This is a genomic window from Mobilicoccus pelagius NBRC 104925 (assembly GCF_000247995.1).
GTDB lineage: Bacteria > Actinomycetota > Actinomycetes > Actinomycetales > Dermatophilaceae > Mobilicoccus > Mobilicoccus pelagius.
The window spans coordinates 1-55,356 of record NZ_BAFE01000062.1; the positions used below are offsets into that span (position 1 = coordinate 1).

45 protein-coding genes and 2 pseudogenes are annotated in these 55,356 nt (G+C 72.5%); 22 read left to right on the forward strand and 25 right to left on the reverse strand.

Going from position 1 to position 55,356, the window contains the following annotated elements; genetic code table 11:
• Positions 1-46: 46 nt before the first annotated feature.
• Positions 47-661 (reverse strand): C40 family peptidase, encoded by a 615-nt coding sequence (locus tag MOPEL_RS17995; RefSeq protein ID WP_009482765.1) that lies wholly within the window; start codon positions 659-661, stop codon positions 47-49.
• A 544-nt stretch (positions 662-1,205) separates the two neighbouring features.
• On the opposite strand from MOPEL_RS17995, the gene MOPEL_RS09915 reads away from it, so the two are divergent.
• Both MOPEL_RS09915 and MOPEL_RS09920 read left to right on the forward strand, forming a co-directional pair.
• Entirely contained in the window at positions 1,206-2,498 is a 1,293-nt protein-coding gene (locus tag MOPEL_RS09915; RefSeq protein WP_009482766.1) for a threonine/serine exporter family protein, read from the forward strand.
• Positions 2,499-2,542: 44 nt separating this feature from the next.
• A complete protein-coding gene (locus tag MOPEL_RS09920) occupies positions 2,543-3,190 on the forward strand; it encodes an NUDIX hydrolase (RefSeq protein ID WP_009482767.1) in 648 nt (215 codons plus the stop codon).
• A 54-nt stretch (positions 3,191-3,244) separates the two neighbouring features.
• Here MOPEL_RS09920 and MOPEL_RS09925 read toward each other — a convergent pair whose 3' ends face one another.
• Positions 3,245-3,850, reverse strand: a complete 606-nt coding sequence (locus MOPEL_RS09925; RefSeq protein WP_141631287.1) for a GNAT family N-acetyltransferase — start codon at positions 3,848-3,850, stop codon at positions 3,245-3,247.
• A gap of 140 nt (positions 3,851-3,990) precedes the next feature.
• Here MOPEL_RS09925 and ligD point away from each other — a divergent pair, with 140 nt between their 5' ends.
• The gene (gene ligD / locus MOPEL_RS09930; RefSeq protein WP_009482769.1) at positions 3,991-4,944 is read left to right on the forward strand and encodes a non-homologous end-joining DNA ligase; all 954 of its coding nucleotides are present in this window, start codon (positions 3,991-3,993) and stop codon (positions 4,942-4,944) included.
• Between the two features lie 39 nt (positions 4,945-4,983).
• On the opposite strand, the gene MOPEL_RS09935 is transcribed toward ligD, so the two are convergent.
• Positions 4,984-5,820 (reverse strand): TspO-related membrane protein, encoded by an 837-nt coding sequence (locus tag MOPEL_RS09935; protein ID WP_040633943.1) that lies wholly within the window; start codon positions 5,818-5,820, stop codon positions 4,984-4,986.
• A gap of 145 nt (positions 5,821-5,965) precedes the next feature.
• Between MOPEL_RS09935 and MOPEL_RS09940 the strand changes: the two genes are divergently transcribed.
• Both MOPEL_RS09940 and MOPEL_RS09945 read left to right on the forward strand, forming a co-directional pair.
• Positions 5,966-6,460, forward strand: a complete 495-nt coding sequence (locus MOPEL_RS09940; protein ID WP_009482771.1) for a hypothetical protein — start codon at positions 5,966-5,968, stop codon at positions 6,458-6,460.
• Entirely contained in the window at positions 6,457-6,771 is a 315-nt protein-coding gene (locus tag MOPEL_RS09945; protein ID WP_009482772.1) for a transcriptional regulator, read from the forward strand. The genes MOPEL_RS09940 and MOPEL_RS09945 overlap by 4 nt, the downstream gene beginning before the upstream one ends.
• A 63-nt stretch (positions 6,772-6,834) precedes the next feature.
• Here MOPEL_RS09945 and MOPEL_RS09950 read toward each other — a convergent pair whose 3' ends face one another.
• Positions 6,835-7,872 carry an NAD(P)-dependent alcohol dehydrogenase gene (locus tag MOPEL_RS09950; protein WP_009482773.1) on the reverse strand — a complete coding sequence of 346 codons (1,038 nt, stop codon included), beginning with the start codon at positions 7,870-7,872 and terminating at the stop codon, positions 6,835-6,837.
• Between the two features lie 138 nt (positions 7,873-8,010).
• Here MOPEL_RS09950 and MOPEL_RS09955 point away from each other — a divergent pair, with 138 nt between their 5' ends.
• Positions 8,011-9,297, forward strand: a complete 1,287-nt coding sequence (locus tag MOPEL_RS09955) for an MFS transporter (protein WP_009482774.1) — start codon at positions 8,011-8,013, stop codon at positions 9,295-9,297.
• On the opposite strand, the gene MOPEL_RS09960 is transcribed toward MOPEL_RS09955, so the two are convergent.
• Positions 9,288-10,157: a fructosamine kinase family protein gene (locus tag MOPEL_RS09960; protein ID WP_009482775.1), complete on the reverse strand. Its 870-nt coding sequence runs from the start codon at positions 10,155-10,157 to the stop codon at positions 9,288-9,290. The two genes, MOPEL_RS09955 and MOPEL_RS09960, sit on opposite strands and share 10 nt — an antisense overlap.
• A gap of 704 nt (positions 10,158-10,861) precedes the next feature.
• Positions 10,862-10,990, reverse strand: coding sequence for a hypothetical protein (locus MOPEL_RS18755; RefSeq protein WP_281023916.1), 129 nt, complete (start codon positions 10,988-10,990; stop codon positions 10,862-10,864).
• Positions 10,991-10,999: 9 nt separating this feature from the next.
• Here MOPEL_RS18755 and MOPEL_RS09965 point away from each other — a divergent pair, with 9 nt between their 5' ends.
• The gene (locus MOPEL_RS09965) at positions 11,000-11,515 is read left to right on the forward strand and encodes a GtrA family protein (RefSeq protein WP_217994533.1); all 516 of its coding nucleotides are present in this window, start codon (positions 11,000-11,002) and stop codon (positions 11,513-11,515) included.
• A 51-nt stretch (positions 11,516-11,566) separates the two neighbouring features.
• On the opposite strand, the gene MOPEL_RS09970 is transcribed toward MOPEL_RS09965, so the two are convergent.
• Positions 11,567-12,154: a hemerythrin domain-containing protein gene (locus MOPEL_RS09970; protein ID WP_009482778.1), complete on the reverse strand. Its 588-nt coding sequence runs from the start codon at positions 12,152-12,154 to the stop codon at positions 11,567-11,569.
• A 170-nt stretch (positions 12,155-12,324) separates the two neighbouring features.
• Between MOPEL_RS09970 and MOPEL_RS09975 the strand changes: the two genes are divergently transcribed.
• The gene (locus MOPEL_RS09975) at positions 12,325-13,329 is read left to right on the forward strand and encodes a DMT family transporter (RefSeq protein WP_009482779.1); all 1,005 of its coding nucleotides are present in this window, start codon (positions 12,325-12,327) and stop codon (positions 13,327-13,329) included.
• Here the strand turns inward: MOPEL_RS09975 and MOPEL_RS09980 are convergent.
• Entirely contained in the window at positions 13,317-14,606 is a 1,290-nt protein-coding gene (locus tag MOPEL_RS09980; RefSeq protein ID WP_009482780.1) for an alpha-amylase family protein, read from the reverse strand. The two genes, MOPEL_RS09975 and MOPEL_RS09980, sit on opposite strands and share 13 nt — an antisense overlap.
• Positions 14,607-14,769: 163 nt before the next feature.
• Between MOPEL_RS09980 and MOPEL_RS16030 the strand changes: the two genes are divergently transcribed.
• Positions 14,770-15,804 (forward strand): hypothetical protein, encoded by a 1,035-nt coding sequence (locus MOPEL_RS16030; RefSeq protein ID WP_009482781.1) that lies wholly within the window; start codon positions 14,770-14,772, stop codon positions 15,802-15,804.
• Positions 15,805-15,994: 190 nt separating this feature from the next.
• Positions 15,995-17,956 (forward strand): PhoX family protein, encoded by a 1,962-nt coding sequence (locus tag MOPEL_RS09990; protein ID WP_009482782.1) that lies wholly within the window; start codon positions 15,995-15,997, stop codon positions 17,954-17,956.
• Between the two features lie 135 nt (positions 17,957-18,091).
• On the opposite strand, the gene MOPEL_RS09995 is transcribed toward MOPEL_RS09990, so the two are convergent.
• The 5 genes from MOPEL_RS09995 to MOPEL_RS10015 all read right to left on the reverse strand — a co-directional run bounded on the left by MOPEL_RS09995 (position 18,092) and on the right by MOPEL_RS10015 (position 25,638).
• Positions 18,092-18,622, reverse strand: a complete 531-nt coding sequence (locus MOPEL_RS09995; protein ID WP_141631288.1) for a hypothetical protein — start codon at positions 18,620-18,622, stop codon at positions 18,092-18,094.
• Positions 18,623-18,771: 149 nt separating this feature from the next.
• Entirely contained in the window at positions 18,772-19,776 is a 1,005-nt protein-coding gene (locus MOPEL_RS10000; protein ID WP_009482784.1) for an NAD-dependent epimerase/dehydratase family protein, read from the reverse strand.
• Positions 19,773-22,607, reverse strand: coding sequence for an alpha/beta fold hydrolase (locus MOPEL_RS10005; protein ID WP_245544761.1), 2,835 nt, complete (start codon positions 22,605-22,607; stop codon positions 19,773-19,775). Before MOPEL_RS10005 ends, MOPEL_RS10000 begins: the two co-directional genes overlap by 4 nt.
• Positions 22,604-23,626 (reverse strand): 3-oxoacyl-ACP synthase III, encoded by a 1,023-nt coding sequence (locus MOPEL_RS10010; RefSeq protein ID WP_009482786.1) that lies wholly within the window; start codon positions 23,624-23,626, stop codon positions 22,604-22,606. Before MOPEL_RS10010 ends, MOPEL_RS10005 begins: the two co-directional genes overlap by 4 nt.
• Positions 23,627-23,856: 230 nt before the next feature.
• Complete coding sequence (locus MOPEL_RS10015) at positions 23,857-25,638, reverse strand: BCCT family transporter (RefSeq protein ID WP_009482787.1); 1,782 nt, start codon at positions 25,636-25,638, stop codon at positions 23,857-23,859.
• Positions 25,639-25,921: 283 nt separating this feature from the next.
• On the opposite strand from MOPEL_RS10015, the gene MOPEL_RS10020 reads away from it, so the two are divergent.
• Positions 25,922-26,344 (forward strand): pyridoxamine 5'-phosphate oxidase family protein, encoded by a 423-nt coding sequence (locus MOPEL_RS10020; protein ID WP_040633924.1) that lies wholly within the window; start codon positions 25,922-25,924, stop codon positions 26,342-26,344.
• Between the two features lie 148 nt (positions 26,345-26,492).
• Positions 26,493-27,233, forward strand: a complete 741-nt coding sequence (locus MOPEL_RS10025; protein WP_141631289.1) for a hypothetical protein — start codon at positions 26,493-26,495, stop codon at positions 27,231-27,233.
• 80 nt (positions 27,234-27,313) lie between these two features.
• Here the strand turns inward: MOPEL_RS10025 and MOPEL_RS10030 are convergent, their stop codons facing one another.
• On the reverse strand, positions 27,314-29,062 hold the full coding sequence (locus MOPEL_RS10030) for an alpha/beta-hydrolase family protein (RefSeq protein ID WP_009482790.1): 1,749 nt from the start codon (positions 29,060-29,062) through the stop codon (positions 27,314-27,316).
• 297 nt (positions 29,063-29,359) lie between these two features.
• Between MOPEL_RS10030 and MOPEL_RS10035 the strand changes: the two genes are divergently transcribed.
• From MOPEL_RS10035 to MOPEL_RS10050, 4 genes are read left to right on the forward strand one after another with little or no spacing between them, the layout of a single operon-like run.
• A complete protein-coding gene (locus MOPEL_RS10035; protein WP_009482791.1) occupies positions 29,360-30,349 on the forward strand; it encodes a hypothetical protein in 990 nt (329 codons plus the stop codon).
• A gap of 5 nt (positions 30,350-30,354) precedes the next feature.
• The gene (locus MOPEL_RS10040; RefSeq protein WP_051992287.1) at positions 30,355-31,524 is read left to right on the forward strand and encodes a glycosyltransferase; all 1,170 of its coding nucleotides are present in this window, start codon (positions 30,355-30,357) and stop codon (positions 31,522-31,524) included.
• A 23-nt stretch (positions 31,525-31,547) separates the two neighbouring features.
• Positions 31,548-33,110, forward strand: coding sequence for an alpha/beta hydrolase (locus MOPEL_RS10045; RefSeq protein ID WP_009482793.1), 1,563 nt, complete (start codon positions 31,548-31,550; stop codon positions 33,108-33,110).
• Positions 33,111-33,142: 32 nt separating this feature from the next.
• On the forward strand, positions 33,143-33,655 hold the full coding sequence (locus MOPEL_RS10050; protein ID WP_009482794.1) for a MerR family transcriptional regulator: 513 nt from the start codon (positions 33,143-33,145) through the stop codon (positions 33,653-33,655).
• 13 nt (positions 33,656-33,668) lie between these two features.
• Here MOPEL_RS10050 and MOPEL_RS10055 read toward each other — a convergent pair whose 3' ends face one another.
• Complete coding sequence (locus tag MOPEL_RS10055) at positions 33,669-34,979, reverse strand: AAA family ATPase (protein WP_009482795.1); 1,311 nt, start codon at positions 34,977-34,979, stop codon at positions 33,669-33,671.
• Positions 34,980-35,085: 106 nt separating this feature from the next.
• Positions 35,086-37,200 (reverse strand): MDR family MFS transporter, encoded by a 2,115-nt coding sequence (locus MOPEL_RS10060; RefSeq protein WP_009482796.1) that lies wholly within the window; start codon positions 37,198-37,200, stop codon positions 35,086-35,088.
• 85 nt (positions 37,201-37,285) lie between these two features.
• Here MOPEL_RS10060 and MOPEL_RS18145 point away from each other — a divergent pair, with 85 nt between their 5' ends.
• From MOPEL_RS18145 to MOPEL_RS10080, 4 genes are all read left to right on the forward strand, one after another.
• On the forward strand, positions 37,286-38,008 hold the full coding sequence (locus tag MOPEL_RS18145; protein WP_009482797.1) for a TetR/AcrR family transcriptional regulator: 723 nt from the start codon (positions 37,286-37,288) through the stop codon (positions 38,006-38,008).
• Between the two features lie 203 nt (positions 38,009-38,211).
• Positions 38,212-39,291: a catalase family protein gene (locus MOPEL_RS10070; RefSeq protein WP_009482798.1), complete on the forward strand. Its 1,080-nt coding sequence runs from the start codon at positions 38,212-38,214 to the stop codon at positions 39,289-39,291.
• Between the two features lie 79 nt (positions 39,292-39,370).
• Entirely contained in the window at positions 39,371-40,096 is a 726-nt protein-coding gene (locus tag MOPEL_RS10075) for a hypothetical protein (RefSeq protein WP_009482799.1), read from the forward strand.
• Positions 40,096-41,481 (forward strand): Dyp-type peroxidase, encoded by a 1,386-nt coding sequence (locus MOPEL_RS10080; protein WP_009482800.1) that lies wholly within the window; start codon positions 40,096-40,098, stop codon positions 41,479-41,481. Before MOPEL_RS10075 ends, MOPEL_RS10080 begins: the two co-directional genes overlap by 1 nt.
• A 99-nt stretch (positions 41,482-41,580) precedes the next feature.
• On the opposite strand, the pseudogene MOPEL_RS10085 reads toward MOPEL_RS10080, so the two are convergent.
• The 6 genes and pseudogenes from MOPEL_RS10085 to MOPEL_RS10110 form a co-directional block, all read right to left on the reverse strand.
• Positions 41,581-42,665, reverse strand: a pseudogene (locus tag MOPEL_RS10085) (IS30 family transposase); the annotation flags it as partial.
• Between the two features lie 254 nt (positions 42,666-42,919).
• The gene (ftsH, locus tag MOPEL_RS10090) at positions 42,920-45,136 is read right to left on the reverse strand and encodes an ATP-dependent zinc metalloprotease FtsH (RefSeq protein WP_009482803.1); all 2,217 of its coding nucleotides are present in this window, start codon (positions 45,134-45,136) and stop codon (positions 42,920-42,922) included.
• A gap of 47 nt (positions 45,137-45,183) precedes the next feature.
• Positions 45,184-46,509: a hemolysin family protein gene (locus tag MOPEL_RS10095; protein WP_009482804.1), complete on the reverse strand. Its 1,326-nt coding sequence runs from the start codon at positions 46,507-46,509 to the stop codon at positions 45,184-45,186.
• A gap of 221 nt (positions 46,510-46,730) precedes the next feature.
• Positions 46,731-48,314 carry a PTS ascorbate transporter subunit IIC gene (ulaA, locus tag MOPEL_RS10100; protein WP_009482805.1) on the reverse strand — a complete coding sequence of 528 codons (1,584 nt, stop codon included), beginning with the start codon at positions 48,312-48,314 and terminating at the stop codon, positions 46,731-46,733.
• A gap of 16 nt (positions 48,315-48,330) precedes the next feature.
• The gene (locus tag MOPEL_RS10105) at positions 48,331-49,248 is read right to left on the reverse strand and encodes a PTS sugar transporter subunit IIAB (protein ID WP_009482806.1); all 918 of its coding nucleotides are present in this window, start codon (positions 49,246-49,248) and stop codon (positions 48,331-48,333) included.
• A gap of 75 nt (positions 49,249-49,323) precedes the next feature.
• Positions 49,324-50,148: an SIR2 family NAD-dependent protein deacylase gene (locus MOPEL_RS10110; protein WP_009482807.1), complete on the reverse strand. Its 825-nt coding sequence runs from the start codon at positions 50,146-50,148 to the stop codon at positions 49,324-49,326.
• A 105-nt stretch (positions 50,149-50,253) separates the two neighbouring features.
• On the opposite strand from MOPEL_RS10110, the gene MOPEL_RS10115 reads away from it, so the two are divergent.
• Positions 50,254-51,771, forward strand: a complete 1,518-nt coding sequence (locus MOPEL_RS10115; RefSeq protein WP_009482808.1) for an MFS transporter — start codon at positions 50,254-50,256, stop codon at positions 51,769-51,771.
• Here the strand turns inward: MOPEL_RS10115 and MOPEL_RS16705 are convergent.
• Positions 51,662-52,927: an MFS transporter gene (locus MOPEL_RS16705; RefSeq protein WP_083841824.1), complete on the reverse strand. Its 1,266-nt coding sequence runs from the start codon at positions 52,925-52,927 to the stop codon at positions 51,662-51,664. The genes MOPEL_RS10115 and MOPEL_RS16705 overlap by 110 nt on opposite strands.
• Before the next feature lie 134 nt (positions 52,928-53,061).
• Between MOPEL_RS16705 and MOPEL_RS10125 the strand changes: the two genes are divergently transcribed.
• Positions 53,062-53,472: a hypothetical protein gene (locus MOPEL_RS10125; RefSeq protein WP_009482810.1), complete on the forward strand. Its 411-nt coding sequence runs from the start codon at positions 53,062-53,064 to the stop codon at positions 53,470-53,472.
• A 65-nt stretch (positions 53,473-53,537) separates the two neighbouring features.
• Here the strand turns inward: MOPEL_RS10125 and MOPEL_RS10130 are convergent, their stop codons facing one another.
• Both MOPEL_RS10130 and MOPEL_RS17730 read right to left on the reverse strand, forming a co-directional pair.
• The gene (locus MOPEL_RS10130; protein ID WP_009482811.1) at positions 53,538-54,701 is read right to left on the reverse strand and encodes an aminotransferase class I/II-fold pyridoxal phosphate-dependent enzyme; all 1,164 of its coding nucleotides are present in this window, start codon (positions 54,699-54,701) and stop codon (positions 53,538-53,540) included.
• Positions 54,698-55,356 (reverse strand): annotated as a pseudogene (locus MOPEL_RS17730) (hypothetical protein); the annotation flags it as partial. The gene MOPEL_RS10130 and the pseudogene MOPEL_RS17730, both read right to left, overlap by 4 nt.

Below are 55,356 nucleotides of genomic sequence, written 5' to 3' on the forward strand. Positions count from 1 at the left end.
CCGGGACGTCGCGCGTCAGGGATGTCACGGTCTCCGTCGAGGGACCTCAGCGGACCTTGCCGTAGCTCGCACCGCGCCAGATCTTCGTGACCTGGACGGGCTTGCCGGAACGCGGCGAGTGGATCATGCGGCCACGGCCGACGTAGATCCCGACGTGGTGGGCGCGCGAGCCGCCGAAGAAGACGAGGTCACCGGGCGCGGGACGCGAGGTCCGCTTCGTCGCCCGGTACTGCGCGCGGGCCGTGCGGGGGAGGTTCTTGCCGGCCTTCTTGTAGACGTACCGCGTGTAGCCCGAGCAGTCGAAACCGCGGGCGGTCGTGCCGCCCCAGCGGTACCGGGTGCCCTTCTGGGTGTGACTGATGAGGTGTGCGCGGCGAGCGGGCGCCATGCGGGCGCGGGCGGTGAGGTGGGAGAGGTGGTTGGCGTTGCGGTCCTTCTGACGCCAGCTCACCCGCGTCGCCCGGCGGGAGTAGGTGTTGGCCGTGTTGACGGCGGCCGTGCGGGCGGCGACGAGGGACGTCGCCGTGGGGTGCGACACCGTCGAGGTGTGCACGACCGAGGCGGTGGTGGCGGGGGATGCCTGGGCCTGCAGGGGGGCGGCGGTGCTGAGGGCAGGCACGGCGATGACGGCGGCGGAGGCCGCGACGAGGAGTCGCTTCATGGTGGTGTCGATGTGTCCGGATCCGCCTACGGAAGGTCCGTCTGTCGGGCTGGAGGATTCCGGTCCTCCGCGCGGATGCGCTGCGCCCCGAGCCGCACGCGGCGGCGGGTGTGACGGGTCCCGCTCTCGCCCGCTGCCGTGTTCCCTTCTGCGCGGCGACCCCAGGGGTGGGTCGGTGACCGAGAGGCCACCCCTCGTGGGCGAGATTCGGCGCGAGGGGGAGCCTGTTTGCACTCATAGTCTTCGTTCGAATCACGTTTGCGTTACGGATTCGTCACAATTGAGTCCACATCCTGGGATCGCACTGGTCACTCGCCCGAACACATGTCTCATTATATGAGACTGTTTCTCCAAGAGGGCGATTCGAACCGATCGACCCTCCTTGCACCGACCGCGGAGACCCGCGGCCCCCGTCGTCGCCAACCCTCCCGCGCGGGCCCCTGCCGTGGGCGACCATGGAGACCGACACACGCACGACCACCCCGGGGATCCCACCCCTCCCGGCGGGCGGACCGCCCCCTCCGAGACACGAAGAACGAGGCCAATGAGCGACATCGACGCCACCCGCCGACTGCTCGCCTACCTCTCGGCCGCGGCGGTCGCCGGCGGGCAGCCCGTCCACGAGGTCGAGGCCGACACCCGGCGCGTGGCCGACCACCTCGGCCACCACGACCTCCAGATCTCCGCCTCCCCCACCGGCGTCACCCTGTCCCTCGGCGGTGGCACCCCGGCGACGTTCGAGTCGATCAGCGGGCCGCTGCGCCTCGACCAGAGCGCCGAGACCGCCGAGATCCGCACCGGGCTCCTCACCGACGCGATCACCCCGGCCGATGCACTCACCCGTCTCTCCCACCTGCGCGCCACCCCGCACCGGTACCCGCGCGGCGGCCTCGAGGTGGGGATGATCTGCGTCGCGTCCGGCATCTCGTTCATCCTCCAGCCGCTGTGGCCGAGCGTGATCTTCTCGGCCATCGCCGGGCAGGTCACGGCCCAGTTCATCCGCTTCTCCGGGCGGTGGCGTTCCCTCGCCACCCTCACCCCGTTCCTCGTCGCGTTCCTCATCGCGTTCGCCGCGTTCTCGACCTGGCAGGCGGGGCTCGTCGAGGGTCCGCTGCGGAGCCTCCTCCCCCCGATCGCCGTGCTCCTGCCCGGCGCGCTCGTCGTCACCGGCCTCTCCGAGCTCGCGGCGGGCGCGATGACGGCGGGCACCGCCCGCCTCGCCTACGGGTCGACCCAGCTCCTCCTCTTCGCGCTCGGCGTCGCCGGTGCCGCGTGGCTCCTCCGGGTTCCGTCATCCGCGCTCAACAACGAGATCGTCAACGGCATCGGCCCGTGGAGCCCCGTCGCGGGCGTGCTGCTCCTCACCGTCGGCATCAGCCTCATGGAGTCGGTGCCGCCGCGTCTCGTGCCGTGGGTCGCGCTCATCCTGTCGCTCACCCTCGCGTTCCAGGTGCTCGGCCAGTCGGTCGTCGGGTCCCCGTGGTTCGGGGCGCTCCTCGGCTCGATGGCGGCGAGCTTCGGTGCCGCGCTCGTCGAGCTCTACCGGCCCGCGCTGCCTCGTCTCGTCATGTTCCTCCCCAGCTTCTGGCTCCTCGTGCCCGGCTCCCTCGGCCTCGTGTCGGTGACGCAGCTCGGCCTCGAACCGTCGATGGCGGGCGAGACGATCCTCCAGTCCGCGAGCATCGTGTCGGCCATCGCGCTCGGCCTCTTCGTCGGCACGTCCGCCGCTCGCATCATCGGCGTCACCCGCACCCGCCGTCTCGACCTCCTCCGACGTCGGCGCCGCACACGGCGAGGCGTCGCGGGCTCGACGGGCTCGACGGCGATCGGGGGATGATGGGATCCGGCCGCGGATCCGCCGCGACGAGGAGGGAGAGGACCGTGGACGAGCCCCCGGAGTGGTTGGGCCGCGTGCGTCCCGCGCTCGAGGCGAACCTGCCCGACTGGTTCGCCGAGTTCGTGCCGCCGCCCCACCCCCGACGTCGCTCCGCGGTGCTCATGACGTTCGCCGAGGGTGACGACGGCAGCGACGTCATCCTCACCGAGCGGGCGTCGACGCTCCGCTCGCACGCCGCCCAGGTGAGCTTTCCGGGCGGTCACGTCGAACCGGAGGACGACGGTGCCGTGGCCGCCGCGCTGCGGGAGGCGCAGGAGGAGGTCGGCCTCGACCCGGCTTCCGTCGAGATCGTCGACGAACTGCCGCCGCTGTTCATGCATCCGAGCCAGAACGCCGTGACGCCGGTGCTCGCCTGGTGGCGCGCCCCGCATCCCATCGGGGTCGTCGATTCCGGTGAGGTCGCCCGTGTCGTGCGGGCCGATGTCGACGAGCTCCTCGACCCGGCCAACCGGTTCACGGTGCGTCTCGACACGTACTCCGGCCCCGGTTTCGAGGTCGACGGGCTCTTCGTGTGGGGATTCACCGCGACGCTGCTCAGTCACGTCTTCGAGCTCGGCGGCATCGCCCGGCCGTGGGACACGAGCCGGCAACGCCCCCTCCCCCACCGCCTCCTGCGGACCTACCGGCGGTAGCCCTCGATGCTGGACGCCCGGGGCCACTGCCGGGTGTCGTCGACCTGCAGCGGGTCAGGACGGCCGGCCACCGGGGTGCCACAGCTGCGGCTGCGGCGGGCAGCCGCGCGGTGTCGGCGCCTCACCGATGCGGCGGAAGCCCTTGCGCTCGTAGAGGCGGGCGCTGTCGGGCGTCGACGCCTCGCAGTAGCTCGGCACCCCACCCGCCCGGGCGAGCGCGTGATCGAGCAGGATGCCGCCCACGCCGCGGCCCGGCATCCGCACGCCGATCGCGTAGAGGTACCAGTGCGGAGGGCGCGGATGCACCCGGTCGGTGCGCCACGCGTACGACGCCGCCGGCAGCACCCGCCACCCCAGGGCGGGCACGAGATCGACGGCGAGCGCGCCGAATTCGCCGAGGCGGAGGTCGTTCTCGCCCGGTCGTGACCAGGCCGCCGCACCGACGACCCGCCCGTCGCGTACTGCCAGGTCGACGATCCCCCGCGGCACGTAGTGGTGACGCAGGAGGCTCGTGAACACCGTGCGAAGGGCCCCGCGGGCGTTCCGCGGCCGCCCCAACGCGGCCACGGAGAGCTCGTCGCTCGCGAACGCCTCCGCGAGCACCTCCGCCGCCTCGCTCACGTCGTCGGGTCCGGCCGCACGCACACTGATCTCAGCCACACTCGTGACATCGGCCGCCGGCCGCGGATCTTTCGCCCTTTCGGTCGATCGACACGGACGATCGGTTCACGGACACATCCGGGACACACGGTTTCTCGCGCCGGGTCGTGGGGTCGGGGCGGTGCCGCTACCGTCGGCACATGGCGGGTGCAGCGGAGCAGATCGACGTCGGCGGACGCCAGGTGCGCCTGAGCAGCCCGGACCGCGCATACTTCCCCGAGCTCGGGCTCACCAAGCGGGACGTCCTCGACTACTACCTGGCCGTCGGCGACGGCATCGTCCGTGCACTGCGGGAGCGGCCGTGCATGCTGCACCGCTACCCCAAGGGGCTGGCGGGCGACAAGGTGCACCAGAAGCGCGTCCCCTCGGGTGCGCCCGACTGGGTCGAGACCGTCCGCGTGCGGTTCCCGCGGTTCGACCGCACCGCCGACGAGCTGTGCGTCACCGAGCTCGCCCACGTCGCGTGGGCCGTGCAGATGTCGACGGTCGAGTTCCACCCGTGGAACAGCCGCCGCGCCGACGTCGAGAGGCCCGACGAGTGGCGCATCGACCTCGACCCGGGCGGGGAGTGCGACTGGGCGCGGGTGCGGCGCGTCGCCGGCGCCACCCGCGAGGTCCTCGACGAGCTCGGCGCCGTCGGCTACCCCAAGACCTCCGGCGGGCACGGCCTGCACGTCTACGTGCGGATCCACCCCGAGCACGGGTTCGACGACGTCCGCCGGGCGGCGCTCGCGTTCGCCCGTGAGGTCGAGCGTCGGGCGCCGCAGGACGTGACGACGACGTGGTGGCGCAAGGACCGCGACCCCGCGGCCGTGTTCGTCGACTACAACCAGAACGCCCGCGACCACACGATCGCGGCGGCGTACTCGATCCGCGGCACCGCCCGCGCGACCGTGTCGGCGCCGGTGGCGTGGGACGAGATCGACGCGTGCGAGCCGGACGACTTCACCGTGCTCACCATGCCCGCCCGGTACGCCGAGCTGGGCGACCTGCACGAACGCATCGACGACACCCCGTTCGACCTGGCGTCCCTGCTCGAGTGGGCCGACCGCGACGACGCCGCCGGACTGGAGGTCCCCGCCGAGGACGCCTGACGCGGGCCGGGCGCGAGTTCGGAGGCAGACGGGCGCGCGTCAGGCGTGGGCGTCGGTGTCGGCGTCTGCGCGGCCGCGTGCGGTGCGGCGTCCGGCCGTGGCGGTCGCGGTGAGGACGGCGAGCGTGCCCAGGCCGGCGGCGACGGCCGTGGGGATCGAGCGCGGGTCGCCCGAGGTGCGGCCGACGGCGATCCACGCGAGGCCCCACGCGACGGCGAGGCCGATGCTCCAGCGGGCCGCGGTCGACATTGCGCCGACCCAGCGGGTGAGCGCCACCCCGACGAGTGCGGCCACGGCCACCACGACGACGGCCAGCGCGTCGGCCACCGGCGCGCCCGGTCGGACGCGGTACGCGGCCAGGGCCGCGGCGACGTTGGCGCAGGTGGCGACGCACACCCAGCCCAGGTAGGCGCCCAGCGTGCCGTCGGTGATCACCGCGTCGACGTTCCCCGACGCCGGGTGCCGGAGCAGGCGCGCGACGGCGGCGACCAGCACGGCGAGCATCGCAACGATGACGAGCACGCTGAACGCGATCCAGTCGACCTGCGTGACGAGCAGCCACCCCGCGTTGAGCAGCATGGACGCGGCCACGAGCCGGCCCACCGCCCGGTGCCGCGGCGCCGCTGCCTGTCCGGGCAGCCACTGCCACACCGTGTAGGCGAACAGACCCAGGTAGATCATCGACCAGATCGAGAAGGCGGGTCCGGCGGGCGCGATGTGCGTCGCCGCGGACGAGAGCGAGCCGCCGGAGGACTCGGCGACGCGTCGGCCGATGACCCCCGTGCCGACGAGCGTGCCGAACACGCAGGCCACCTCCGCGAGCGTCACCCCCACCTGGCGGACGCGGTCGGCGGTGGTGGGTCGGGCGTCGATCACGGTGCCCTCCAGAGGGTTCGGGGTCGTCAGCATCATGCCTGCCGGGGGCGGCGCGGTCGGCGTGCGGGTTCGCCGCGGGCGTGGCCCGGTCGCGATGCATCGATTTCCATTGCGGAAACGGAAAATCATCTGTACTGTTTCCGACATGGAAAATCACTGGACCTCGCAGGCCTACGACCCCGCCCAGGCGCTCGCCGACGCGGGCACCTCGCGGCAGGCGGCGGCGGACCGCCTGGTCACGCCGCCGTGGTACCACCCGGTGCTCGGCGCGAACCTCGCCGTACTCGTGCTCGCGGCTGCGCTGCCCCTGCCCACGGTGACGCTCGTCCTCGTCGCCCTCGGGAGCATGCTCGTCTCGGCCGCCCTCATCCACCGCTACCAGCGGCTCACCGGAGTGTGGATCGGCCCCGCCCAGGCCGGGCCGCGCTCCCGCCTTCTGTGGGCGCTGTACGCCCTGGCCATCGCCGCGGCGATGGCGGTGGCGATCCTCGTCCGCGCGCAGCAGCTGCCCGTCGGGTGGGCGTGGGTCGCGGCGGCCGTCTCCGCGGTCGGCACCGTCGTGCTGGGGCGGCGCATCGACGCGACCCTGCGCGACGAGATCCGCGGGGGCCGGGCCGCGGCGCCGGAGGCCCGTCGATGACCGCCCCCGCATTCGACGAGACGATCCACGCGCCGCTGCGGCTCAAGGCGTGCGTGCAGCTCTCGACCGTGCAGCAGATGGCGTTCTCGGCCCTGCGGGACGACCTTCGAGTCGCCGATTCGGTGCTGTCCAAGCACCTCAAGACGCTCGCCGAGGCGGGTTACGTCACGCTCGACCGGCCCACCGGCCAGGGCGGACGCCCCCGGACCTGGGTCTCGCTGACCAAGGAGGGGCGCCGTGCCCTCGCCGGCCACCTGGCCGCGCTGGAGGAGATGGTCACCGCCACCCGCGCCGCTCCTCCGGTCACCTGAGCACCGGCACCACGTCGTCCACCACCCCGACGGGGTGGTGGACGACGGACGTGCGGATCGACGTCAGAGGGTGCTGGTGTCGATGACGAACCGATAGCGGACGTCGGAGTGGAGGACGCGGTCGTAGGCCTCGTTCACCTCGTCGGCGGAGATGACCTCGACCTCGGCGCCGATGCCGTGCTCGCCGCAGAAATCGAGCATCTCCTGCGTCTCGGCGATGGAGCCGATCATCGACCCCGACAGGGAGCGACGCTGCCCGACGAGGGCGCCCGCGGGCACCTCCATCGGGTGCTCCGGCAGGCCGAGCTCCACCATGGCGCCGTCGGTGCGCAGCAGTGACAGGTACGCCTTGAGGTCCAGGTTGGCCGAGACCGTGTTGAGGATGAGGTCGAACGCGCCACGCAGATCGGTGAACGTCGTCTCGTCGGAGGTGGCGTAGTAGTGGTCGGCACCCAGGCGCTCGCCGTCCTCCTTCTTCTTGAGCGACTGGCTGAGCACGGTCACCTCGGCGCCCATCGCATGCGCGAGCTTGACGGCCATGTGGCCGAGCCCGCCCAGGCCGATGACGGCGACCTTCTTGCCCGGGCCCGCGTTCCAGTGGCGCAGCGGCGAGAACGTCGTCACGCCGGCGCACAGCAGCGGGGCTGCCTCGTCGAGGGGGAGGCTCTCGGGGATGTGCAGCACGTAGCGGGCGTCGGCGACGATCTGCTCGCTGTAGCCGCCCGCGGTGGGCAACCCGTCACGGCCGATGGAGTTGTACGTGCCGGTGTTCCCGTTGAGGCAGTAGTTGTCGAGGCCCGCCTCACAGTTCTCGCACTCGCGGCAGGAGTCGACGAAGCAGCCGATGCCCGCGTGGTCGCCGACCTTGAAGTCGGTGACGTTCTCGCCGACCTCCTCGACGACCCCCGCGATCTCGTGGCCGACGACGATCGGGTAGTTCACCGTGCCCCACTCGGCGCGCACGGTATGGATGTCGGAGTGGCAGATGCCCGCGAACTTGATGGCGATGCGCACCTCGTCCGGGCCGACGTCGCGACGCTCGATCGTGGTGGGCTCGAGCGGCCCGTCGGGACCGACGGCGGCGATGGCCTTGACCTGCATGAGAACTCCCTCAGGGTTGGGGTGTGGCTCGGGGCTCGGCGGTCGCCGCCTCGCCCCATGACGACAACTGCCGGAGCCGCGTCCGCATTCCTGCGGCGGCCCCTGGCAAGTATCTCGACATCAAGATACTTTGGGTCCATGACCTCACCCCGCGGGACCCTCGGCAGGCTGATGTGGCCGGTCTACGTCCCGTCGTTCACGTACGCCGCAGGGGTCTCGGCACTCCTGCCCGCCCAGGTGCTGCTCGCGCTGCACCTGGGCTTCTCTGCGGCGGGCGTCGCGCTGCTCGCCACCGTCGTCGGCGGGTTCGGGGTCGTCGCGTCCCTGGCGGCCGGGTCGCTCGTGCAGCGGTGTGGCGAGTCCCGCGCGCTTCTCCTGGCCACCGCCCCCGGAGTCGGTCTGGCGTTCGCGACCTGGGCGACCGTGGTCGCAGGTCGCGGGGCCGGCGCCGGGGACGGCACGCAGGCGGCCCGGGCGCTCCTCGTCGCGACCGTCCTGGCGTTCGACCTGGCCGACGCCGTATGGGGCATCGCCAGGCAGGGGCTCGTCGCCGACCTGGCCGCGCCCGAGCATCGCGGCCGCGCCATGAACGTCTACGGCGCCAGCCAGCGACTCGGCCGCGTGGCGGGGCCGTTCGTCGCAGCGGCGGTCCTGGCCGTGCTCGGGCCCGAGTACGTGTTCCCCGTCACCGCGGCGATCGTCGTGGGTGCCTACGGCGTGATGACGCACCACCTGCCCGGCAAGGGTCCGGACGCGCCGGGCGCAACCCCACCCCCCGGCCCCGGGGAGGCCGGTCCCGCCGCCGGGACGCCCCGTCGCGGTGTGCTCGCCCTCGCGCTCGGCATCGTCGCCATCGCGGCCGTCCGCACCGCCAAGGAGACCCTGATGCCGCTCTGGGGCGCCGACGGGCTGGGCCTGCCGCCCGCCACGGTCGCTCTCGTCGTCGGGGTCTCGTCCCTGGCCGAACTCGTCCTCTTCTGGCCCGCGGGAGTGGCGCTCGACCGGCTCGGCCGCGGCCCGGTGGCGGCTACCTGCCTGGCCCTCATGGGGATCGGACTCGCCATCATGACGGCCTCCACCGATCCCGTGTGGTTCGTCGCGACGGCCCTGCTCGTCGGCCTGGGCGACGGCGTGGGCGCCGGCATCGTCAAGACCATCGGCATCGATCTGGCCCCCGACGTCGGCCGTGGGCGGTTCCTGGGCCGATGGCAGGCGGTGTCGTCGGCGGGCTCGTTCGCGGCGCCCGCGCTGGCCGGCGCCGTCATCGCCCACGCGTCCCTGGCGGCGGCGTTGCCCACGGTGGGTGCGATCGGCCTCGTGGGCGCGGCGTGGATGGGGTGGTGGACGCCGCGCATCCTCGGCTCCCCGCGTCGACGGGCCACGCCGACCGCCGGAGGATCGCCCGGCAGATCGCGTCAGGCGTAGTGGCGCAGGACCCGCATGCAAGCGTCGCCGTAGTGGCCGCCGAACAGCACGGCATGCACGAGCAGCGGCGTCAGCTGATACCACTGCACGCGGTCCCGCGAGCCCTCGGCCAGCGGGTACACCTCGTCGTACGTGGCGAAGCAGTGCGGGTCGAACCCGCCGAACAGCTGCATCATCGCCAGATCGACCTCGCGGTGCGCCCAGTGCACCGACGGGTCGATGAGCCAGTTGACCCCGCCCCGGTCGACGAGCCGGTTGCCGGCCCACAGGTCGCCGTGGATGAGCGCGGGCGGTTCCGCGGGGCCGCACAGCTCGGCCGCGCGCGGACGCAGGGAGTCGAACAGCTCGCGGGCCTGCGGGTCCAGGCGGCCCGCGCGCACGGCGCGGTCGATGAGGGGCGACACGCGCCGCTCCACGTAGAACTCCACCCAGTCGTCGGACGGGGTCAGGTCGACCTGCGCCGACCCGATGTAGCCGTGCTTCGCGCCGTCCAGTCCGCCGAAGGTCGGGTTCGTCGTGCGGTGCAGGTGCGCCAGGCCGCGCCCGAACGCCTGCTCGGTGCGGGTGTCGCGGCGTCCGCCCGTCTCGATCCACTCCAGGATCAGCCCGTGCGGGTGCTCCCGCAGCACGCGCGGCACGCGGATGCCCTGCGGGGCGTGCGCGGCCAGGGCGCGCAGCCCGGCCGCCTCGCGCTCGAACATGCCGGGCGTGGGCGCGTCGTGCACCTTCGCGAACAGGGGCCCGCCCGGGGTGTCCAGGCGTAACGCCGTGGAGATGTCGCCGCCGGACACCGGCGACGCCTCGTCCACGTCGAGCCCGTCGAGGAGCTCGGGGGGCAGCAGATCCTCGCGATTGGTCACACATCCGGTGTACCGCATGGGAGGTCGACGTCCAGGTGGGGGGGTGCCATTCGGCCCACGCTTCGCCGTTTCGCACGACGAGCTCCCTGGGTGCGTTGTCGGGAAGACGCGGGGTGTCCGGTCGCGACACCTGTCTGCGCGTATCCAGGCCATCGCCCAGAGGGCACGAGGGAATGGCATCGGAAGGTCGGCGACGGGAGATCGAGGGGCTGATGAGACGAGCCGTCCGGGCCTGGCGGGGTCCTCTCCGGGGTCCGGCGGGGGTCTGCGCGATGTGGCGTCGGTGGGTCGGCGCGAACCGAGAGGGATCGGTAGCCCGGTCGCGCGAAGTATCGCTGAATGTTCCACGAGTCCGACATACGCCTGGACAGCGCCATCGCCGGCCCGGCGGTACCCCCGGGCGCTTGGTCGACCACCCCGCACGGCCCCCGGCCGGGGGTCTCCGGCGCCTACCCGCACCGGCCGGGGTGCCGTTCGTCGTGTGCAACCGGCCGTTCGGCGCACCACGCGCGCCGTTGCCACCCCGCGGCCCGTGTGTCCCGCACCTGGGCGGACCCCTTGTTGAGGCGCGCCTTACCCTCGCGGGGCGGAGTGTCCTGTGTGCAACCCGCGAGCACCGGCGACGGACGGGTGGGGACGCGCGGGCGGTAACGTGCGGACCCGTGCCGCCGACGGGCCGCGCCTCCGCGCGTGGCACCCACCGTTCACGACGACGTCGTTCTCACGCCGACCACCACCACCAGCAGCACCACCACCACCACCACCACCACCACCACCACCACACGACGATCACCGATGGAGGGCCGATGCCGCGCCGGATCACGCTGGATCATCTCGGCGAGATGCTGCGCTTCGGACTCGTCGGCGGGTCGGGCGTCTTCGTCAACCTCGGGGTCTACGTCCTCCTCCACAAACTCCTCCCGCAGGACCCGGAGTCGGTCTTCCTCCCCCTGCCGCCCACGGACTTCAACATCCGCTGGGTCCACGTGCTGAGCTCCGCGGCGTTCGTCGTCGCCAACGCGTGGAATTTCGAACTCAACCGGCTGTGGACGTTCCGCGCCGGGGAGCGCGCCTCCCGCACGCGGTTCCTCCACTTCTTCGCCGTCGGCCTCGTGGGGTTGGCGCTCCAGCTGCTGCTCGTCACCCTCCTCATCCACCCGCGCTCCCCCATCGAGCTGCCCACGGCCGTCTTCGACGGGTCGACGGGGTTCCGCACCCGCACCTACTGGGCGCAGCTCATCTCCATCGCCGTCGTCACGCCGCTCTCGTTCCTCTTCAACCGGCTGTGGACGTTCGGACAGTCGCGAGTGCGCACCGCCCCCGCACACGACGACGCCGCCGACCAGGCACGAGCCTGATCCGGCGGCGTCGACGCACCCGACGGTGCGAGGTCGTTCAGCGGTGGGAGGTCACTCCGTCTCGCTCGCGGTGAGCGAGGTGTCGGGGAGGTCGGTGTTCTTCGCGTCCGCGCCGAGCGAGTCGTCCTTGTCGTTCGCGACGTACTCGTCGGCGTCGCGGTCCACGGGCGTGATGCCCTTCGCGGCCTCCATCGCCATCTCGCGGAGCAGCTTGATCGCGAGCTCGTGGCGCAGCTCGAGGCTCGCCTGCTGGCGGAAGTCGGCGAGGTCCTGACGCTCCTCCTCACCCATGTGGGTGCTGTTCGCGACGTTCGCGTCGACGACGGCCTTCCACCACGCCTCGGAGCCGGCCTTTTCGGCGTTCGCGCGACGCACGCAGTCGCGGATGCTGTTGTGATCCTTGATCGCGTCCTCGACCTCGTCGTCGACGCCGCCCGCGTCGGCGCCGCCGGTGCCGAGGGTGAGAAGCTGCGGGTAGAAGTGCTTCTCCTCCGCGAGCGCGTGCGTCTCGAGGAGGATCGCGAGACGGTTCCAGATCGCTTCGAGGCCCTCGATGTCGTCCCGCGGCCACTGCTCGAGGATCGCGAACTCGGTGCGCTGCTCGTCGTGCTGGCGCTGGATCACGTCGCAGATGTCCATGGGTCTCCTCCTTGGTGGGCGGCGGGCCGCCCGGTCGTGAACGGACGCCACCAGTCAGTCACGTCGGCCGCATCTTCGCCAGTCGGCCGGCCGTGTCCTCGGGCACGGCACCGTCCGACGCGGGCGTGCGGACCGATCGCGAGGGGCGATGCGGCCCCTACGATTCGGGCATGACCCCCCGGCTGCGCGGCAACCTGCTCCTCCTCCTCACGGCCTCGATCTGGGGGTTCGCGTTCGTTGCGCAACGCATGGGCGCCGACCACATGGGCCCGTACGCGTTCAACGCCGCGCGGTTCACCCTCGGAGCGGTGTCGCTGCTGCCCGTCATCGTCCTCATGGACGCCCTCCGCGGACGCGGCACCCTCCCCGCCGCCGAGGGCGGCACCGGCGGCGAACGCACGCGTGCCGCCCTGCCCGCCGCCCTCCTCGCGGGCACGGTGCTCTTCGTCGCCTCGTCGCTGCAGCAGTACTCCCTCGCGTGGACGACGGCGGGCAAGGCCGGGTTCATCACCGGGCTCTACATCGTCCTCGTGCCGATCCTCGGGATGGCGCTCCGCCACCGCACGACGGCGATGACGTGGGTCGGGGCGGCCCTCGCCGCGGGCGGACTCCACGTCCTCTCCGTGCGGGAGGGGTTCACCCTCGCCCCCGGCGACGGGTTCGTGCTCGTGAGCGCCCTCTTCTGGGCGACGCACATCCTCCTCGTCGACCGGTTCACGAGTCTCGACCCGCTGCGGTTCTCGGCCCTGCAGTTCGCGACCACGGCGCTCCTCAGCCTCACCGGGGCGCTGGTCTTCGAGGGGCCGGCACCGTTCGCCGGGCTGTCCGGCGCGCTCGCTCCGGTGTTCTACGGCGGGGTGTTCTCCGTCGGCGTCGCCTACACGCTCCAGGTGTTCGGGCAGCGCGGCGCCCGCCCCGCGGCCGCGGCGATCATCCTCTCCCTCGAGGCGGTGTTCGCCGCGATCGGCGGGATCCTCCTCCTCGGCGAGCCGTTCACGTGGCGCGAGGCGACCGGGTTCGGGCTCATGCTCGCCGGGATCCTCGTGAGTCAGTGGGCCGGCCCGACCCCCACGTCTGGTCCGGCCGGTGCCGTGCCCGAACCCGTCGATGCCTACGGGCATCCGCTTCCGCCGGATGATCAGCCCCGGGATCGGCCCCGGAATCAGCCTCGGTAGGCGAAGAGCTCCTCGCCGTCGCGGCCGCGGACGATCGCGGTCGGCGGTTCGATGCCGAGCTCGACGACGATCTCGTCCTCGGGGGACCCGTGACGGGCGCGGGAGGCGTAGACGAACCGGTCGTTACTCACCTCGCGCGTCTCGGTGACGGCGTCGACGAGCCACGGGTGCCGACGACGCACCCCGATGAGGTGCTGGTGGAGAGCGAACATCCATCCGCCGAGCTCCAGCTCGTCCCGGGTATCGGGGAAGACCGGCCGCACCTGGTCGTCGCCGCTCCAACCCTCCGTCTTTTCCCCGGCGAACGCGTACTCGTCGCCGTAGTAGACGGACGGGACGCCCGCGACGGTGAAGAGGATCGTCGCCGCGAGCACGGCGAGGCGTTCGTCGCCGACCTTCGTCGCGATGCGGGTCGTGTCGTGGTTGCCGACGAACGTCTGCGGGACGAACACGGCCGTGAACTCCTCGTGTCGCGTGAGCGACCACGCGAGTTCGTGGAAGTTGACGTCGAGGAGACTGCTCCAGATCGCCTTCCACAGCTCGTACTGGGTGAGGGAGTCGAGCGTGCTGCGTTGCACGATGTCGGCGTAGTCGCCGTGGATGACCTCGCCGAGGAACCACGCGTCGCCGAACTCGGCGCGGACGCGCGGGAGGACGCGGGCCCAGAACTCCGGCGGCACGGCGTATGCGGCGTCGAGGCGCCACCCGGCGACGCCGCGGCGCAGCCAGTGGAGCATGACGTCGACGACGAGCTGTTCGACGGCCGGGGAGGAGTGGTCGAGGGCGACGAGGCCGCCGTGCCCCTCGAACGTGTCGTACTCGGGCTCGACGCCGGGCGTCCACGCCTCGGGGCCACCGGGCCACCGGAGGCGGAACCAGTCGGCCTCGGGCGCCGACGGGCCCTGCTCGAGGACGCGCCGGAACGCGGGGTGCTCACGGCCGACGTGGTTGAAGACGCCGTCGAGGACGACCCGCAGACCCGCGTCCTGCGCGGCCGTGAGGAACGCGTCGAGGTCGGCGTCGTCGGCGAGGCGCGGGTCGAGACGGAAGTGGTCGAGGGTGTCGTAGCCGTGGGTCGACGCGTCGAAGATCGGCCCGAGGAGCAGCCCGGAGCACCCGAGCTCGACCGCGTACGACAGCCACGACGTGAGGTGCGGCAGCCGGTGCGTCACCTCACGGGAGGGGACGTCGCGGATCGGCGCGCCCGTGAACCCCAAGGGGTAGACGTGCCAGAAGATCGCATGATCGGTCCAACCGGGGCGCTGTGCCTGCTCCATTCCGCAAGCATCTCAGGCCGACCGGGGTGAGGGGGGGGCGGGGACGGGATCGGCCCGTTCCGCCTGCGCGACCACTCCCCATTCCCGGCCGAGGCCGGACACGTCGCGCCACGGGGACGACGGGTCCCCGGCAGGACGGCCCGTCGGGTGTGACGATGGGGCCATGATCGACGCCGACGTCCTCGACGAGCTCTACGGCGTCGACCTCGCCGGGTTCGTCGACACGCGAACACGACTCGCGAAGGCCGCCCGCGAGGCCGGCGACAAGGACGCCGCGTCGCGGATCGGCGGACTGCGCAAGCCGACCGTTGCGGCGTGGGCGGTCAACCGGCTCGTCCGCGACCGGCCGATCGAGGTCGAGACCCTCCTCGCCGTCGGGGAACGGATGCGGGAGGCCACCTCACGCCTCGACATGGACCGGCTGCGGGAGCTCCGTCCCGAACGCGACCGCGCCCTCGACTCCTTCACCCGCGCCGCCCGGTTCGTCGCCGACGACCATGGCCACCCCCTCAGCGTCGACGCCTCCGCCGCCGTCCGCGCCACCGCCGTCGCCGCCCTCGCCGATGCGGACGCCGCCGACGCCGTCGCCGGCGGTGCCCTCGTGCGCACCCTCGACTACGCCGGATTCGGCGAGGTCGACCTCTCCGACGCCGTCGCCGCCGAAGCCGTTCGCCGCCGCTCCCACGCCTCGGATGCCGACGCCTCCGAGACGGGCATCCCGGAGACGGGCGCCACGGGTGCGCGGTCCGCGGAGGACGAAGACGCCCCTTCCACCGAATCCCCCGACGCAGCAGACGTGCGGGAGAAGGACGACCGCGAGGGCGCCCGCCACCCCGTCACCCCCGGCACCGGGCGCGCCACCACCGATGCCGCGCGCGCCGAGGCGGCGCGTTCCGAGGCGGCGCGTGCCGAGGCCGAGGCCGAGGCGACGCGACGTCGGCACGAGGCCCGGCTGCGGGAGGAGCTCGAGCACGCCGACCGCGACCTCGCGCAGGCCTCCCTCGTCGAGGCCGAGGCCCGCCGTCGCGCCGAGAAGGCCGAGCAGCGCCGGGACGACCTTGCCCGGCTCCTCGACGCCGCACAGGAGGAGGCCCGTGCCGCCGCGGAGGCCGCGGCGCAGGCGACACGTGACCGGGAGGCCGCGGCCGAGGCCCACGACGCGGCCCGCACCCGGCTCGACGCCCTCACGCGCTCCTGACCCCCGACCCTCACCCGGCCCTGGCGCGAGCGAGGAGCACACCCCGGGGCCACCTCGACGCCACCTCTCGTTCGCCTCAACGGCCGTCCGACGTCACCCCGCCTCCGTAGCGTCGGCGCTCGAGTGAGCGAGGATCCCGGCACCCGCCCGGCACGAGCCCGCCACGACGCCACCGACACCGTGAGGACCCATGAGCGAGCACCTCGACCGCGACGACATCAGCACCAACCCCAGCGGCAACCGCACCCTGAGCGACATCGCGAACGCCGACGTCTCCCGCCGGCACGTCCTCGGCGGCACGATGGGCCTCGCCGCGATCGCGTTCCTCGCCGGCGCGCCCGCCGCGCAGGCCGCGACGCCCACGGCGGCGCCCACCGCGACGACCGCCGACGTCGTCGCCCGCCACGGCCGCCGCAAGCCCCTCCTGGGCTTCACCGCCGTCCCCGTCGGCGCCGACGACGACGTCCACGTCCCCGAGGGGTACGTCGCCGACGTGATCATCCCGTGGGGCACCCCGCTGTTCTCCGACGGCCCGGCATGGAAGAAGAACGCCTCCGACTCGAGCCTCGAGCAGGCGATGCAGGTCGGCTACAACCACGACGGCCAGCACTTCTTCCCGTTCGACACCCGGGGTCGCCGGAAGAGCCGCGGTGGCCGCCACGACGACAACGACGCGGGCCTCCTCGTCCTCAACAACGAGTACACCGACCCGGCGCTCCTCACCACCGACGGTCTCGACACCGTCACCCCGGAGAAGGTCCGCAAGCACCAGCACGCCGTCGGCGTCACCGTCATCGCGATCGAGCAGGAGCGCGGCGGCCGCTGGACCCACACGGACTCCCCGTTCAACCGCCGCGTCCACGCGAACACCCCGGTCGTGTTCTCCGGACCGGCCGCGAAGGACCCGCGCCTCCAGGCGAAGACGCCCGCCCGCGGCACGATGGCGAACTGCTCCATGGGCAACACCCCGTGGGGCACCTACGTCACCTGCGAGGAGAACTGGGCCGACTACTTCGGCTCCGCCGACAAAAATCACAAGGTCACCGACGAGGAGAAGCGGTACGGCATCGAGCCCGGGCAGACCCACTACAAGTGGGAGGAGGCCGACGACCGGTTCGACACCGACAAGGACCCCAACGAGCAGTACCGCTGGGGCTGGTGCGTCGAGATCGACCCGTTCGACCCCGACCACACCCCCGTCAAGCGCACCGCCCTCGGCCGCGTCAAGCACGAGAACTGCCACTTCGCCACGAGCCGCGGCCGCGTCGTCGCCTACACCGGTGACGACCAGTCCGGCGAGTACATCTACAAGTTCGTGAGCAAGCGCCCCTGGCGCGCCGCCCGCGCGATGGGCCGCTCGCCCCTCGACGAGGGCATCCTCTACGTCGCGAAGTTCCACGAGGACGGCACCGGCACGTGGCTGCCCCTCGTGTTCGGCCAGGGTCCGCTCACGAAGAAGAACGGGTGGAAGGACCAGGCCGACGTCCTCGTCCGCACCCGCCGCGCCGCCGACGCCGTCGGCGCCACCCCGATGGACCGTCCCGAGTGGATCAAGGAGAACCCCCTCACCGGGCAACTCTTCGTCACGCTCACGAACGGCACCGCCGGGCCCAACCCGGCCAACCCCCGCAAGAAGAACGTCTACGGCCACATCCTCCGCTGGACGGAGCGGCACGGCGACAAGACCGGCACCGAGTTCGACTGGGACATCTTCGTCCTCGCGGGCGACCCGACGAAGGACCCACAGGTCGACATCAACGGTGACGCGTTCGGCTCCCCCGACGGCCTCTACTTCGACACCGACGGCCGCATGTGGATCGCCACCGACGTCTCGAACTCCAAGCAGCTCCTCAAGGAGTACGAGAACCTCGGCAACAACCAGATGCTCTGCGCCGACCCCCGCACCCGCGAGATCCGCCGGTTCCTCACCGGCCCCAAGGGCGCCGAGATCACCGGCATCATGGGCACCCCCGACCGCCGCACCCTCTTCGTCAACATCCAGCATCCCGGGGAGGAGACGAAGGCGATCGGCGCCCCGACGCCCGCGAACCCGCAGGCCGTGTCGTCGTGGCCCGACCACGACCCGGCGGGCCGCCCGCGCCCGGCCACCGTCGTCATCCGCCGCAAGGACGGCGGCATCATCGGCTCCTGACCGGCCGACGCCCCCGGCGTCCGCCGCACCCGGACCCCCGGTGCGGCGGACGCCGCCGGCTGAGGCTCCGGGCCACGTGAGACCCGCCGTCGCCCCGCCGCCCCCTCGCGGCGGGGATGCGCCGACCCGGTGCGTTCATTCGTCGGGGTCGAGGAGGGCCATCACGAGAGCGACCGCTCCCCAGCCGAGACCCACGACCGTGTAGGGGTAGGACACCCCCGCCCGCGCCAACCGGGCCGCGCACACGTCGTCGATCCGCTGGGAGAGCCGCAGGCTCAGGACGCTCCCGCCGACGAGGGTCGCCGCGCCCGCGACGCCCACGAGCGGACGCCACCGCGGCGGGATCGACTCCCATGGGCGCACCGCCCCGTTCCCGCCGGTCACGCCTGGGCCGTCCTCCGCCACAGCGGCCGAGGGCACGCCCTCGTGGACGGGTGCGGACTCGGCGACCGCGGTGTCATCCATCGGGGTGTGCCGGGTCGAGTGCGTCGCGGAACGGACCGCCACGATCCCGGCACCTGCGGCCACCAGGGCCGTCCGCGCCGTCCGGCGCCGCGACGGCGAGGCGACATGGTCGGGCAGCGCCGACCAGGCCACACCGAGGAGGACCGTGACCGCGGTCTCCACGACATCGGGACGGGAGGGTCGAGCCGCAGGCGTCGTCATGCCCCGAGTCTGCCCCACACCGATCACCCGGCCCGCGCCTCCCGACAGGTCGACCCGGCCGGGCGCCCCCGGGGGCCGAACCCGCCGCCCGCACCACGACGCGTGAGTCCCGGCGGGATCACCGGCCGAGCGGCCCCGGAGGATCCGCGTCAGCGGGCGGCGGCGAGCCGCTCGAAGCCCTCGTCGAGGGTGACCCGCGGGGTCCAACCGAGGGCCTCACGGGTGCGACGCTGGTCGAACCAGTGCGCGGTCGTGAGCTGCTCGACGAGGAAGCGCGTGAGCGGCGGGTCGGCCTCGTCCACCGTGCCGATGCGCTCGCGCACCGCGGTCACCGCGTCGACGACCCCGCCCGCGGCGTACGCGAGACGGGTGGGGATGCGCGTCGGCGACGGGTCGGCGCCCCCGGCGCGGGCCCACGCGGCGAAGATCTCCGACACCGGCCGGGGTTCCCCGTTCGTCACGACGAACGACTCCCCGCGCACGGCCTCGCACCGGTCGAGGGCGGCGACGAACGCGTCGACGGCGTTGTCGACGTACGTCGTGTCGACGAGCGCCGCGCCGGATCCGATGACGGGCAGTCGCCCCGCCTGCGCCCGACGGATGACCCGGGCGACGAGCTGGGTGTCTCCCGGCCCCCACACGAGGTGCGGCCGGATGACCGTGACCGCCGGACCGATGCCGTCGCGGACGTTGCGGGCGTCAGCGGCGAGGGCGATGCGCTCCGAGAGCGCCTTGCTGCGGGCGTAGTTGCCGCGGGCCTGCTCGGGATCGGTCGGGCCCGCGCCCTCCCCGACGAGGGAGGCTCCCGCGTGCGCCACCGACGGGCTCGAGGTGTGGACGAACCGCGGCACCGCGTGACGTCGCGCCGCGTCGAGCATCGTGCGGGTGCCGACGACGTTGACGCGGACGTAGTCCTCCCACCGCCCCATGACGTTGACCTTGGCGGCGAGGTGGACGACGGCATCCTGCCCCGCCATCGCCCGCGCGACCGCCTCGGCGTCGACGACGTCGCCGAGCACCTCCCGCACCCCCGCGGTCTCGGCGAGTCCGCTCGGACGACGCTGGAGGACGGTGACGTCGTCACCCCGCGCGGCGAGGGCGCGGGCGACGCCACCGCCGAGCATCCCGGAGGCGCCGGTGACGAGGACCCTCATCGGCCGATCCCCCCGCTGAGGACCTGCTCGGCCCACGCGGCGAGCTCGGCGCGGTCGATCTTGCTCTGGTGCCGGATGTCGACGGGCATCGACGCCCGCACGAGCACCGCGGCGACGGGCAGGTCCGTGGACTCCCGCACCGCCGTGGCGAGCGCATCGTCCGCGAGGACACGAGGCGCCCGACGCGCGACGCCGAGACGCCCCGCGACCGCACGGAGCACCCTGCGGGCTCCGGCCGCCGGAGCGTCGGCCCCGTCCGTCCCATCCGTCGGACCGGTCGCGTCGCTCGCGCCCGACGTGTCGCTCGCGTCGGTCGCGGTCTCCTCGCGGGTGACGACGACGACGATCTGCTGCGTGTCGACGGGGCCGACGCCGACGACCGCCGCGGAGGCGACCTCCGGGAGGGCCTCGACCCGCTGTTCGAGCCCGACCGGGGTGACGGGACCGGCGGGGGTGTGGACGACGTGGACGCGGCGACCCTCGACCCAGAGGCGACCCTCGGCGTCGAGATGACCGACGTCGCCGGTGCGGTGCCAGCCGAGCGGGTGATGCTCGGCGGCGTGGGTCGTCGCCCACAGCTGGTCGTAGCGGTCGAGCATGTGCGCGGCGCGGACGCAGACCTCGCCGGTGACACCCGCCTCGATCGTGAGCGGCCCGTCGCCATCACCCACCTCGGCAGGCAGCGGCGCGACGGCGAGGGAGACGCCCGCGATGGGCCGACCGACGCACACTCCCTCGTCGGGGGCGCCGGTGAGGGACTCGATCTCGTCGAGGGTGATGTCGCTGACGGGGAGGCACTCGGTCATGCCGTAGGGCGTGTGCATCTCGGCCCGCGGCATGAGGGTGTCGCGGAGCTCCTGGAGCAGCGACGCGGGCACGGGGGCGCCCGCGGACATGAGCACCTCGACACGGCCGAGGGCCTCCCGCTGCTCGGCGGTGACGTCGCCGCCGGTGCGGAGGACGTTGCGCAGCGCCGCGGGCGAGGCGAACACCGTCGTCGCCTCGGCGATGCGGATCGCGTCGGCGAGGGCGGCGGCGGTGAGGGTCGCGGGGGCGGTCACCTTCATGTCGGGCGCGACGCCCGCGACGCCGAGGGCCGGGCCGTACAGCGCGAACGGGGCGAACGCGGCGACGAGCCGGTCACCGGGCCGCAGCCGGTAGATGTGGCCGAACCCGCCGACCTGCGCACGGATCTGGTCGACGGTGTAGACGACGCCCTTGCTCGGGCCGGTCGCGCCGGAGGTGTAGAGCACGGCGGCGTCGGCGTCACCGGTGAGGAGCTCGGGCATCGACTCGCCGGCGGCGGCGAGCTCGCGGCCCGCGGCGCGAAGCTCGTCGAGCGTCGCCGCGACGGAGAGCGCCCGGCGTGCGGCGGCGGGGACGTCCCCGGCGACGAACCGCTGCCCCGGGATGCGCATCGCGGGCAGGGCGGCGAGCGCGGTGGACATCGCGACGACGTGGTCGGTGCCCGCGCCGCGGAGGGCCCGCCCCATCCCGGCGAATCCGAGACCGGCGTCGGCGACGACGATGACGGCCCCGGCACGCCAACACGCGTAGACGGCGGTCGTGAGGTCGACACCGGGCTCGACGAGGAGCCCGACGCGGTCGCCGGGGCGCACCCCGGCCGCGCGGAGGCCGAGAGCGACATGCTCGACGGCCGTCTCGAGCTGCCCGAACGACACGGCGGACGCCGGCTCGCCGTCGCGGATCTCGGCGACGCACAGCGCACTCGGGTGCTCCCCCGCCATGCGGGTGAGTCCGGCCCAGGGACGGGTCGACGTGCCGACGGCGAGGTCGCTCACGGTCGGCCGCGGCGCACCGGCGGGGTCGTCGTCGGGAGCCTGCCCCTCGACGCGGGCGCGGATCCAGGCGGCGACGTCGGCGGCGGTGCGGGGCGCGTCCTCGAGGACCAGGTGGGAGGCACCCTCGTAACGATGGACGTCGGCGTGCGGGAGGCGACGCCGCAGGTCACGGAGGTGGTCCTCGGAGAAGACCGGGTCCTTGGGGCCGCGGAGGAGGAGGACCGGCACGGGATCGGGCTCCTGACCGAGGGCCGTGAGCCCGTCGGCGAGCGCGGTCATCGTCGCCCGCGTCGGGTCGCCGGGGCGGGTGGGGATGTCGGCGACGAACTGGCCGACGAACGCCCGGTCGGCGGCCGTGGCGTACGGCGCGGCGTAGGCGTCGCGGACGGGTCGCGGCGGACGGGGGCTGCTCACGGCCGTCGTCCCACGGACGAACGCGGGCGTGTCGACGGTGCCCGCCCGCAACGAGGCGGGGGCGAGGGAGAAGCGCAGTGCGAGAGGGAGACCGGTGTCGAAGTCGTGCCACACCGTCGTGTTCGCGAGGACGATCCCGGCGAGCCGGTCGCGGTGGGCGAGCGCCCATCCGGTCGCGACCATGCCGCCCCAGTCGTGCCCGGCGACGACGACGCGGTCGCCGAGGTCGAGGACGTCGGTGAGGCCGGTGAGGTCGGTGAGGCGCTGGGCGAGGTGCCGCGGCTTGCCGAGCGTGCCCTGTGGGTGCTCGGAGAACCCCATGCCGAGCTGGTCGACGGCGACGACCCGCCACCCCTCCGGCGGAGCGGCGAGGAGGCGGCGCCACAGGTAGGACCACGTCGGATTGCCGTGGACGCACACGAGGGTGCCGCGGACGTCCGTGGCGTCCCGTCCGGCATGGGTGTCGAGGAGGTGCCACGTGCGCGGCACGCCGTCGGCGTCGACGGCCTCGACGAGCCGCGACCACGACGGGTCCACACCCGGCATCCGCACGAGACGACCGCGGATCTCCTCCGCACGGTCCTCCACCTGCGAGGACGTCATCGGTGCCGTCACCACTCGACCTCGGTGAACGCGGTGTTGAGGCCGGAGCCGATGCCCATGAGGAGCACCCGTTGCCCCTTGGTCATGCGGTGCTGGTTGACGCCGAGGGTGAACGGCAGCGCGACCGGCCCGATGTTGCCGTAGGTGTCGATCGTGAGGGGAAACTTCTCCATCGGGAGGTCGAGCGTCTCGCAGAGGCCCTTGATGTGGGCGATCGAGGTCTGGTGGGCGATGTACCAGTCCATGTCGGACCAGTCCCACTCCTCCTTCGCCTCGTTCCACGCCTCGGTCGCGAGCGTGAGGCCCTCGACGAAGAGACGACGACTGTCGGTGCGCATCCCGTCCATGCCGCCGACGCAGAGCTCGTGGTGCTCGGTGCCCGCCCGGACGATGCCGCCGACGACACGGTGCCCCTCAGGGTGATCCGACGCACGGCCGAGGACGAGCCCGACCGCGCCGCTGCCGAGGGTCATCGTCGCGAACGCGTCCTTGACGTCCTGCTTCGTCGCCCCGCCCGCGGTGAGGCGCGCGATCGACGCCTCCTGCATCTGACGGGCACCCTCGGAGGCGACGATGAGCGCGTACTCGATCTGGCCGGCGTCGATCATCGTGCCCGCGACGTGGATCGCGTTGACGACACCGAGGCACGCGTTGGTGATGTCGAACGCGAGGCACGACCGCGGCAGGCCGAGCTGCGCGTGCACCTTGGCCGAGATGCCGGGCTCGAGATGCGGCCGCGTCACCGACGCGTTGAGGCAGAGGCCCACCTGCGAGGCGTCGACGCCCGCGTCCTGCAGGGCCCGGTGGCCGGCCTCGACGGCACCGTCGGTGTAGTCCTCGTCGGCGCCGAACCAGCGCCGGCTGCGCACCCCCGCGAGACGTTCGATCTGCCCCGAGAGCATCCCCGTCTCCTCGTAGACCGACTGCAACCGCTCGTCGATGTGGTCCGAGGTGACCACCTCGGGGGCGTCGACGGTACTCACCGACAGCAGCGCTGTGTCGGACAGACGGTAGGAGGCGTTCTCGCTCATGGGTGTTCCTCTCGACGAAGGCGCCGGCGTGGGGCCCGAAAGTCGGACGATCCTACCGGTCGGCACCGCTCACCTTCCCACGTCGAGCGGAGGGCCGCCGCACCGTCGGTCGTCACCGATCGCGAGGAGCCCGCCGCCCGTCGCGACACGGCCGGAGACGACGAGACCGCCGCCCCCACTCGGCGTGGGAACGGCGGTCTCGCGAGGAGCACCCGGTGGGGCGGCCCCGCCTACGGACGCACGGCGGTGGCGCCGGCGGTCCCGTCGACACCCGTCGAGGGACGCACGAAGTCGTACTCGTCGCTCTCGGCCATCTCGCGGGCGAGTTCGCGACGCAGCGCGGCCCGCTCGAGGCGGAGGGTCTGCCGGTGTTCGTCGTGGAGCGACCGGAAGATCGAGACGCACATCGCGATCATCACGAGCGAGAACGGTGCCGCGACGAGGATCGCCATCGTCTGCAGCGCACCCAACCCGTCGGTGAGCGCACCGTCGCGGGCACCCACCCAGAGGAGGACGGCCGCGATGGCGCCCTGGAGGACGCCCCAGAACACGCGGATCCACACGCGCGGCTCGGGGTCGCCGCCGGCGCTGAGCATCGCCACGACGAACGACCCGGAGTCCGCGCTCGTCACGAAGAACACGACGAGGAGCAGGAGGAACAGACCGATGAAGATCGGCGCCCCCGGCATCGTGCGGAGCATCTCGAAGAGCGCCCCCTCGGTGGCGACCGTGCCGTCGGCGCCGATGAGGCCCCCGTCGGTGAGCTGGCGGTAGATCGCCGTGCCGCCGAGGATGGAGAACCAGATGAACGTGAGCAGCGTCGGCACGAGGAGCACGCCGAGGACGAACTCACGCACCGTGCGGCCACGGGAGATGCGGGCGATGAAGATGCCGACGAACGGCGACCAGCTCATCCACCAGCCCCAGTAGTACGTCGTCCACGCACCGAGCCACGTCTCGCCCGGCTCGCCGCGGAACGGCAGGGTGCGGAAGCTCAGCTCGACGAGACGGGAGAGGTACACGCCGAGGTTCTGCACGGACTCGCGGAGGATGAACAGCGTCGGGCCGAGCACGAGCACGGCGACCATGAGCACACCCGCGAGGATGAGGTTGCCGTTGGAGAGCCACTTGATGCCGACGTCGAGGCCGCTCACGACCGACAGGAGCGCGAGCGCGGTGATGACGGCGGCAAGGGTGAGGATGACGCCGATGCCTGCCTCGCCAATGATCCCGATGTCGGTGAGGCCGGTGGCGAGCTGCACGACGCCGAAGCCGAGCGACGTCGCGACACCGAACAGCGTGCCGACGACGGCGACGACGTCGACGACGTCACCGAGACGGCCGCGCATCCGCTGACCGAAGACGGGGGCCAGAGCCCACCGGATGGAGACGGGGTAGCCCTTGCGGTGCACGGCGTACGCGACGGCGAGGCCGACGACGACGTAGATCGCCCAGGCGTGCAGACCCCAGTGGAGGAACGTCGTCGCCATCGCGTCCTGCGCGGCCGCGGCGGCGTCGACGTCCATCGTCACCTCGCCGGGGGCGGGGTTGGCGAGGTGGTTGAGCGGCTCGGCGACGCCCCAGAACACGAGGCCGATGCCCATGCCGGCGGCGAAGAGCATCGCGAACCACGACATGACGCCGTACTGCGGCTCCTCGTCGTCGCGGCCCAGGGTGACGTCGCCGTACCGGGACAGCCCGCAGTAGAGGCTGAACACGACGAACCCGGCGACGAGCAGCACGTAGTACCACCCGATGCCGTTGACGACCGCCGTGTTGATCCCCTTGAGGAACGCGTTGAAGCGCGCCGGCATGAGCGCCGCGAGGGCCACGAAGGCGAGGACGATCGCCCCGGCCGGGGCGAGGACGGGCCAGTAGGCGCCGTGCCCCGCCGCGCGCGGGTCGGGTTCGGGGTCGGACGCGCTCACGGTCTCGTCGTCGGTGAGGGCGAGCTCGCGCTCCGACGGCGGTTCTGAACCGGGCGGTGTGGGTGATGACGTGGACGAGCGCATGATCCTCCTGAAGGTGATCGGTCGAGCGGTCTTCGGCGACGCACGGGCGGCGTGCAGGCCACGGGGTCGACCTCGACCGTCGGGTCGTACCGGTGGCGTCCGCTCGAAGGGAGGCCCGGGGCGCGGACGGCGCCGCCGGAGCCGGGCGTTCACGTTCCAGGCTAGGGGGTGCCCCCTGCCCATCGAACCCGGGTGCCGTCCCCGGGCCGATGGCGGGCCCCGCTCCCCTACGCTGGACGGACCCGGCCGCGACCGGCGCGGCCACCTCCGCCGAGGACGCCCCATGCCCACCGACGTCGCCTCCCTCACCCGGGAGGAATGCTGGGAACTGCTGCAGCGCGAGGAGTTCGGCCGCCTCGCCTACGGCCTGGACGGCGAGACGTACATCGTCCCCATCAACTACGCGGTCGACGAGGGGCGGCTCGTGTTCCGCACCGCGGAGGGCAGCAAGCTGTCCGCGATCCTCCGCGGCGGCACCGTCGCGTTCGAGATCGACGACATCGGCCCCGAGTGGGCCTCGAGCGTCATCGTCCGTGGCCCGGCCGTCGAGCTTTCCGAGGAGGAGGCGCGATGGGCCGACCAGCTGCGGCTTCGCCCGTGGATCCGCTCGGAGAAGCAGCACGTCGTCGCCATCACCCCCACCGAGATGTCGGGGTTGCGCTACCGGCTCCACCGCCCGTGGCGCTCGATGATGCCCCAGCCCTGAGCCCCGGCCGTCGGCGAGCCCCGCAGGCACGGTCGTCCACATCCCGACGTCGGGGGACGACGGCGCGGCGCGCTGCTGTGGACGACGCCGTTCGGCCTCCCCACCTGCAGTGACCCTGGAGTGGTCCATACCACCCCGGGAGGTCTCCGTGTCGCCTCGCCCCACCCCCGCACCCGCGTCCACGACCGTCGATCGGCGTCTCGCTCGGCACCGCATGCCGCACCTCGGCCCGCACCTCCGCCCGGACCGCACGCGGTGTGCCTCCCCGTCCCCGCACCCGTCCCCGCATCCGACCCCACGACCGACGCCACGACCGACGCCACGGCGGGTCCCCTTCGCCGTCCCTGCGCTGTTCGCCGGGGCCGTCCTCCTCGTCGCCGGCACCCACGTCGCGGGTGCCGACCCCGGCGACGGCGCACGGAACGGTGCCTCCCCGTGTCCCGAGCTCGCACGCCGCTACGCCCCCGAGATCCCCGCGGGGTGGACCCTCGAATGCCTCTCCGCCCTCCCACCCGAGTGGTCTCAGGCGTCCGGTGGAGGCGACGTCGCCTCGGCCACTGACCGGCGGGCGCGCCGCATCGTCGTCCTCGACGGTCAGGACCCCGAGTACACCGAGGCGTCGATCGCCCACGAGATCGCCCACGCCGAGGCGACGACGTGGCCGTCCGAACTGCGGGCCGACGTCGCGACGGCACTCGGCTCCCGCACGTGGGCCGAGGGTGGGCAGGCATCCCCCATGGAGGTCTTCGCCGAGAGCGCCGTGCGGTGCCGGGGCCTGCCCACCCACGCGACGTTCCCGCTCGTCCCCTGCGAGATCGTCGAGGCCGCTCGTCGCGCCGGGGGCGCCACGGCGCCCCTGCCCGTCACCGGCACCCACCCGACGTCCTGACGGCCCTGCGTGGCGGCGCCTCCACCCGACCCGCGCTCCCATCACCCCGGCGCCCGGCGCTCCACGGGGCGGGGCTCGCCTCAGAAGACGTGGTAGTCGGCGCGCATCGCCTCCTGGATCGACCTGTAGTCCGCCATCGGATCCTTGCCGAGCACACCGGCCCAGAGCGGCACGAGGTCCTCCTGGTAGCGGTGGCCCTCACCACCGGGCACGTCGACGGAGCGGGGCATGTCGCTCGCGATCTGGCTGAACGTCACCCAAGGCATCCAGCGCATCGCCGAGGTCACCCGCGTGCTCGCCCGTTCCCGCAGCCAGTCGGGCTCCCGCCACAGCAGGTCGGGGGACCACCAGACGATGGGGTCGGTGGGGTTCTGTGCGAGCGCGACCCGGGGGGCGCGCCATTCGCCGAGGGGACGTCCGTAGAAGTCGTTGACGGAGTTCTGCCGTTCGGTGACGAACCGGATGTGGTGGCCGTCGTCGATGACGGGGGCGATCTCCGGGGAGCCGGGCTGCCGCTGCGTCGTGAGTTCCTGCCACAACCGGCTCATCCGCGGGGTGCCCGTCCACATCGCACCGTCGACGCGGCGCAGGAGGTCGTCCTTGTCGGTGAAGACGGCCTGGCCGCCGTAGGCGCCGAGGGACTCCCCCGCGATGTAGAGCTTGGGCCGGCGGCCCGGGGGTCGACGGTGCACCGCCGCCTCGACCTTGCCGAAGAGCACCTGCGCCGCCTGCTCCGCGGTGCTCTTGTCGGTGACGTAGGCGAGCGCGCTCGGCAGGTACGTGTACTGCATCGACGCGATCGCACTGTCGCCCTGGGTGAGGAACTCGACCGAGCTCGGGTGCCACTCGGGGATCCACCCCTCCCCGGCGGGCATCATCACGACGAGCACGGACCGGTCGAACGCGTGCGTCCGCTCGAGTTCGACGACGACGGCGTCGGCCGTCTCCTCGAGGGACCGGTCGCCACGCTTGCCCGCGTAGACGCGGATGGGCTCCTTGGCGGGGCGGTGCGTGACCTCCTCGATGCGGGCCCGCCGCGGCCCGTCCGCGACGACCCCCTGGCCCTGGCGTCCGAGGCTCTCCCACGTCTCCGGGGATCCCGTGCCACCCGAACGGGTCGACTCCGTCGGGGGGACGCGGCCGGGCGGCGTCTCCGCGTTGACCTCCGTCGCCTTGCGGGAGGCGGACTCCACGAAGCGGGCGAACAGCACGTCGTTCGACACGAAGACGACGAGCCACACGACGAGGACGAGCGAGACGACACCGGAGACGAGGCCCGGGAGGAACCGCCGCGAGGTCCGACGGAACAGCCGGAACAACGCCCGCAACGACCGGAAGAGAAGGAGCAGCGCACCGAAGAGCACGAGCCCCGCGACGATCCCGAGGAGATGGTCGGTCGTCGGGTAGGGCGCGGCCCGCAGGCGGCGGGCGATGTCGTCCTGGAGGACGATGCTGCGACGTACCCCGTCGAGGAGGAGGAGGGCGAGCACGAGCGCGAGGACGAGGCGCACCCACCGTGCAGCCCCCGCCCGCATCTGGACGACGAGCCCGGTCGAGCGGGCGAAGAGGCGTAGGAGCCAGGCGAGCGCGAGGCCGAGTCCGTAGCCGAGGGTGAGCGAGAGGCCGAGGTTGAACGCCGTCATCCACCACGTGCGGGGCAGGAAGCTCGGCGACAGCGCCGACAGGCCGAGCACGGTCGCGCCGAGGAGGCCGGGCCATCGCAGCCGCGCCGTGACGAGGAGGTCGCCCGCGCCCGGGGGCCGGGGGACGACGACGAGGTCGTGGGTCGCCGAGTTCGGTCCCGGGTCGTCTCCCGCCGCGTGTGCCACCCGTGCATTATCCCGACCGGGCGGGTCACCCCTCTCCCGGCGGTCCGCCCGATCCGCCCGTCGACGTGACGACTCCACGCCGGGGAGACGACGTGCAGGTGAACGGCCCGCCCCGTCCCAGGACAACGGCAGACCGTCACCCACGTCGCTGCCTAGACTGGCCGGGAAATCGGCCGGTCGTCCTCCTGGGCGACGAGGGCACCCACGGTCGCACCGCGGAAGGAGGCCGCCCTGTTCATCGCCATCGCCGTCGCACTCGCGACGATCGCCGCGGTCCTCTTCGCGATCGGCGCGACGGTGCAGTCGACCGCCGTGGGGGTGGCCGTCACGACGCATACCGCCGAGGGGCACGAGCGTCGGCTCGTCGGCGGGCGGGCGATGTCCTCCCTCCTCCGCGACCCCGCATGGCTCGGGTCGGTCGGGATCATCGTCGTCGCCGGGGTCGTCCACGCGATCGGCCTCGCGCTCGCACCGATCTCGATCGTCCAGCCCGTCGGGGTCCTCGCGATCCCGTTCGCCGTCGTCGTCGCCGCGCGACGCAGTGGTCGTGCGCCGTCCCGGTCCGTCGTGCTCGCCGTCGCCGTCACCGTCCTCGCGGTCGCCGCGTTCGTCCTCGCCGCGGCGAGCGACGGCGACAACGCCGCGCACGTCGACGCCGTCGAGGTCGCCGGGGCCGCCCTCGGCATCGGCGTCGTCGCCGCCGTCCTCGCGCTCCTCGGCTCCTTCGGCCCCCCTTGGCTGCGCTGCGTGGCCTGGGCCTCGGCCGGGGCCGTCGTCTACGGCCTCGCGTCCGCGCTGCTCCGCACCGACACGATGCTCGTCGCCCAGGGCGACCTGTTCACGTGGCACGTCCTCGGGTACACGGCGGCGATCCTCGCCCTCTACGGTGCCGGGGGGTGGATGATCCAGCACGCCCACGCGAACGGGCCGCCCGCGGTCGTCCTCGGCAGCCTCACTGTCGTCGACCCGGTCGTCGCCGTCCTCTTCGGCATCGCGTTCCTCGGTGAGGGGGCACGGCTGTCGCCGGTTCACACGACGATCATGCTCGTCTCGGGCGTCGTCGCCGCCGTCGGCGTCCTCCTCCTCGCCCGGCACCATCCGGAGGCCGGCGACGTTGCTCCTGGAGGGGCGCCGTCGTCGCCTCGTCCGACCCGGCCCGCCCGTCGCGGCGAACGGATCGACGCGGCCTCCGCCCCGATGCACCACCGCACCAGCCCGCCCGCCCGTCCCGCCACCGCGTCCGCACCGGACCACACGCAACCCACCCGAGAGGAGCACACCCCGTGAGGATCATGATCGGGTGTGACACATACCCCACCGACGTCAACGGCGCGGCCCGCTTCGCCGAGCGTCTCGCGGTCGGCCTCCACGGTCGCGGCCACGAGGTGCACGTCCTCGCCCCCTCGACCACGGGCCCGTCGGGCATCGAGGAGCGCGACGGGGTGATCGTCCACCGGGTGCGCTCGACGCGGTACCCGTTCCACGAGGAGTTCCGCGTCTGTCTGCCGTGGCACACCCGCTCGGAGGTGCGTGCCGTGCTCGAGCAGGTGCGCCCCGACGTCGTCCACGCCCAGGCGCACTTCGTCGTCGGCCGGTACACGTGCCTCGGCGCCGACGAGTTCGGCATCCCACTCGTCGCCACCAACCACTTCATGCCGGAGAACCTCACCGACCAGCTGCCGGTCCCCGTCCACGGTCGCATCGCCTCCTTCGCGTGCGGTCTCGCCTGGCGCGACCTCGCCCGGGTGTTCTCCCACGCCCAGGTCGTCACCGCCCCCACGCCGCGGGCCACCGACCTCCTCGCGAGCGAGGCGGGAATCACCGACGCGCTGCCGATCTCATGCGGCATCGATGCCGCCCCCTACGCGGCGGCCACCGAGGCGGCGCCCCCCCACGACGTGCCGCGGATCCTCTTCGTCGGCCGCCTCGACCAGGAGAAGCGCGTCGGCGAACTCATCGACGCCTGCGCCCGTCTGCGCCCCGGCACGCCGTTCGAGCTCGAGATCGTCGGGGACGGCACGATGCGCGAGAAGTGGAAGGCGCAGGTGCGCGAGCGGGGTCTCACCGACCGCACGACGTTCCGCGGGTTCGTCACGGAGTCCGAACTGCTCGAGGCGTACGGCCGCAGCGACGTCTTCTGCATGCCCGGCGTCGCCGAACTGCAGAGCCTCGTCACCCTCGAGTCGATGTCGGCGGGCAAGCCGGTCGTCGCCGCGAACGCGATGGCCCTGCCGCACCTCGTCCACCCCGGCCGCAACGGGTGGCTCTACACCCCGGGCGACGTCGACGAGCTCGCCGAGCGCCTCCAGTGCCTCCTCGACGACCCCGAGATGCGGCGGCGGATGGGACTGGCCGGGCGCGAGATCGTCCGACGCCACAGCCTCGATGAGACACTGGACCGGTTCGAGGGCCTGTACGAGCAGGTGCAGACGACGGCCGGTTTGGGGCGCCACGCGGCCTGACCCCACGGGAGGCGGTGGGCGGTATGCCGGAGGAAACGCTCGCCGGCGCCCTCGAGCGGATCGCCGACGAGCTCGCCGGGGGCCTCGCCGACGCGCGCCTCGCGCACGAGGCCGTCACCCGGCTGCCCCGCCGGCTCGACTCCCTCGGTGACGAGATCCTCGCCGGACGCACCCGCGTCGAACTCCTCTGGGCGGAACGCCTCGTCACCGACCTGAGGCTCGAGGCCGCCGCGGTGCGTCGACGGGCCCCGCGGCTCGCCCTCAGCGGGGCGCCCCTACCCCCACGGCCCCCGGACGACGACCCCGAGGTCGTCGCGGCCTGGTGGGCGGCCATGACGGAGCAGGAACGGGAGGACGTGCTCCTCTCGGACCCGGTGTTCGTCGGCGGCGCCGACGGGCTTCCCCTGGCGGTTCGCCACCGCGCCAACCTCCGCGTCCTCGACGACGAGATCGAGCGGCGTCGCAGTGCCGGGCACCGCCCGGGCACCGGCGCCGACGGCGGCATTCCCTGGATCGGCGGGATCGGCACCGCCGGCACGACGGGCGGCACCGACGCGGGCGACGACGTCGACGCGGAGGAGCTGCTCCAACGCGAACGCGACTCGAGCGACCTGCGCGGGCTGCTCAAGCTGCGGGCCGTCCTCGACCCGCAGACCGCGACGGACGACTGGGCCGACGACCGGATCCGCGAGGACCTCGACCGCATCACGACACCGGTCGCGCATCGGTGGTGCTACCTCCTCGACGCGAGCTCCCATCCTCTGCGGGCGGCCGTGCTCCTCGGCGACCTCGACACGGCCGACCGGGTCGTCCTCCACGTGCCCGGCGCGACGACGAGCCTCGACCTGCGACTCCTCCGCGAGATGGCGTGGATGTCGAACCTCCGCGCCGAGGCCGGCCGGTACGTGGGCGCCGTGAGGGTCGCGGTCCTCGACTGGATCGGCTACCAGACCCCCCAGGACATCGCCGTGCGGCGCCCACTGGGGGACTCCGGCGTGCCGCTGCTCCTCCCCGGCCAGGCCGCCGACCCCCACTACGCGCAGGAGGCCGTCCCCGACCTCGTGCGGTGCGCCGAGGGGCTCCGCACGGTCTGCCTGCCCGGCACGCGGCTCACCGGCTCCGGGCACTCCTACGGCGGATCCGTCCTCGGTCTCGGCCTCGCGGCGACCGGCGTCTTCGACGCCGCGGCCGTCGCCGGCTGCCCGGGACTTTTCACGACCGACGTCGCCACCCTCCACGTTCCGGAGGGCGAGGTGTACGCGGCGGCCGCCCCCGGGGACCTCGTCGCCCTCCTCGGCGTCTTCGGCGCCCCGACGCACCAGGTCGCGGGGATCCGTTCGCTCTCGACCCGGACCCGCCCCGTCGTCCACCCGGACGGCTCCCGCGCGTTGCTCCTGCCCGTCTTCGGGCACGAGTCCTACTACAACCTCGGATCGGTCACCCTCCACGGCATCGGGGCGGTCGTCGCCGGCGCCACCGCGCAGGTGCGCGCGACCCGACGCGAGGGCCGCGGCGGCGGAACCGGTGGAGAGTCCGAGGGTGCGGGGCTCCTCCCGCCTCCACCGCCGGACGGCCCCACCCCCTAGACTGAGCGGTCGTACATCGGGGAGGTCGACTCGTGAAGAGCGAAGAACGTGCAGGGACGTCGAAGGGGACGACGCCCCGCCACACACCGGGCTACGTCACCCCGCCCGAACGCGGGCTCGCAGGCGCCGAGATGCGTGACGTCGATCCCGTCCCCCGCTTCCGCATCGGGGAGGTCGCCGCACGCATCGGCCTGTCCCTGCGGAGCATCCGGTACTACGAGGAAACGGGGCTCATCACGCCGAGCGCGCGCACGAGCGGCGGGTTCCGCATGTACTCCGAGGTCGACGTCCAACGTCTCCTCACGATCATGCAGATGAAGCCCCTCGGTTTCACCCTCGAACGGATGCGGGAGATCCTCGCCGACCTCGACGTGTTGCGGGATCCCGACGGCACCGACGAGGCCCGCCGCGAAGCGCACTCCCGCCTCGACGATCTCAACAGCGAGATGCACGCCGCCCTCGTCGACCTCGCGCAGCAGCTCGAGATCGCGACGCAGTTCACCTCTCGGCTCGACGACGAGCTCGCCGAGTTCCCCGGCGCCTGACGCGATCCGCCCGTCAACGGGGCGAGGACATCCAGGCGCCGTGGTCCGGGCCGGCGGGGGCTCCCGGCCCGCCGGGGTCGCCGCGGCGGGCGGCGAGGTATTCGCGCAGTCCCACGTAGGACGTGTGGTCGGCGACGACGGCCGTCTCCCGGGAGGCGGTGTCGAGCCATTCCTGCGCCGAGGGGGGCTGCTCGGCGAGCGCGGCGAGGACGTCCTGGGTAGTCACCGTGTCGGTACGCATCTCGGCGAGGCGCACCGCTGCGGCGAGGTCGCGGCCTGAGTACCCGCGGGACCTGCGAGCGACCTGCGCGATGTCGACCTCGGGATGCTCGCCGAGCTGCTGGTGGAGGACGACCTCACGCGTCGTCCGATCCGGGGGCAGGACGAGCAGCGACTGCTCGAGCCGGCCGGGACGACGGAGGATGGGGTCGACCTCCCACGGCGCGTTCGTCGTGCCCATCACCGTGATGCCGAGGTTGCCCTCCGGGCCCTTGTCGAGCTCGGCCGCGAGCGCGTTGACACTGCGCCCCGCCGCACCGCGCCGTTCACCCGACCGGGCGCCGCCGAGGAACTCGATGCCGACGAGGCAGAGGACGACGGGGGCCTGATCACGGGCGGCCTGGAACACGGCGGCGATCTCGTCGACCTGCTCCTCGTGGGAGAGACCGTCGAACGTCACCGAGAGGAATCGGGCGTCGAGCTCACCGGCCGTGGCGCGGGCGAGGAACGTCTTGCCGCACCCGGGCGGCCCGTAGAGGAGGACCCCTCCGGTGCGGCTCTGCCGGTAGAGGCGCCTCAGCTCGGGGTTGCGCATCGGGGCGAGGACGGCGGCCTCGAGCCGCTCCTTGGCGATGTCCATGCCGCCGATGTCGGCGAGGGTGACGTTGACGCGTTCGGCCCACAGGTCCTCGCGCTCCTCGGGCCCCTCGGGCTGCTCGGACCGCGTGGGGTCCCGCGGGTCGGGGAGTGCGTCGTCCGTCCCCCCGGCGTCGGGGAGCGGGAGGGGGGCGCCGTAGGCGGCCGCGGCCTGGGCGGCCCCCGAGGACTGAGTGGGAGACGCGGGGGGCGTGGCCTGCGCGGGGGACGCGGAGGCGGGCGCGGTGGACGGGGTGGCGGGAGGGGGCGTGGGGACCCCGAGCAACTCACGCATCATCACCCGGGGCGCCTCGGCGAGGGGGTCCACGGAGAGTGCCGCGCCGCAGTGGCGGATCGCCTCGGTCGTCTCCCCGTGCTCCCGGAGGAGGTCGACGAGGTGCAGACGCAACGTGACGTCCGTCGGCGCGGATTCCGCGGCGGCCAGGAGACTCGCGAGGAGCGGTTGCATGGGCACGTTCTCAGGCTAAGGCCGGGACGCCCCGATTCCCCTACGGTCTCAGGTGCATTCGATGCCGGGCCGGTCGCTGTGTGCGACCGGGCCCGGTGACGGGGGGTCAGGCCCGACTGCGGTGGAGATCGACGAGGAGTGCCGCGGTGAGGTCGGTGCCGACGTGCCCGAGGGAGTCGAGGTCGACGCCTTCGTATCGCCGGCGCACGCTCGGCGACTCACCGCCGGGGGTGTTCTGCCCCGCCTCGGCGGCCGCGGCGGCGAGGGTGTCGCGCAGCTCGGACGAGAGGACACCACCGCGACGTTCGCCGACGCGGGCCACCTCGAGGGCGTACCGCTCGGCGTTCGCGGCGACCTTGGCGTCCTCGGTGAGGAGCATGTGGGCGGTGCGCTCGAGCAGCGCGATGCCACGGTTGACGTCGCCCTCCCCGAGGTCGGCGACGCCGCGTCGGAGGAGGGGGAACTCGTCGCCCGTCGCGCGGATCGCGAGGTTCTGCAGTTCGAGGCCGAGGAGGCGTTCCTTAGTCCGGGCGTCGCTCTCTCGGCGCGCTCGGGCGAGGCGCTCGTCGTCGGCGCTCGACTGCGCCATGCCGTCGAGCAGCTCACGACCCGCATCCTCCGGGCCCGAGCCCAGCGTGTCCCGCAGCGGGACCTGCTTGATGAGCAGCGTGGCGAGGAACACGAGCGCGACGAGCGGGAGCCCGACGACGAACACCGCATGGAGGGAGTCGGCGAGGCCCTGCCGGACGGCGAGGGCCACCGGCGCGGGCAGCTTCGCGAGGACGGAGGGGTCGAGGACGGCACCTGCGTCGAGTCCGCCCGCGGGCATCTTCGCGGCCGCCTGCGGCGGGAGGTGACTCGCGATCGCGTCGCCCATCCTCGACGTCATGATCGTGCCGAAGACGGCGATGCCGATCGTCGACCCGACGTTGCGGAAGAACTGCGTCGCCGCCGTCGCGACACCAAGGTCGGCCCGCGGGACGATGTTCTGCACGACGAGCGTGTAGACCTGCATGCTGATGCCGAGCCCGGCGCCGAGGACGACCATCGCGATCGTGAGGTCGAGGTTCTCCGAGCCGTAGTGCAGCCGCGTGAGCATCCAATACCCGATGCCGAGGACGAGAACGCCGAGGAGGGTCTGCTCCTTGTACCGGCCGGTGCGGGTGATGACCATGCCGGCGATGATCGACAGGCCGATCATCGTCACGCTCATCGGCATGAGGATGAGACCGGACTGCGTCGCGTCGACCCCGAGGACGCCCTGGGCGTAGACGGGGATGTAGATGAGCGCCCCGAACATGAGCATCGAGACGCCGAAGCTCGCGATGTTGCTGAACGTGAACACCGAACTACGGAACAGACGCAGCGGGATGACCGGCTCGGCGGCCCTGTTCTCGACGAGGACGAAGAGCACGAGGCCGATGGTGCCCGCGACGTAGAGCCCGATGATGCGGCCCGAGTCCCACGCCCACGTCGTGCCGCCGAGCGACGTCGCGAGGAGCAGCGCGAGGAGCGTAACGGTGAGGACGACGATGCCGGCCCAGTCGATCTTCGCGTCGCGACGCTCGTGCTCGAGGTGGAGGAAGCGGAAGATCGCGCCGAAGGCGAGGATGCCGACGGGGAGGCTGACGTAGAAGAGCCAGCGCCAGCCCCAGTGGTCCGTGACGAAGCCGCCGACGAGCGGGCCGACGATGGAGCTCACGCCGAACATCGCGCCCATGACGCCCTGGTACTTGCCACGGGCACGGGGCGGGATGATGTCGCCGATGATCGTCTGAGAGAGCGGCATGAGCGTGCCCATGCCGACACCCTGGACGGCGCGGGCGAAGACGAGGAACCAGAAGTTCTGGCTCATTCCGGCGAGGACCGAACCGAGCATGAAGACGAGCAGGCCGCCGAGGTAGAACGGCCGACGCCCGTAGAGGTCGGACAGCTTGCCGACGATCGGCACGGTGATGGCCGAGACGAGCATCGCCGAGGTGGCGAGCCAGGAGTAGTGCTCCATGCCGCCGAGCTCGGCGACGATGCGCGGCATCGCGGGCGAGACGATGGTCTGGCTGATCGAGGAGACCAGCATGCCGAGCATGAGGCCGATGAACACCCGCTTGCCTGCGGGGTCGAGCGAGAACGGCCTGGGCTCCGTGGAGTTCGCCGTCGTGTCGGTGCCGGGGCGACCGGTCTGCGTCGCGCGTTCCGGCGCGCTCGGGTTACTCGTTGTCACGTCACCAGAGTACGCACGGGTTACAGTCACTGCAAGTTTGCATCGGATGCATAATGGTGACCCATCCATCGAGAAGGGGCCCTTCGTGACCGACACCCCCGGACTCGCACCCGACACCCCCCGGATCCACGCCGTCGACGACCTCACCGACGGCGAGAGCCTGCGCGCCCGCAAGAAGAAGCTCACCCGGCGCGCGATCCACGAGGCCGCCCTCCACCTCGTCACCGAACGCGGCCTCGACCACGTCACGGCCGAGGAGATCGCCGCCACCGCGGGCGTCTCGGCGCGGACGTTCTTCAACTACTTCCCCACGAAGGACGCGGCGGTGCTCGGCCTGCCGCCCGACCTCCCCGAGCTCCTCGGTCGCGCGCTCCTCGACCGCCCCGCCGACGAGGACCTCTTCACCGCACTCACCGCGATCGTGCGCGGGTGGTTCGTGCGCATGGACGAGGATCCCCTGCGCGACATGCGCCGCACGGTCGTAGGTCGCGACCCACGCCTCGGCGCGGCGATGGTCGGAGCGAATCGGGAGGTCGAGTCCGCCCTCGTGCGCGCCGCCGCGGAACGAGAGGCACAGCGCGGCACGCACGTCCCCGACCAGGCGCCCGACGGACTCGGTGACCTGTGGATTCGGGTCACCGTCTCCTCCGTCATCGGGGCGGCGCGCGCCACCTACGTCCACGTCCAGCAGCACGCGGGTGCACACGATCCCTCGACGCAGGGGCGGCGGTTCGCCACGGCCCTCACGCAGGCCTTCCACCTCCTCGCCCACGGCCTCGACGATCGGGCGAAGACCCCCGTCGGCTGAGCGCTCGGCGGTGCCGCCGACCCCGCCGTCGACCGCCCACCGCACGCCCGCCACCCCTCCCCAGGAGGCGGGGCGTCGTCGTCTCGGATCGCCGGATCCGCCTACACGGGAGAGCATGGATCGGGGTCGCACCCTTGACCCTTTCCAGTAACTGAGTATACTCAATATTGAACTCACTCATTATGTTATCGAGGAGGCACCACATGGAACCCATCCGGTACCGCGACGACATCGAGGTCCCCGCCCCCGACGAGGAGGCCACCGTCCGCCGCATCGTCGAGCGCATGGGTGCGACGCAGGCCCAGAACGCCGCCCACCACCGCCACGCCCACCGCGACGCGCATGCCAAGAGTCACGCCGTCGTCAAGGGTCACCTCAAGGTGCACGAGGGCCTGCCCGCCGAGCTGGCGCAGGGCATCTTCGCCGAGCCCCGCACCTACGAGGTCGTCGCCCGTCTCTCGTCGGCCCCCGGCGACATCCACACCGACGAGATCCCCGCGCCGCGCGGGTTCGCCCTCAAGGTCATCGGGGTCGACGGCGAGCGCCTGTCCCCCGAGTTGGGCGGCCACAACCAGGACTTCCTCATGGTCAACTTCCCGACGCTCGCGTTCGGGACGGTGAACAAGTACGAGGACATGCTCGACATCCTCGAGAAGAACGCCGGCAACCCGGCCGCGGCGCAGAAGGCCGTCGCCGCCGCCGCGCGGGGCGTCGAGAAGCTCGTCACCGGCCTGGGCCGCAAGCCCGACGCCACCGTGCAGGGCCTGGCGAACGACAACTCGCACATGCTCGGCGAGACGTACTACACGCAGGCCGCGCTGCGCTACGGCGACCACGTCGCCAAGATGTCGATTGCGCCGACCGGTGAGGTCGCCGAGCTGACGGGCAAGGACGTGGGCGACGAGTTCGACGCCATGCGCACCGCCGTCGCGCGGCACTTCATGACGAAGGGCGCGTCGTACGAGATGCGCGCGCAGCTGTGCACCGACCTGAACGAGATGCCCGTCGAGGACGCGGCCGTGCTGTGGGACGAGGAGACGTCCCCGTTCCGGACCGTCGCGACGCTGACGTTCGAGGCGCAGGACGTGTACAGCCCGGCCCGCCGCGTCGCCGGCGACGATGAGCTCGCGTTCAACCCGTGGAACGGCGTCGAGGCGCACCGCCCGCTCGGGTCGATCATGCGCGTCCGCAAGGCCGCCTACGACGCGTCGTCGAAGCGGCGCCACGACATGAACGTCGTCGAGCGGCGCGAGCCCGAGTCGCTGGCCGACATCGCCGACTGACACCGGACGTCCCACCACCCCCACCGATCGCACCACACCGTCCGGACCTGGTCCGGACACGCGAAGGAGGACCCCAGACATGAGCGAGAACAACGAGAAGAACGAGAGCGGCCGGGGCAAGCGCGACCCGCGCCTGCAGGACGAGAACCGCATCGAGGAGTTCCGGCGCCTCGTCAAGGAGATCGCCGAGGACGCCCCGGCCGTGGCCCAGATGGGCCTCGAGGCGCTCATGGCCGACCGCGACCCGCAGATCGACGGCACCGACGACTCCGCCGGCCGCGTCGGACGCCAGTCCGGCAACGTGTCGGAGCTGACCGCCATCGCCGACCTCAAGCCGGGCGGCGCCGATCGCCTGCGTCGGCTGTTCACGCTGACCGGCGGCAACTTCGACGGCGCCCAGCGCGTCTCGACGCTGCACGACATGCGGTTCGTGTTCCTGGACGACGACACCCGCATCCTGTTCGCCACCGCGTACGACGGCGACTGGGACACTTACATCAGCGACTTCGCGACGAAGATCCCCGAGCTGATGGACCTGATCTTCGCGAACGTCGAGGGCTGGCCGGGTATCGATTCTCCCAAGGTCAAGGACTACATCGCGGACCACCAGATCGACGCCGCCGCCTGGTTCGTCGCCAACCCGCAGGTCACCGTCGTCGACGTGCGCCGCTACCAGCGCATGGAGCGCGCGCTCGACACGTTCCTCGACAAGATGGCCGCCAACGAGGGCATGGATCCGACGACCCGCAAGGCGCTGACGGAGCTGTCCGACGCGATCGCGATCCCCGAGAAGGTGGACTACTGATGGCCTTCGAGTACCTCAAGGAGCTGCGCAAGCGGTTCCGCCGCGAGAACGTCACGCTGGAGCTGGACGACATCCAGTCGCTCATCCTGCGGTCGCGTCCCGAGCCGTACGTCGGCATCCACGCCGGCCTGCGGGTCGACACCCCCGAGGGTGGCCGCGCCGTGCTGGGCCGGCTCGTCGAGCACGTCCCGTCGGCGCACGACTGGACCGGGGACCTGCACGCGTGGACCGGCGTCGCGATCAGCCACGCCGGGCTCGAGGCCCTGGGCCTGCCGAAGGAGTCGCTCGACAGCTTCCCCCTGCCGTTCCGGCAGGGCATGGCGGCCCGCGCCGGGCAGCTCCTGGACACCGGCGAGAACGCCCCGGAGACGTGGGAGGACTTCTACAAGAACGACTCCCTGCACATCGCCGTGACGATCTACGCCGACTCGGAGGAGTACCTGGAGCAGGCCGTCGAGAAGGCGCTGGGCTACCTGGAGGAGATCGACGGGGTCACGCTGCTCGGCACGCACGCGTTCGGTGCGCCCGACGCGGCCAACCCGTTCGGCTACCACGACTCGCTCAGCCAGCCGCTCGTCGCCGGCGCCGGCGTCGAGGCCCTGCCGGGTCAGGACCGCGCCATCGCGGCGGGCGAGTTCATCCTGGGCGAGGACAGCGAGACCGGGTCGCCCGTGGCCATGCCGTCACCGGACGTGCTGGGCCGCAACGGCTCGTTCGTCGTGCTGCGCAAGTACGACAGCCGGGTCGGCGCCTGGAACGACTTCCTGCGCGAGAACGCCAAGGAGGACACCCAGGAGTCCCGCGACGCCCTGGGCGCCAAGCTCGTCGGCCGCTGGCGTTCCGGTGCCCCGCTCGTCCTCTCACCCGACGAGGACGACGTCGAGCTCGGCATGGACGACAAGCGCAACAACGACTTCGACTACTCCGACGACCGCCGTGGCCTCATGTGCCCGCACTCGGCGCACTCGCGGCGCATGAACCCCCGCGGCAGCGAGCTGACGATCCTCACGGACGAGAACATCCACCGGATCATCCGCCGCTCCTCGACGTTCGGCCCCGAGTGGGACCCGGACCTCACCGCGGCGGACGACAAGGACGACGAACGCGGCCTGTTCTTCATCTTCATCAGCGCCCGCGCATACGACACCGTCGAGTTCCTGCAGCAGGAGTGGATCAACCGCGGCAACTTCGTCGACCTGGGCACGGAGCGCGACCCCGTGGTCGGACTGCACGAGGAGCCCGGCACGTTCACCATCCCGGACCGCCCCGTCCGCACACGCGTCGACGGCATCACGACATACAACCGCCTGCGCGGCGGCGAGTACATGTTCATGCCGTCGCTCACCGCCCTGCGGTGGATCGCCGACGCGAGCTGGGAGGACTGACCCCTACCCCCGCGGCGGTCGCACGACGGACCCCACACGACGAGGCCCCCCCCGCCGGAATGGCGGTTTCAAGGGGTCCCCGCAACACCTGATGGTTGAGACGGTTGTCAGTAGATCACGCAGACGCTCGGCTGGGGTCGCCCAGCCGAGCGTTCTGCGTGGTCGGCCGTTGAGTTGTCGGGCGACGTGTCCAGGTCCTCCGGGCCGTGGACGGACAGGTCGCTGCCCTTGGGGAAGTACTGCCGCAGTAAGCCGTTGGTGTTCTCGTTGCTGCCTCGCTGCCAGGGCGAGCGCGGGTCGCAGACGTACACCGGCACCCCGGTCGCGACGCTGAACTGGCAGTGGGCGGCCGTTTCACAGCCCTGGTCCCAGGTCAGCGGCCCCTGCAGGTGCGCCGGCAGGGACCCGATCAGCGGGATCAGCACATCGCGGACTTGCTGCCCGGGCCCACGATCGGGTCTCCTTCCCAATGCCCGGCACGGCACGGTCCTCCACCTCGGTGGGCCGGTCGCTGATCATGACCATCTCATCGACGAACCGGGGCGTGCGCTGCCCCGGCGGCCGGTGGGGTTCACGCCGGGTACGTCCGGTGCGCAACGCGGCAGCGACCTCCGGTTTCAGGCCGCCGCAGGCTTGGACGTAGAACGCCTGGTAGATCGTCTCGTGACTCACCCGCATAGCCTCATCGCCAGGGAAGTCGTCGACCAGTACGGCGGCGATCTGCGGCGGGGACCACCGCAGGTTCGGTTTGTCCTGGGCGTCGGTCCGCAACCGTCCTGGCGTGGCGAGTTTGGTCGCCTTCGGCCGGGCCCGCGACGCCGCCCACGCCCGCTGCGCCTCATGCGGCCGGTAGCGGCCATCAGCGCTGCTGCGGGCGTCCAGCTCACGTCCGACCGTGGATGCGGACCGGCCCAGTGTCCGCCCGATCGCCCGCAGAGAGGCACCTTCACGACGCAGATCGGCGATGCGTTCCCGTTCCGGCAAGGTCAGGAACCGTGGATCGAGGCGGGCCTCGATCGCGAGGATCGAAGGGCCGGGGTCGGCCAGGGCGACGAAAGTGGCACACCGGGGGTGTGGTCCACCTTGCGCCCATCGGGATAGGTCCGCGACGTGCCGGTCTTACGGACCCCGTAGTCCCAGTCCCCGCAGGCCGGCCTGCCTGACGCAGCCACCCATGAGCACATTTCTCATTCGCCCCGACCGCCCGCGCAGCCGCGCGCACGTTCCAGTCATGCTCGTCCACCGCAGCGAAGAACGCCGCCTTCACCTCCACCAACGACACGGTCCTCGCAACTCCTGAACTCCAGGGTGTTGCGAGGACCGCTAGAACCCGCCAATCCCGGTGGGGGTCTCGTCGTGTGTGCGAGTGGGACTCACCCAGGAGGTGTGGTCCGGGCGCCGTCCCGTCCTGGAAGGCGACGACCCGAGGGCCGGCGCCTCAGTCCGTCGGGCGGGCGGCGTGGGAGCCGCCGGTGTGCTCGTCCCACGGACGCGGGGCGGGTGCGGGGCCGTCGACCTGCGGGGGGGCCTCGCCGATCGTCGTGGCTTCGCCGGTGTGGACCTCGCCCGTCTGTGGGGCCTCGCCGGAGTCGGGGAACCGCGTCGGCTCGTCGACGCGGGTGGGGGCGGAGTCGCGCTCCGGAACCTCCGCGCTGCCCTGGATCGGGGAGGCGATCTCCTCGGGGCTCGGACGCTCGATGCCGGCCGCGGCGTACACCTCGGCCTCGTCGAGGGTCTCCTTCTCGAGCACGGCCGCGGTGATGCGTTCGAGCTTGTCGCGGTGCTCACGCAGCAGACGGACGGCCTCGCGGTAGCACTCGTCGACGATGCGGCGGACCTCCTCGTCGGCGCGGGCGAGGATGTCCTCGCTGAACCCGGCCGAGCGCGGATCGCCCTCGTTGGGGTAGATCTGCACCGGGCCGACGCTCTCGCTCATGCCCCACCGGCCCACCATGCTGCGGGCGATGTTCGTGCTCGAATCGAGGTCGGACTCCGCACCCGTCGTGATGACGCCGAAGATCAACTCCTCGGCCGCCATGCCACCGAGCGCACCGATGATGCGGCCGCGCAGGTACTCCTCGTCGTAGCCGTACCGGTCGTCGTCCGGCGTCGACAGCGTGACGCCGAGCGCCCGACCGCGCGGGATGATCGACACCTTGCGCACCGGGTCCGCGCCCGGCTGGAGCATGCCGAGGAGGGCGTGACCGGCCTCGTGGTACGCCGTGCGACGACGCTCCTCCGGCGGCATGACGACGTTGCGCGCCGCACCGAGCTGCACCTTCTCGAGCGCCTCGGAGAGGAAGGGCTGCGTCACGTCGTCCGCGCCCTGACGCGCGGCGGCGAGCGCGGCCTCGTTGACGAGGTTCGCGAGCTCCGCACCCGTCATGCCCGGCGTCGCCTTGGCGATCGCCGTGAGGTCGACGTCCTTGCCGAGCGGCACGCCGCGGGTGTGGACCTGGAGGATCTGCTCACGCCCCTTGGCGTCCGGCGCGTGCACCTGGATCGTGCGGTCGAACCGGCCCGGACGCAGCAGCGCCGGGTCGAGGACGTCGGCGCGGTTCGTCGCGGCGAGGACGACGACGCCCTCGCTGCCGGAGAATCCGTCCATCTCCGTGAGGATCTGGTTGAGCGTCTGCTCCCGCTCGTCGTGCCCACCCATCGCGCGCGACCCGCCGCGTGCGCGGCCGATCGTGTCGATCTCGTCGATGAAGATGATCGACGGGGCGACCTTGCGGGCCTCCTCGAACAGCTCGCGCACCCGCTGGGCACCGACGCCGACGATCATCTCGATGAACTCCGACGCGCTCGCGGAGAAGAACGGCACCTCGGCCTCACCGGCCGTGGCACGTGCGAGGAGCGTCTTACCGGTACCGGGCTGCCCGGCGAGCAGCACGCCCTTGGGCGCGCGAGCGCCGAGGCGGCGGTACTTGTCGGGGTTCTTGAGGAAGTCGACGATCTCGTAGATCTCGTTCTCGACCTCGTCGATGCCCGCGACGTCGTCGAACGTCACCCGCACCGACTCCGGATCGACCGGGGCCTTCTTCTTGTTGCCGCCCATGAGGCCGCCCGTCATCATCGACCGGCTCTTGCGGAGCACGAGGATCCACAGGCCGACGATGAGGAGGATCGGTCCGAACGAGATGAGCAGCGTCCAGAAGACGCTCGCCTCCTCGGCCACGGGCTTGGCACTGATCGTCGCGTTGCTCGCCTTGAGCATCGCGTCGATGTCGTCCTTGGCCCACGTGGGCCGTTCCGTCGTGAACGTCTTGTACGTGACGCCCTGCTCACCGGGATACGCCGCGTCGGCCCGGAGCGTGCCGTTGAAGGAGTCGCCCTTGCTCTGGACCTTCTCGACGTTCTTCGCCTGGAGCTGCTTGGTGAACTCGGTGTACGTGATCTCCCGCGGCGCGTTCGCGGCGTTCTGCATCTGCATCACGCCGAAGAGGAGCAGCCAGAGGAGGCCCATGACGAGCGCGAGCCACTTCCAGTTCGTGCCCTTCTTGGGGTCGCCCCCCTCCGGCATGCCCTCGGTGCGCCACGGCTTGGGCGCGGGCGAGTCGTCGCGGGTTCCGCGGCCGTCCTGACGCCGGGAGGCGCGCGGAGGCCCGTCGTCGCGACGACCGGGGTCGGTGGGGGGTGTGACCGAAGCTGGCATGAACGTCCTTCGTCCGATGGGGCGCGAGTCGCGCCCGTCTCGCGGTGTCAACGCGCGGGAGCGGCAGATCTTTCCCTGTTCGTGTCCTCAGTGTGCCGCCGCGCCTCGACGCGGTCGACCCGGCGTCCGTCGAGCTCGAGGACGCGGAGCGTGAGCGGCCCCCACTCGACCTCGTCGCCGACCTCCGGCAGCCGGCCGAGCAGATGCATGATGAGCCCGCCGAGGGTGTCGAACGGCCCCTCCGGCAGCTCGAGGCCGAGGATCTTCGTCGTCTCGGCCCGCCCGAGCAGACCGGAGACCTCCCGGCGGCCCGGGCGCACGACCCGCACCGGCTCGTCGGTGTGGTCGTACTCGTCCTCGATCTCGCCGACGAACTCCTCCATGACGTCCTCGAGGGTGACGATGCCGTCGGTGCCGCCGTACTCGTCGACGACGAGCGCGAGGTGGCTGCGGGTCTCCCGCATCTGCGCGAACGCCGCGAAGAGGGGCTTGCTGCCGGGGAGGACGAGGATCTCGCGGACGAGGTCGCCGACCCGCAGGGCGTCGCCGACGATCGTCTTCGACTCGTCGACGAGCAGGTCGCGGATGTGGAGGAACCCGAGGATGTCGTCGACGCCCTTGCCGGTGACGGGGTACCGCGACCGTTCGAGGGACTGGACGGCCTCGCGGGCGTCGGCGACGGGCATCTCGGCCTCGAGGAAGTCGACCTCGGTGCGCGGCGTCATGATCTCCGAGACGGTGCGCTCCCCCGCGGCGAGGATGTCGACGACCATGCCGCGCTCGTCCTCGCCGAGGTCCTCCTGCTCCGCGACGATCGAGCGCAGCTCCGCGGCGTCCATCGACTCCTTCTGCTCCTCGGGGTCGCGGCCGAGGAGTCGCATGACGACGTTCGTCGAGAGACCGAGGAACCAGATGACCGGGCGGAGGAAGCGGGCGATCGCGTCGAGCGGCCGGGCGACGACCAGCGCGAACGCCTCGGCGCTCTGCATCGCCAGCCGCTTGGGCACGAGTTCGCCGAGCACGAGGGAGAGATAGGAGATGAACAGGGTGACGACGACGAACGCCACCGTCGAGGCCGCACCCGCCGGAACCCCCCAACCGGCGAGGACCGGAACGACGTAGGGCGCGATCGTCGCGGCACCGAACGACGCGGAGAAGAAGCCCGCGAGGGTGACGCCCACCTGCACGGCGGAGAGGAACCGGTTGCTGTCCTGCGTGAGCCGCTGGACGACGACACCGGCACCACCCCGGTCGGCGAGCGCGTTGATCTGGCTCTCCCGCAACGAGACCAGTGCGATCTCGGAGGCCGAGAACACCCCTCCGAGGAGGATGAACACGAGCACGAGCGCCACGTTGACGAGGAGACCTTCCACGCCTCCATTGTGCGGGAGTCACCTGCGGGCCGATCGCTCCGCCCACCCCGGTGCGCCCGCGGGCCGCCGCGGGAGGTCGCGAAAGGTCGCAGGAGGTCACGCGACGCGGGAGCCGCCGACACCGGAGCCGACACCCGACGTCGACCCGCCGGGGATCCGGGCGGCCGGTCGCCCCGAGGGCGGTGACGGGAGCCGCGCAGGCCCCCGGTCACCGCGTCTCGTCAGTCGAGCGAGGCGGGCGGGGCGGGCGCGCCCTGCGGCGGAGCGACGCGCGGGAAATGACGTGCTCCGGCCGTGCCGGACCGCCCACGTGCCGCGGCACCCGCCGCACCGGCGGAGGCGCCGGTGCCCGACGCGGCGGACGTCGCCGTGTGGCGGGCGGGGGCCGGATCCCAGCCGTCGTCGACGGCACGACGCTGGACGAGGATCGCCGCGACGAGGATCACCACGCCGACGAGGGCGAGGATCGCGGCACCGGCGAGGCCGCCCGCGCGGGCGCCGACGCCGAGGAGGAGGCCGAACCACCCGAAGTCGGTGTCGCCGAACGTCGTGTTGGCGCCGCCGAAGTCGCCCATGACGAGCATGAGCAGCGAGGGGAGGAACGTGATGAGGAGGCCGTTGACGAACGCGCCGGCGACCGCGCCGCGGCGGCCGCCCGTCGCGTTGCCGTAGACGCCGGCGGCGCCGCCGGTGAAGAAGTGCGGCACGAGCCCGGGGAGGATGAGCGCGAGACCGAACACCGGGCCGAGCCACACACCGAGGAGGAACAGACCGGTGAGGCCGCCGACGAAGCTCGACAGGAACCCGATGAGCACGGCGTTCTGCGCATAGGGGAAGACGATCGGGGCGTCGAGGGCGGGGACGGCACCGGGCACGACCTTCTCGGCGATGCCCTGGAACGCGGGCACGAGCTCACCGAGGATCGTGCGCACGCCGAAGAGGATGACTGCGACGGAGATGCCGAACTGCAGGCCCTGCGTCACCGACTGCATGAGGTAGTTGCCGACGCCGGTGGCGCCGTCCGGGTAGGCGGCGTACGCCGCCTCCCGACCGGAGCGGAGGAGGAACGCCGTCGCGACGACGAGGTACATGACGACCATCGACAGGGCCGTCGCGACCATCGAGTCGCGGAGGAACCGGAGGCTCTCGGGGACCTTGACGTCCTCGGTCGACGGGCTCGTGCCGTGGGGGTCGACGAGGCGGCCCGTCGCACCGGCCGCGACGTACCCCGCCGTGCCGAAGTGGCCGATCGCGATGGAGTCGTCACCGGTGATCTTGCGGGTCCACGGATGCGCGAGGGCGGGCAGCGACACCATGAGCACGCCGAGCAGCACCGCGCCGAGGCCGACGGTGACGGCCGAGTTCATGCCCGCCGACATCATGACGACGGTGATGAGCGTCGCCATGAACAGCAGGTGGTGGCCGGTGAGGAACACGTACCGCAGCGGCGTGAACCGCGCGAGGACGAGCGCGACGACGAAGCCGAGGATCATGAGCCACGACACCTGCGCGCCGAACCGCTCCTGGACGATGCCGACGATCGCCTCGTTCGTCGGGACGACGCCGTGCGCGCCGAGGGCGCCCTGGATCATCACGCCGAGGGGTTCGAGGGAGGCGACGACGAGGCCGGCGCCCGCGCCGATGAGGAGGAACCCGAGGACGGCCTTGATCGCACTGCCGAGGACCTGCGAACCGGGGCGGTGCAGCGCCAGGAGACCGACGGCCGTGATCATGCCGACGAGATAGGCGGGCACCGACAGGACCTCGTTGACGAGGAACTGTGCGACGGAGACGAGGGGATTCATCGGAAGGCTCCTGGAGTCAGACCGCGTAGACGCGGCGGAGGGCGGCGTCGACCTGGGCGCGTGAGGTGAAGTCGTCGACCACCTCGACGGGGACGCCGACGTCGCCGAGGGCCTCGGCGATCGCGCCGGAGGTGAGGAGGACGTCGGCCTCCCCCGCCCGGCCGCGGGCGGAGATCGTGTCCGACGCCTCGACGCGCACGAACGGACCCCAACCCCACGCGTCGAGCACCTGCTCCAGCGTGTTCTTGAGGAAGAGGCTCGTGCCGAGCCCGTTGCCGCACACGGTGAGGATGAAACCCTTGCTCGGGACGGTCTCCTCGTCGTCGCCCTCGGTCGGCGTGGACGTGGCCGCGGACGTCGCGGTCGAGGGCGTGGCGGCAGAGACGGCGGCGGGGGTGGTCGGCGCGCGATCCGCGCCACCGGCCGCCCCATCCGAGGCGACGACGGGAGCGCCCGAGGTGGCCGGGGCACCGGTGGCGGAGGCGGGGTCGTCGCCGAGGGCCGCGCAGAGCTCCTCGGGCGTGCGGGCCTCGTCGAGTCGGCGGCGGCGGGCCGGGTCGCCGAGGAGGCGCGCGAGGGTGGCGAGCGCGTCCTGGTGGGCGTCGGCGTCGACCGCGGCGAGCGCGAGGACGAGGGTCACGGGGTCGTTCGTCTCGTGCCCGAACGCGCCGGGGTGGGCGAGGCGCACGAGGCTCATCCCCGTGCGGGTGACGGAGTCGTCGGGGCGGGAGTGCGCGAACGCGAATCCGGGGGCGACGACGATGTACGGGCCGTGCTCCTCGACGTTCGCGATCATCGCGCGGGTGTAGGAGTCGCCCGCGACGCCGGCGCGGACGAGGAGGTCACCGGCGGCGCGGATCGCGTCGTCGCGGTCGTGTGCGTCGACGTCGACGCGGACGCTGCCGGGGTCGACGAGGTCGACGAGTGAGGTCATGGCCCAACCCTTCTGAGGTCTCGCGGGGGGACGTCGTTCACCCTATGCCCGTCGGCCGCCGCGCCCGCCGGGTCCTCAGCGCGTGGCGAGTGCCTCGACGAGGGCGGGCAGCGCGGTCGCGGCGGTGGCGCGCCACACGTGGTCGACGCCCTCCGACAGCTCGGTGTCGGCGGGGTTGATCTCGACGACGGGGACGCCGTGGCCACGGGCGATGTCGGGTAGCGACGCGAAGGGGTACACGATGCCGGACGTGCCGACGACGAGGACGAGGTCGGTCTCGAGACAGGCGTCGACGGCGGCGTCGAACGCCCCCTCGGGGAGCATCTCGCCGAACCACACGACGCCGGGTCGTACGTACTCGCCGCACTCCTCGCACAGCGGCGGCTCGAGGCGCTGCACGGGCTCGGCGGGGATGTCGACCTCGCCGGTGTAGGGGGCGTCGCACATCGAGCACCGCACGGCGAAGAGGCTGCCGTGGACGTGGGCGAGGACGTCGCTGCCCGCCCGCTCGTGGAGGTCGTCGATGTTCTGGGTGGCGATGACGACTTCGGCGTCGCCCGCCGCGGCCCACTGCGCGAGGGCGCGGTGCCCGGCGTTCGGGTCGACGCCGCGGGCGAGGCCCATGCGCCACGCGTACCAGGCCCACACGAGCTCGGGGTCCTCGTCCCACCCCTTCGGGGAGGCGAGGGCGATCGGGTCGAACTCCTCCCACAGGCTCCCCTCGGCGCCGCGGAAGGTGGGGACGCCGCTCTCGGCCGACATGCCCGCCCCCGTAAGCACCGTGACCCGCCGGGCCGCGCGGGCGAGGTCGAGGATCTCCGGCGGCACGACCGGGTCCGTCGCCGCCTGCGAGGAGGTGTCGGAGGGGTGCTGATCGGCGGTGCGGGGCTCGGACGTCATGAAAACATCATGAACGCTCATGGGCGGGTCAAGAATCCCCCAGGCCTCGGTATGGACCTCCGTCCAGGACGACCGCCCGCCGACGAGGGCCCCTAGCGTCTGGGCATGCATCGGGGAGGTCGGGTCGCGCGCCCGCAGATCACGCCGAGCACGCTCTGGGTCTTCGTCGTCGTCTCCATCCTCTCCTTCGCCGGGACACGGCTCGCCGCGATCGCCGTGCCCTGGTACGTGCTCACCACGACGGGCAGCCCGACCCTCACCGGGGTCGTCGCGTTCGCCGAGCTCGCGCCGTACATCGTCGTCAAGGCGCTCGCCGGGCCGTTCATCGACCGTGCCGGGCCCGTGCGGGTCGCGCTCGTCGGTGACGCGGCGAGCGCATGCGCGATCGCAGGCGTCCCGCTGCTCCACGCCGCGGGGCTCCTCTCCTACCCGGCGCTCGTCGCGCTCGTCGCGATCGTGGGGATCCTCCGCGCGCCCGGCGACGGGGCGAAGACGACGCTCGTCCCCCTCGTCGCCCGCGCCTCCGGCTCCTCCCTCGAGAAGGTGAGCGGCGCCTACGGCGCGGTCGACCGGCTCGCCGCGACCCTCGGGGCGGCGTTCGGCGGGATCGTCGTCGCGGCCGTCGGCGGCGCGAGCGCCCTGTGGCTCACCGTCGCGACGCTCGCCCTCGACCTCGTCGTCCTCGCCCTCGTCCTCGGCCCCCGCCTCGCCGGTCACGACCTCGCGGCGTCGCCGGGAGCGCCCGCACCCGACACGGTGCCCCCGGCCCGCGCCTCCTACCTCGACGACCTCCGCGAGGGGTGGCGGTTCCTCCGCGGCGACGCGGTGCTCGTCGCCGTCGTCGTCATGCTCGCGTTCACGAACATGCTCGAGCAGGCGTTCGGCGTCGCGTTCGTGCCGATGTGGGCACTGCTCGGCGGGGGCGGTCCCCGGGCCATCGGGTCGCTCTTCGCCGTGAGCGCCCTGCTCTCCGTCGTCGGCGCCGTCGTCGCCGCCGTCGTCGGGGCGCGCCTGCCGCGTCGGCCCGTCTACGCCGTCGCCTACCTCCTCGTCGGCCTGCCCCGGTTCGCGATCCTCGCGGTCGACGTCCCGCTGCCGGTGACGATCGCCGTCCTCGCCGTCGGCGGGTTCGCCGCCGGGTTCATCAACCCGATCCTCGGCGCCGTCGTCGTCGAGCGGATCCCCGGCCCGCTCATGGGCCGCGTCAACACCCTCGCGATGGCCTGCGCGTGGGCGCTGCTCCCGTTCGGCGGGATCGTCGGCGGACTCCTCGTCACCGAGATCGGCCTGCCCCGCGCGCTGTGGGTCGCCGGTCTCGCCTACGTCGTCGTGACGATGGCCCCGACGCTGCTCCCGGCCTGGCGACAGATCGAGCGGCCCGCAGCCTCGAGCGACGCGGCCGACACGAACGGCGCCACCGAGAGCGACGACCCCGGGAACGACGGACTCGAGAGCGCCGGCGTGACGGACGACGGAGCCCCCGTGGACGGGACCTCCCCGACGGCCGCGCAGGTCACCCCCCCTCGCGCGGGGTCCGTGCCCGCCACGGCCGGCGACCGCCCGGGATCGTCTCCCGCGCGGGCAGCCAGGCGAGGGCGGCGAGCACCGTCACGCCACCGGTGATCGCGAACGCCGGCCCGAACCCGGCGGCGTCGGCGACGAGACCGGTGAGGAGCGGGCCGACGATCGTGCCCACGTCCTGCGACATCTGGAACCCGGCGAGAACCTTGCCGCCGTTGCGGCCGGAGCCGACGACGTCGGCGACCGTCGCCTGCTGGGCCGGGTTGAGCAGACCGGCGCCCATGCCCGCGACGGCGGAGAGGACGAAGAAGGGGGCGAGGGTGTCGGCGTAGCCGAGCATCACCGTCGCCGCCGCCGAGATGAGCAACCCGGCGACGAGGACGCGCTTGCGTCCCCGCTCGTCGACGAGCCGCCCCCCGGCCTGGAGGGCGAGGGCGTTGCCCGCCGCGAACACCGTGAGGGCGACACCCGCCGAGCCGACGCCGAGCGCGGGCACCGCCGCGGCGAACATCGGCAGCAGCGCGTTGCGGACGCCGAAGTTCGTCCACCCGTTGGCGAACCCGGAGACGAGCGCCGCGCGGTAGGCGCTGTCGCGCACGGCCTCCCGCACGGTCATCACCGGCAGCGGCGTCGAGCCGGGCGCCGGGCGCAGCGACGCGCCGCCGAGGAACCGCGCGACGACCGCGGCGGCGAGGAGCAGCGCCCCCGCGTAGAGGAAGAACGGCACCCGGAACCCGAACGGCGCGAGCGCACCGCCGAGCGCGGGTCCGAGGATGTTGCCCATGAGGAACGCCGTCGCGTAGTACCCCGAGACGCGTCCTCGGATCGCCGGCGGCGACAGCCGCACGATGAGCCCCATCGCGGCGACCGTGAACATCGTGGACCCCACACCGCCGAGACCGCGGAAGACGAGGAGCTGGGTGTACGTCTGCGCGAGGCCCGTGAGGAACGTCGACAGCGCGACGACGAGGAGACCCGCGACGTAGACGGGCCGCTCCCCGAACCGCGAGATGAGCGCGCCACCGCCGGGTGCGAACACGAGTCGCGCGAACGCGAACGCACTGACGATGAGCGACGCCGCCGTCACCCCGACGCCGAAGCTCCGGGCGTACTGCGGCAGGACGGGCGCGACGATGCCGAACCCCAACGCGATGACGAACGCCGCCGCGATGAGGACCTTGAGCTCGGCGGGGACGGTGGGCCGCCCCGATCGCGAGGACGCGTCGCCCGAGGTGGGGGATCCGGAAGGAGTCGTCATGGCCCGATCAGTATCCACCGCTCCCACGCACCCCTCTTCCCTTCCACGAATCTCGCACAGTGGCAACGGATTCGCTCAGGCGCGGCCCTCTCGGGCCGATGGGGTCGGCGACCGACACCACTGGGAGGCTGTCCATGCGGATCACCCCGACCACGGCGTCCACGGCACCCGCCGCGACGTCGCGCCTGGAGGCGCCGCCGCCCCCGCGCGCGTCGTTCTCCGTCCTCAACGACTTCCGTTACCTCACCGCGAGCGACAAGGACCTGCTCCGGCACGCCACCGGTGAGGTCGTCGAGCCGGGACTCATCGACCGTCGCGGCGAGGCGAGCGCGTTCACCCAGCAGCTCGCCCTCGACCGCCGTACCGGCGAGCTCGCCCCCAACCAGGAGGTGACGAGCGTCTACCTCCGCAACGCCGCCGCGGCGATGGAGGAGTTCGGTGCCGGACGCCCCGGGTTCACCAACCCCTACTCGGGCCCGACGTTCGACCGGGCCCTCGCCTGGCTCGATGCCCACGGCCGCACCCGCGCCGACATCCGCATGTGAGTCAGGGGCGCCTCACCGGTGATGCGGCCGGTGAGACGCCGACGACCCCGTGGCCGGTGGTTCGTTCACCCGCCGAAGAGACTCATCGCCGCGATGCGGTCGAACGCCTCGTCGATGCGGTCGCGGCCGACCGTCATCGCGAGTCGCAGGTAGCCCTCGCCGCAGTCGCCGAACGCGGGCCCCGGAAGGGTGAGGACGTGGGCCTCCTCGAAGATGCGGTCGGCGACCTCCGCGCTCGTGAGACCGGTGTCCTTGACGTTGACCCACAGGTAGATCGACCCGCCGGGCTCGAGGGCGCTCATGTTCGGCGTCTCGCAGACCCGCTCCCAGGCCCGCATGAGCCGCCCCCGGTAGAGATACATGATCGGCGGGACGATCTCGTGCCGCATCCGCAGGGCGTGCAGCGCCGCCCGCTGCGAGACCGACGGGGCCGTGAAGACGTTGTTCTCGTTGACGTCCTTCATCGCCCGGATCACCTCGGCCGGGCCGAGGGCGTACCCGATACGCCACCCCGTCATGACGAAGTCCTTCGACAAGGAGTTGAGCGTGATCGTGCGCTCGACCATGCCGGGGATCGTCACGAACGGCTCGAAGGGTTCGGCGTAGCTGAACGCCGTGTAGATCTCGTCCGCGACGACGACGAGGTCGTGCTCCTCGGCGAGACGCGCGATCTGCTCGGCGGTGCTCCGCTCGAGGCACGCCCCGGTCGGGTTGGCGGGGGTGTTGAGAACGATCGCGCGCGTCCGCTCCGTGATCGCGGCCTCGAGCGCCTCGGGACGCACCTGGTAGCCGTCCTCCTCGAGGGTGTCGACGACGACCGGTACGCCGCGGGCGAGGCGGATCTGATGTGGGTAGGGCGTGAAGTACGGCGCGAGGACGACGACCTCGTCGCCGTCGTCGAGGATCGTCTCGAGCGTGAGCCACATGCCGTGACACGCGCTCGTGGTGACCATGACGCCGGCCGGGTCGTGCTCGTGCCCGTGGTCCTCGACGTAGACGCGGAGGATCTCCTCGCGCAGCTCCGGGTCGCCGTAGGTGTCGGTGTAGTGCGTGTGCCCCCGCAGGGCGTCGGCCGTGGCCGCCTCGATGATGCGCGTGTCGGTCGTGAGCTCGGGGTCGCCGAGACTGAGGTTGACGACGTCCTCGAACCGCCCGGCCACCTCGACCGAGCTGCTCATCGGGGTGCTGGCCTGCCCGCGGTAACGGGTGGAGACGAACCGGTCGCTCATGCGTGCACCCCGTCCTTCGCGGCGTCGGCGGGCGGCAGGGCGTCGCCTGCGTCGACGTCGACGTTCGCGAGGTGCTTGTGCGGGTCGACGAGGGTGAACACGGTGTAGACGAGGACGCCGATCGCCATGCCGATCATGATCGGGTAGTTGCCCCCGATGGCCCAGTCGACGGCGGCCTCCTCCCCGAACATCGAGGCCGCCGTGCCCGACTCGCCGAACACCATCGTTCCGGCGACGCCGATCATGCTGAGGAGCAGCGCCCACAGGCCCGCCCGCGGCGACACGCGCCGGAGGAAGAACGCCGCGACGACGGGCACGAACACGCAGCCCGAGAGGAACCCGTACGCGAGGTCGAGGGCCTTGAAGATGTCCTCGATCGCGAGCGCGAGCCTGATGACGAGGGCGCCGATGACGAGGGCGATGCCCCGGTTGATCCACACGTCGCGGTCGGTGACGTGCCGTGCGTGAGGCGTGTGCGGCTCGCTCGGCTCGTGGTGACGTTCGACGGCGGAGGTGGAGAGCGCGGCACGGTCGTCGGCGGCGGCCTCGACGCCGGACGTGCGCTGACCACGGACGAGACGCAGGTAGAGGTCGTTGTAGATGACGGTGGAGCAGGCGAGGATCGTGCCCGTGCGCGCGATGCGCTCGTTCCGGG

Excerpts from the sequence above, each read along its gene's own strand:
- MOPEL_RS17995 (WP_009482765.1), bottom strand. The coding sequence starts at position 661 with ATGAAGCGACTCCTCGTCGCGGCCTCCGCCGCCGTCATCGCCGTGCCT.
- MOPEL_RS09915 (WP_009482766.1), top strand. The coding sequence starts at position 1,206 with ATGAGCGACATCGACGCCACCCGCCGACTGCTCGCCTACCTCTCGGCC.
- ligD (WP_009482769.1), top strand. The coding sequence starts at position 3,991 with ATGGCGGGTGCAGCGGAGCAGATCGACGTCGGCGGACGCCAGGTGCGC.
- MOPEL_RS09940 (WP_009482771.1), top strand. The coding sequence starts at position 5,966 with ATGGAAAATCACTGGACCTCGCAGGCCTACGACCCCGCCCAGGCGCTC.
- MOPEL_RS09945 (WP_009482772.1), top strand. The coding sequence starts at position 6,457 with ATGACCGCCCCCGCATTCGACGAGACGATCCACGCGCCGCTGCGGCTC.
- MOPEL_RS09950 (WP_009482773.1), bottom strand. The coding sequence starts at position 7,872 with ATGCAGGTCAAGGCCATCGCCGCCGTCGGTCCCGACGGGCCGCTCGAG.
- MOPEL_RS09955 (WP_009482774.1), top strand. The coding sequence starts at position 8,011 with ATGACCTCACCCCGCGGGACCCTCGGCAGGCTGATGTGGCCGGTCTAC.
- MOPEL_RS18755 (WP_281023916.1), bottom strand. The coding sequence starts at position 10,990 with ATGATCCAGCGTGATCCGGCGCGGCATCGGCCCTCCATCGGTGATCGT.
- MOPEL_RS09965 (WP_217994533.1), top strand. The coding sequence starts at position 11,000 with ATGCTGCGCTTCGGACTCGTCGGCGGGTCGGGCGTCTTCGTCAACCTC.
- MOPEL_RS09970 (WP_009482778.1), bottom strand. The coding sequence starts at position 12,154 with ATGGACATCTGCGACGTGATCCAGCGCCAGCACGACGAGCAGCGCACC.
- MOPEL_RS09975 (WP_009482779.1), top strand. The coding sequence starts at position 12,325 with ATGACCCCCCGGCTGCGCGGCAACCTGCTCCTCCTCCTCACGGCCTCG.
- MOPEL_RS09980 (WP_009482780.1), bottom strand. The coding sequence starts at position 14,606 with ATGGAGCAGGCACAGCGCCCCGGTTGGACCGATCATGCGATCTTCTGG.
- MOPEL_RS16030 (WP_009482781.1), top strand. The coding sequence starts at position 14,770 with ATGATCGACGCCGACGTCCTCGACGAGCTCTACGGCGTCGACCTCGCC.
- MOPEL_RS09990 (WP_009482782.1), top strand. The coding sequence starts at position 15,995 with ATGAGCGAGCACCTCGACCGCGACGACATCAGCACCAACCCCAGCGGC.
- MOPEL_RS09995 (WP_141631288.1), bottom strand. The coding sequence starts at position 18,622 with ATGACGACGCCTGCGGCTCGACCCTCCCGTCCCGATGTCGTGGAGACC.
- MOPEL_RS10000 (WP_009482784.1), bottom strand. The coding sequence starts at position 19,776 with ATGAGGGTCCTCGTCACCGGCGCCTCCGGGATGCTCGGCGGTGGCGTC.
- MOPEL_RS10010 (WP_009482786.1), bottom strand. The coding sequence starts at position 23,626 with ATGAGCGAGAACGCCTCCTACCGTCTGTCCGACACAGCGCTGCTGTCG.
- MOPEL_RS10015 (WP_009482787.1), bottom strand. The coding sequence starts at position 25,638 with ATGCGCTCGTCCACGTCATCACCCACACCGCCCGGTTCAGAACCGCCG.
- MOPEL_RS10020 (WP_040633924.1), top strand. The coding sequence starts at position 25,922 with ATGCCCACCGACGTCGCCTCCCTCACCCGGGAGGAATGCTGGGAACTG.
- MOPEL_RS10040 (WP_051992287.1), top strand. The coding sequence starts at position 30,355 with ATGATCGGGTGTGACACATACCCCACCGACGTCAACGGCGCGGCCCGC.
- MOPEL_RS10045 (WP_009482793.1), top strand. The coding sequence starts at position 31,548 with ATGCCGGAGGAAACGCTCGCCGGCGCCCTCGAGCGGATCGCCGACGAG.
- MOPEL_RS10055 (WP_009482795.1), bottom strand. The coding sequence starts at position 34,979 with ATGCAACCGCTCCTCGCGAGTCTCCTGGCCGCCGCGGAATCCGCGCCG.
- MOPEL_RS10070 (WP_009482798.1), top strand. The coding sequence starts at position 38,212 with ATGGAACCCATCCGGTACCGCGACGACATCGAGGTCCCCGCCCCCGAC.
- MOPEL_RS10075 (WP_009482799.1), top strand. The coding sequence starts at position 39,371 with ATGAGCGAGAACAACGAGAAGAACGAGAGCGGCCGGGGCAAGCGCGAC.
- MOPEL_RS10080 (WP_009482800.1), top strand. The coding sequence starts at position 40,096 with ATGGCCTTCGAGTACCTCAAGGAGCTGCGCAAGCGGTTCCGCCGCGAG.
- ftsH (WP_009482803.1), bottom strand. The coding sequence starts at position 45,136 with ATGCCAGCTTCGGTCACACCCCCCACCGACCCCGGTCGTCGCGACGAC.
- ulaA (WP_009482805.1), bottom strand. The coding sequence starts at position 48,314 with ATGAATCCCCTCGTCTCCGTCGCACAGTTCCTCGTCAACGAGGTCCTG.
- MOPEL_RS10105 (WP_009482806.1), bottom strand. The coding sequence starts at position 49,248 with ATGACCTCACTCGTCGACCTCGTCGACCCCGGCAGCGTCCGCGTCGAC.
- MOPEL_RS10110 (WP_009482807.1), bottom strand. The coding sequence starts at position 50,148 with ATGACGTCCGAGCCCCGCACCGCCGATCAGCACCCCTCCGACACCTCC.
- MOPEL_RS10115 (WP_009482808.1), top strand. The coding sequence starts at position 50,254 with ATGCATCGGGGAGGTCGGGTCGCGCGCCCGCAGATCACGCCGAGCACG.
- MOPEL_RS16705 (WP_083841824.1), bottom strand. The coding sequence starts at position 52,927 with ATGACGACTCCTTCCGGATCCCCCACCTCGGGCGACGCGTCCTCGCGA.
- MOPEL_RS10125 (WP_009482810.1), top strand. The coding sequence starts at position 53,062 with ATGCGGATCACCCCGACCACGGCGTCCACGGCACCCGCCGCGACGTCG.
- MOPEL_RS10130 (WP_009482811.1), bottom strand. The coding sequence starts at position 54,701 with ATGAGCGACCGGTTCGTCTCCACCCGTTACCGCGGGCAGGCCAGCACC.